The 57671-nt window shown below is 45.2% G+C and carries 49 protein-coding genes, 2 pseudogenes and 1 riboswitch (1 of these 52 running past the window's edge); of the genes and pseudogenes, 27 read left to right on the plus strand and 24 right to left on the minus strand.

Annotated elements, in window-relative coordinates; genetic code table 11:
* The 7 genes and pseudogenes from NDI42_RS09200 to NDI42_RS09230 form a co-directional block, all read left to right on the plus strand.
* A pseudogene (locus tag NDI42_RS09200) lies at window positions 1-114 on the plus strand (photosystem II protein D2); the annotation flags it as partial.
* 467 nt (window positions 115-581) lie between these two features.
* Window positions 582-710, plus strand: a complete 129-nt coding sequence (locus tag NDI42_RS09205) for a hypothetical protein (protein WP_348231395.1) — start codon at window positions 582-584, stop codon at window positions 708-710.
* A gap of 381 nt (window positions 711-1091) precedes the next feature.
* A complete protein-coding gene (locus NDI42_RS09210) occupies window positions 1092-3188 on the plus strand; it encodes an iron uptake porin (RefSeq protein WP_190454547.1) in 2097 nt (698 codons plus the stop codon).
* A 302-nt stretch (window positions 3189-3490) separates the two neighbouring features.
* The gene (locus NDI42_RS09215; RefSeq protein ID WP_190419580.1) at window positions 3491-3928 is read left to right on the plus strand and encodes an RrF2 family transcriptional regulator; all 438 of its coding nucleotides are present in this window, start codon (window positions 3491-3493) and stop codon (window positions 3926-3928) included.
* A gap of 112 nt (window positions 3929-4040) precedes the next feature.
* Window positions 4041-4491: pseudogene (locus NDI42_RS28895) on the plus strand (IS200/IS605 family transposase).
* Window positions 4492-4729: 238 nt separating this feature from the next.
* Window positions 4730-5692 carry a cysteine synthase A gene (gene cysK, locus NDI42_RS09225; RefSeq protein ID WP_190454550.1) on the plus strand — a complete coding sequence of 321 codons (963 nt, stop codon included), beginning with the start codon at window positions 4730-4732 and terminating at the stop codon, window positions 5690-5692.
* Between the two features lie 140 nt (window positions 5693-5832).
* Window positions 5833-6585 carry a J domain-containing protein gene (locus NDI42_RS09230; protein ID WP_190454553.1) on the plus strand — a complete coding sequence of 251 codons (753 nt, stop codon included), beginning with the start codon at window positions 5833-5835 and terminating at the stop codon, window positions 6583-6585.
* Between the two features lie 255 nt (window positions 6586-6840).
* Here the strand turns inward: NDI42_RS09230 and NDI42_RS09235 are convergent, their stop codons facing one another.
* The 5 genes from NDI42_RS09235 to groL all read right to left on the minus strand — a co-directional run bounded on the left by NDI42_RS09235 (window position 6841) and on the right by groL (window position 14273).
* The gene (locus NDI42_RS09235) at window positions 6841-7533 is read right to left on the minus strand and encodes a hypothetical protein (protein WP_190454556.1); all 693 of its coding nucleotides are present in this window, start codon (window positions 7531-7533) and stop codon (window positions 6841-6843) included.
* 108 nt (window positions 7534-7641) lie between these two features.
* The gene (gene corA, locus NDI42_RS09240; RefSeq protein ID WP_190454559.1) at window positions 7642-8805 is read right to left on the minus strand and encodes a magnesium/cobalt transporter CorA; all 1164 of its coding nucleotides are present in this window, start codon (window positions 8803-8805) and stop codon (window positions 7642-7644) included.
* Between the two features lie 103 nt (window positions 8806-8908).
* On the minus strand, window positions 8909-10195 hold the full coding sequence (locus tag NDI42_RS09245) for a lysophospholipid acyltransferase family protein (protein ID WP_190454562.1): 1287 nt from the start codon (window positions 10193-10195) through the stop codon (window positions 8909-8911).
* Window positions 10196-10393: 198 nt separating this feature from the next.
* On the minus strand, window positions 10394-11959 hold the full coding sequence (locus tag NDI42_RS09250) for a tetratricopeptide repeat protein (protein WP_190454565.1): 1566 nt from the start codon (window positions 11957-11959) through the stop codon (window positions 10394-10396).
* A 631-nt stretch (window positions 11960-12590) separates the two neighbouring features.
* Complete coding sequence (groL, locus tag NDI42_RS09255; protein ID WP_190444889.1) at window positions 12591-14273, minus strand: chaperonin GroEL; 1683 nt, start codon at window positions 14271-14273, stop codon at window positions 12591-12593.
* 241 nt (window positions 14274-14514) lie between these two features.
* Between groL and NDI42_RS09260 the strand changes: the two genes are divergently transcribed.
* Complete coding sequence (locus NDI42_RS09260) at window positions 14515-15579, plus strand: M4 family metallopeptidase (RefSeq protein ID WP_190454568.1); 1065 nt, start codon at window positions 14515-14517, stop codon at window positions 15577-15579.
* Between the two features lie 34 nt (window positions 15580-15613).
* On the opposite strand, the gene NDI42_RS09265 is transcribed toward NDI42_RS09260, so the two are convergent.
* A complete protein-coding gene (locus NDI42_RS09265) occupies window positions 15614-15913 on the minus strand; it encodes a protealysin inhibitor emfourin (protein WP_190454572.1) in 300 nt (99 codons plus the stop codon).
* Between the two features lie 104 nt (window positions 15914-16017).
* Entirely contained in the window at window positions 16018-16785 is a 768-nt protein-coding gene (gene fabG / locus NDI42_RS09270) for a 3-oxoacyl-[acyl-carrier-protein] reductase (protein WP_313931007.1), read from the minus strand.
* A 148-nt stretch (window positions 16786-16933) separates the two neighbouring features.
* On the opposite strand from fabG, the gene trxA reads away from it, so the two are divergent.
* Window positions 16934-17251: a thioredoxin gene (trxA, locus tag NDI42_RS09275; RefSeq protein WP_190454574.1), complete on the plus strand. Its 318-nt coding sequence runs from the start codon at window positions 16934-16936 to the stop codon at window positions 17249-17251.
* A 7-nt stretch (window positions 17252-17258) separates the two neighbouring features.
* Here the strand turns inward: trxA and NDI42_RS09280 are convergent, their stop codons facing one another.
* Complete coding sequence (locus tag NDI42_RS09280; RefSeq protein WP_190454577.1) at window positions 17259-17396, minus strand: hypothetical protein; 138 nt, start codon at window positions 17394-17396, stop codon at window positions 17259-17261.
* Window positions 17397-17577: 181 nt separating this feature from the next.
* On the minus strand, window positions 17578-18282 hold the full coding sequence (gene psb29 / locus NDI42_RS09285; protein ID WP_190454580.1) for a photosystem II biogenesis protein Psp29: 705 nt from the start codon (window positions 18280-18282) through the stop codon (window positions 17578-17580).
* Between the two features lie 177 nt (window positions 18283-18459).
* Here psb29 and NDI42_RS09290 point away from each other — a divergent pair, with 177 nt between their 5' ends.
* Window positions 18460-19071 (plus strand): chromophore lyase CpcT/CpeT, encoded by a 612-nt coding sequence (locus NDI42_RS09290; RefSeq protein WP_190454583.1) that lies wholly within the window; start codon window positions 18460-18462, stop codon window positions 19069-19071.
* Window positions 19072-19179: 108 nt separating this feature from the next.
* Here NDI42_RS09290 and NDI42_RS09295 read toward each other — a convergent pair whose 3' ends face one another.
* The 3 genes from NDI42_RS09295 to hemF all read right to left on the minus strand — a co-directional run bounded on the left by NDI42_RS09295 (window position 19180) and on the right by hemF (window position 21326).
* Window positions 19180-19548, minus strand: a complete 369-nt coding sequence (locus NDI42_RS09295; RefSeq protein ID WP_190411700.1) for an STAS domain-containing protein — start codon at window positions 19546-19548, stop codon at window positions 19180-19182.
* A gap of 242 nt (window positions 19549-19790) precedes the next feature.
* On the minus strand, window positions 19791-20210 hold the full coding sequence (locus NDI42_RS09300; RefSeq protein ID WP_190454586.1) for an STAS domain-containing protein: 420 nt from the start codon (window positions 20208-20210) through the stop codon (window positions 19791-19793).
* A gap of 72 nt (window positions 20211-20282) precedes the next feature.
* On the minus strand, window positions 20283-21326 hold the full coding sequence (hemF, locus tag NDI42_RS09305) for an oxygen-dependent coproporphyrinogen oxidase (protein WP_190454589.1): 1044 nt from the start codon (window positions 21324-21326) through the stop codon (window positions 20283-20285).
* A 444-nt stretch (window positions 21327-21770) separates the two neighbouring features.
* On the opposite strand from hemF, the gene NDI42_RS09310 reads away from it, so the two are divergent.
* The 6 genes from NDI42_RS09310 (at window position 21771) to NDI42_RS09335 (ending at window position 28324) form a co-directional block, all read left to right on the plus strand.
* Entirely contained in the window at window positions 21771-22262 is a 492-nt protein-coding gene (locus NDI42_RS09310; RefSeq protein WP_190424082.1) for an SRPBCC family protein, read from the plus strand.
* Window positions 22263-22431: 169 nt separating this feature from the next.
* Entirely contained in the window at window positions 22432-23496 is a 1065-nt protein-coding gene (locus NDI42_RS09315; protein WP_190454732.1) for an Mrp/NBP35 family ATP-binding protein, read from the plus strand.
* A 76-nt stretch (window positions 23497-23572) separates the two neighbouring features.
* Window positions 23573-24826 carry a rod shape-determining protein RodA gene (rodA, locus tag NDI42_RS09320; RefSeq protein WP_190454592.1) on the plus strand — a complete coding sequence of 418 codons (1254 nt, stop codon included), beginning with the start codon at window positions 23573-23575 and terminating at the stop codon, window positions 24824-24826.
* Between the two features lie 209 nt (window positions 24827-25035).
* Entirely contained in the window at window positions 25036-25233 is a 198-nt protein-coding gene (locus NDI42_RS09325) for an NAD(P)H dehydrogenase subunit NdhS (protein ID WP_190424076.1), read from the plus strand.
* A 73-nt stretch (window positions 25234-25306) separates the two neighbouring features.
* A complete protein-coding gene (locus NDI42_RS09330) occupies window positions 25307-25975 on the plus strand; it encodes an HAS-barrel domain-containing protein (RefSeq protein ID WP_190444898.1) in 669 nt (222 codons plus the stop codon).
* 213 nt (window positions 25976-26188) lie between these two features.
* Window positions 26189-28324 (plus strand): cation:proton antiporter domain-containing protein, encoded by a 2136-nt coding sequence (locus NDI42_RS09335; protein ID WP_190454595.1) that lies wholly within the window; start codon window positions 26189-26191, stop codon window positions 28322-28324.
* 261 nt (window positions 28325-28585) lie between these two features.
* Here NDI42_RS09335 and NDI42_RS09340 read toward each other — a convergent pair whose 3' ends face one another.
* From NDI42_RS09340 to NDI42_RS09350, 3 genes are all read right to left on the minus strand, one after another.
* Window positions 28586-29044 (minus strand): Atg14 domain-containing protein, encoded by a 459-nt coding sequence (locus NDI42_RS09340; RefSeq protein WP_190424068.1) that lies wholly within the window; start codon window positions 29042-29044, stop codon window positions 28586-28588.
* Between the two features lie 141 nt (window positions 29045-29185).
* The gene (locus NDI42_RS09345) at window positions 29186-32230 is read right to left on the minus strand and encodes a valine--tRNA ligase (protein WP_190454598.1); all 3045 of its coding nucleotides are present in this window, start codon (window positions 32228-32230) and stop codon (window positions 29186-29188) included.
* Between the two features lie 222 nt (window positions 32231-32452).
* Entirely contained in the window at window positions 32453-32677 is a 225-nt protein-coding gene (locus NDI42_RS09350) for a hypothetical protein (RefSeq protein ID WP_348231396.1), read from the minus strand.
* 275 nt (window positions 32678-32952) lie between these two features.
* Here NDI42_RS09350 and NDI42_RS09355 point away from each other — a divergent pair, with 275 nt between their 5' ends.
* The 3 genes from NDI42_RS09355 (at window position 32953) to NDI42_RS09365 (ending at window position 40829) form a co-directional block, all read left to right on the plus strand.
* Window positions 32953-33105, plus strand: coding sequence for a hypothetical protein (locus NDI42_RS09355; protein WP_190454603.1), 153 nt, complete (start codon window positions 32953-32955; stop codon window positions 33103-33105).
* 129 nt (window positions 33106-33234) lie between these two features.
* A complete protein-coding gene (locus NDI42_RS09360) occupies window positions 33235-39252 on the plus strand; it encodes a hybrid sensor histidine kinase/response regulator (protein ID WP_190454605.1) in 6018 nt (2005 codons plus the stop codon).
* Complete coding sequence (locus NDI42_RS09365) at window positions 39249-40829, plus strand: hybrid sensor histidine kinase/response regulator (RefSeq protein WP_190454609.1); 1581 nt, start codon at window positions 39249-39251, stop codon at window positions 40827-40829. Before NDI42_RS09360 ends, NDI42_RS09365 begins: the two co-directional genes overlap by 4 nt.
* A gap of 412 nt (window positions 40830-41241) precedes the next feature.
* Here NDI42_RS09365 and NDI42_RS09370 read toward each other — a convergent pair whose 3' ends face one another.
* Both NDI42_RS09370 and NDI42_RS09375 read right to left on the minus strand, forming a co-directional pair.
* Entirely contained in the window at window positions 41242-41445 is a 204-nt protein-coding gene (locus tag NDI42_RS09370) for a hypothetical protein (protein WP_190424120.1), read from the minus strand.
* A gap of 140 nt (window positions 41446-41585) precedes the next feature.
* Entirely contained in the window at window positions 41586-42698 is a 1113-nt protein-coding gene (locus NDI42_RS09375) for an acyltransferase family protein (RefSeq protein WP_190454612.1), read from the minus strand.
* Between the two features lie 211 nt (window positions 42699-42909).
* On the opposite strand from NDI42_RS09375, the gene NDI42_RS09380 reads away from it, so the two are divergent.
* The 4 genes from NDI42_RS09380 (at window position 42910) to NDI42_RS09395 (ending at window position 45401) form a co-directional block, all read left to right on the plus strand.
* A complete protein-coding gene (locus tag NDI42_RS09380) occupies window positions 42910-43338 on the plus strand; it encodes a nucleoside deaminase (protein ID WP_190454615.1) in 429 nt (142 codons plus the stop codon).
* 599 nt (window positions 43339-43937) lie between these two features.
* Window positions 43938-44663: a hypothetical protein gene (locus NDI42_RS09385; RefSeq protein ID WP_190454618.1), complete on the plus strand. Its 726-nt coding sequence runs from the start codon at window positions 43938-43940 to the stop codon at window positions 44661-44663.
* Between the two features lie 111 nt (window positions 44664-44774).
* A complete protein-coding gene (locus NDI42_RS09390) occupies window positions 44775-45197 on the plus strand; it encodes a Spy/CpxP family protein refolding chaperone (protein ID WP_190424055.1) in 423 nt (140 codons plus the stop codon).
* Window positions 45198-45269: 72 nt separating this feature from the next.
* Window positions 45270-45401 (plus strand): hypothetical protein, encoded by a 132-nt coding sequence (locus NDI42_RS09395; RefSeq protein ID WP_348231397.1) that lies wholly within the window; start codon window positions 45270-45272, stop codon window positions 45399-45401.
* Window positions 45402-45490: 89 nt separating this feature from the next.
* On the opposite strand, the gene NDI42_RS09400 is transcribed toward NDI42_RS09395, so the two are convergent.
* Complete coding sequence (locus NDI42_RS09400; RefSeq protein WP_190454623.1) at window positions 45491-46132, minus strand: uracil-DNA glycosylase; 642 nt, start codon at window positions 46130-46132, stop codon at window positions 45491-45493.
* A gap of 141 nt (window positions 46133-46273) precedes the next feature.
* Window positions 46274-46403, plus strand: a riboswitch (cobalamin riboswitch).
* Between the two features lie 38 nt (window positions 46404-46441).
* Between NDI42_RS09400 and NDI42_RS09405 the strand changes: the two genes are divergently transcribed.
* Both NDI42_RS09405 and sipA read left to right on the plus strand, forming a co-directional pair.
* A complete protein-coding gene (locus tag NDI42_RS09405) occupies window positions 46442-47422 on the plus strand; it encodes a sirohydrochlorin chelatase (RefSeq protein WP_190454626.1) in 981 nt (326 codons plus the stop codon).
* An 82-nt stretch (window positions 47423-47504) separates the two neighbouring features.
* A complete protein-coding gene (sipA, locus tag NDI42_RS09410) occupies window positions 47505-47816 on the plus strand; it encodes a regulatory protein SipA (RefSeq protein ID WP_190454630.1) in 312 nt (103 codons plus the stop codon).
* Window positions 47817-48012: 196 nt separating this feature from the next.
* On the opposite strand, the gene NDI42_RS09415 is transcribed toward sipA, so the two are convergent.
* The 6 genes from NDI42_RS09415 to NDI42_RS09440 form a co-directional block, all read right to left on the minus strand.
* Window positions 48013-48276, minus strand: coding sequence for a hypothetical protein (locus tag NDI42_RS09415; RefSeq protein WP_190454633.1), 264 nt, complete (start codon window positions 48274-48276; stop codon window positions 48013-48015).
* A 143-nt stretch (window positions 48277-48419) separates the two neighbouring features.
* The gene (locus tag NDI42_RS09420; protein ID WP_399316652.1) at window positions 48420-49304 is read right to left on the minus strand and encodes a lysophospholipid acyltransferase family protein; all 885 of its coding nucleotides are present in this window, start codon (window positions 49302-49304) and stop codon (window positions 48420-48422) included.
* A 144-nt stretch (window positions 49305-49448) separates the two neighbouring features.
* Window positions 49449-51206, minus strand: coding sequence for a pentapeptide repeat-containing protein (locus NDI42_RS09425; RefSeq protein WP_190454638.1), 1758 nt, complete (start codon window positions 51204-51206; stop codon window positions 49449-49451).
* Between the two features lie 386 nt (window positions 51207-51592).
* The gene (locus NDI42_RS09430; RefSeq protein ID WP_190454640.1) at window positions 51593-53122 is read right to left on the minus strand and encodes an Ig-like domain-containing domain; all 1530 of its coding nucleotides are present in this window, start codon (window positions 53120-53122) and stop codon (window positions 51593-51595) included.
* Between the two features lie 123 nt (window positions 53123-53245).
* Complete coding sequence (locus tag NDI42_RS09435; RefSeq protein WP_190424041.1) at window positions 53246-54028, minus strand: TIGR03943 family putative permease subunit; 783 nt, start codon at window positions 54026-54028, stop codon at window positions 53246-53248.
* 144 nt (window positions 54029-54172) lie between these two features.
* Complete coding sequence (locus NDI42_RS09440; RefSeq protein WP_190454643.1) at window positions 54173-55183, minus strand: permease; 1011 nt, start codon at window positions 55181-55183, stop codon at window positions 54173-54175.
* Window positions 55184-55475: 292 nt separating this feature from the next.
* Here NDI42_RS09440 and NDI42_RS09445 point away from each other — a divergent pair, with 292 nt between their 5' ends.
* Both NDI42_RS09445 and NDI42_RS09450 read left to right on the plus strand, forming a co-directional pair.
* Window positions 55476-56573 (plus strand): GGDEF domain-containing protein, encoded by a 1098-nt coding sequence (locus NDI42_RS09445; RefSeq protein WP_199311125.1) that lies wholly within the window; start codon window positions 55476-55478, stop codon window positions 56571-56573.
* A gap of 296 nt (window positions 56574-56869) precedes the next feature.
* A protein-coding gene (locus NDI42_RS09450) for an ATP-binding protein (protein WP_190454645.1) crosses the window boundary here: on the plus strand, window positions 56870-57671 show its 5' portion. 695 nt of this gene lie beyond the right edge of the window; the window shows 802 of its 1497 coding nt (coding positions 1-802); its start codon is at window positions 56870-56872; its stop codon lies beyond the right edge, outside the window.

Below are 57671 nucleotides of genomic sequence, written 5' to 3' on the forward strand. Positions count from 1 at the left end.
ACCAAGAACATTCTGTTGAATGAGGGGATTCGCGCTTGGATGGCTCCTCAAGATCAGCCTCACGAGAACTTTGAGTTCCCTGAAGAAGTTCTGCCTCGCGGTAACGCGCTGTAAGAAAGCTGAAAGATGGGGGATGAACTATTCTCCCTGTCTTCTAAATCCCCTGCCGATGAGCAGGGGATTTTTTTTCTCGCTTGCTACACACAATCCGCTTTTGTGTGTGCTATCTTAAATGAGGGTGATGAATTCGCAAGCGATAAACACCCTAATCCTTTTGAGACATCCAACCGCTAAGGTAGATAGGAGGTGATGCCCATGAGTGATAGTAGTAAATTTATGGGTCATCAGGTTAGCGTCAACCGGCTGTGCGCCGGGGCTGTTCTCTAAGAGCCAGTTTTAATCCCCTTGTGGGATTAGAGCAGCGAAAGAGCTAGGCTGGCTAGGAGAATCTTCCGGCAGTCTGGTGCTAAACTGAAGACCCGACTAGACCGCTCTCACATTAAGTGTAATGGTTAATCCCAAATCACTTCCCGTGAGAGCGGATAGTTTTTTAAGGGGCTAGGAATTAGGTAGGCAGCAATTTGACTTCTCTTCCACTCAGCGCTCTTAAAGGCGTAGTTGGTCACAAAGGCGGAAATGCCAGAAGGCATCATTCAGCTATTAGGCTTGACGAAAGAGAGGAAAAAGATAAGATGCACCGGGAAAATTAAAGATTTTACAGAAGCTAGAACCTGCATCTAGCAGCATATGCAAAGCAGTTTGTAAGTTATTGGAAGTAAGCGAAAGCGGCGAGACATCATCGCACCCGACTTTAGAGAGCGTCGCACCCGACCATACACAAACACAGGGGATAAATCTATAGACTACGCATGATGGTGATAGTTTTACGGAAAAAGATTTTGCTCTAGAACAAGCTATTAAAAAGTTAGAATAAATCTTGCAAAAAAAGAAGTAAAATTCTAACATTAGGCGTGGTATAGGCATTTCATCATAAAGGGGATGATGTTAGGCTAATACCTGTGCTACGATTACATGAAAAATGAAAGAAGGGTGTCAATCTTTCTGCATAAGGTGTGAGGAAAAGAGGAAAGATGGCTAAGTTAACGTGGAAGTCTCTGCTAGTAAGCCCAGCCGTTTTGGGAGCAGCCTTGGTAGTTTCATCGGCAGCGATCGCAGCCGAAACTCCAGTGGTTATGGAAGCGATTCAGTCGCAAACGACAGAGGAGAAAGTAAAGGTATCGCAGCCAGTGGCAGTGGCAGCTGCGCCGGAAGTAGCAGCAGAAAGCCAGTTGCCTGTGTTTTCACAGACATCTGCTGATGTGAAATTGCCAGAAGAGATGGCAGCTTCCCTCAGCCAAGCGACGACGGCTAACATTGAAGCGTCTGTCCCCGCGACACCCGTGAAGGTGGAAACGCCGAAATCAGCCGAAGCTTTGAGTTCTGTACCTGTAACACCATCTGGAGTAGAAATACCAAACCAGGTGGCAAGAAGCGAGAGTCAGCAAGCTCTAGAAGCATTGCCTAGCACTTCTGTCCCGGCAATGCCAGCGACAGACTCAAGACTGGCGCAAACACCGTCTGGAGCGTCAACGGTAGATAACAGCACCGTTTTAGACCAAATCAACCGCTACAGCCGGGAAGGGAATAACTCTCAGAGTCAAGTAACTAACGTTTCCCAGCTGCGGGACGTACAACCGACAGATTGGGCGTATGAAGCGCTGAGAAGCCTAGTAGAGCGCTACGGTTGTATCGCAGGTTATCCAGATGGCACCTATCGCGGCAACCGCGCTATGAGCCGCTATGAGTTTGCTGCTGGTTTGAATTCCTGTTTGCTGCAAATTGAAAAATTGATTGCTGCATCCACAGCAGATTTCGTCACCAAAGAAGATTTGTCCACACTACAGCGGCTAATCGATGAATTTGGGGCGGAACTAGCAACCTTGCGGACACGGGTAGACAACCTGGAAGCCCGCACCAAATTCCTAGAAGAAAATCAGTTCTCCACCACAACCAAACTGGTTGGGGAAGCGATCTTCGCAGTTACGGACAGCTTCGGTGAAGGTGTTGACGATAACACCGTCTTCGGCGACAGGGTGCGCTTAGACTTCCAAACCAGCTTTACGGGTTCAGATATCTTGCACACCCGTCTTGCTGCTGGAAACCTCAATGCCTTCAACGTAGCCGAGAATGGGCGAACATTTGAGGGCACCCAGACCTTTAACCTTGGCTATGGCGATGGCAACAACGACGTCGGCATAGACTGGCTGGCGTATGAATTCAACTATGGCGGTTCCAAAGTTTACATTGCCGCCACCGGAGGAATTCATGCCGACTACGTTCCCGTTTTGAATCCTTACTTCTATGACGGAGACGGGGGTAACGGTTCACTCTCAACCTTTGCACAACAAAGTCCCATCTATCGCATCGGTGGTGGTGCGGGTGCCGGGATCAGACTTGGTGTAGGAAGAGCGCCGCTGCTTGGCCCCACGTCACTAACTGTTGGTTATCTAGCAGATAATGCGAATAGTCCTAGTGATAAACAGGGTCTATTCAACGGTGACTACTCGGCTATAGCTCAGTTAAACTTCACCTTAAATGATCGCGTCGGCTTGGCTGCAACTTACGTCCACGGTTACCACAACCGGGGTGATGGAATATTCGACATTGGCGGAAGTCCTCGCTCGATTGGTAATAACCCAATCATAGGTAGTGGTGCGGCTAACGATCCACAAGAGGCATTTGGGACGGGCGCTCGCTTTCCATTAGTACAGGCGAGGGATACCGCGCTGATAACTAACTCCTATGGTCTTTCGAGTGCTTTGCGAGTGAGTGACAGATTCTCCGTGAGCGGCTTCGTTGGTAAGACTGATATTAGCGCCGTTGAGAATAGTACCAGAGGAGAGGTTTGGTACTACGGATTAGGCGTTGCTTTCCCGGATTTGGGTAAGCGTGGGAACGTACTAGGACTTTTTGCAGGCGTGCAACCATACCTTGCAGGTCTGGAAGTTCAAGGCAGCCCAGTAGGCATTAAGAGCGATCGCTCGTATCATTTTGAAGGATTCTACAAGTACCAGCTGACCGAGAACATCTCAGTTACTCCTGGTGTCATCTGGCTGACCAATCCTAACCAAAACGATGACAACAATGACGCTGTGATCGGTACCCTGAGAACTACATTCACCTTCTAGGCAATAATAGGCAACCAAAAAAGCCTAAGCGTCTCGAAGTCAAATTATTTAGCCCCGTCTTCAGCGGGGCTTTTTTTATTTCTCATTCTCTGGCTGAGCCTGAGAATGCCTTCTGCGTTAGCGAAGCGGCGCTTTACGCGCCGGTGGAGCCTCACTCTGTACTTGAGGCTCAGCCTAGTAACGAGTAGAAGAGCGATCATATCAATAGCAATTTATCGAGCAAGCGGCATTAAACCACCAAACCCCAGTGGAGAACCGGGGTATAATAGAGTTAACGATCCCTCACACACAATCTCAAGCTTGTGGAACTTTCCTGCAAAACTGAATATGCACTTCTAGCTCTATTAGAACTAGCTAGTCACTATCAGAACAGCGAACCGCTGCAAATTCGGCAGATTGCGGCTTGCCAAAATATACCTGACCGATATTTAGAACAACTACTGGCGACGTTAAGACGTGGTGGTTTAGTGCGTAGCCAACGCGGGGCAAAGGGTGGTTATTTGCTGGCGCGAGAACCTTGGAAAATTACGCTTTTAGAAATTGTGAATTGTCTAGAAGGATTGGAACCCAAACCAACTGAGAACCATGCCAATCCCAAAACGGTAGAGAGTGCGGTAGTTACGGAAATATGGCAAGAAGTGCATCAGAAAGCTAACTCAGTTTTGCAAGGATACACGCTTCAAGATTTGGCTCAGAAGCGAGATTCCAGGCGACAGTTAGACATAATGTATTACATCTAATACCGATAATACCAACTCACTTACCCACTTACCCGCCTGGAGCTCAAGTTCCAGGCTAATAGCGAAAGTCCCTTAAAATGGACTCGATTCCCAAAAAAGAGGAAGACTATTAATGGCTCTGTGGCGACTTTATGATCATCTTGTTGGGTGGACAAAAACTCGTCAACCTCTGATTACTTGTGAAAGAGAATCCTTATACAGTTATGTCCTTGGGAAAGGTGACATACTGGTTTCTATTATTCATGCCATTCGTGGAATAGAAAATTATATTGATCTGGTAGCTTTTATTCCACCCACAGTTTCAATTGCTGATTTTGTTGAAAACATTAAGGGGAGTAGCAGTCATCAGTTGAATGAATGATAGCCAACCGAATTCCCGATCATCATTGGGATAGCAATGCGGATATGGACTGTTTTCGCTGGGTAGTCAACAACTCGATAAAGCTATAGCCTACGTTAGAAACAAAAAAGTATATTATTTACCCAAAACTACTATCGTGTCTTTGAAACGAGACAGTGAACAAGAGGATGACTCGGTAAAAAAAGAAGCAAGTAAAAGGTGAACAAATGAATTTGATCATAATTAATCGAATTGTTGAAGTAGTCCGTTTTAACGGAGCACTATTAGTCTGGTTAATTTTCAGGCGGGATGGCGGCAAAGTGAAGTGGATTCATCAACCACCTGCAAATGAATTTGCACGCTAATAGCTAAAGTCCTTTAAAACGGACTAGATTATTTGGCATTGCTGTATCCTTACAAGATCACGGCTTACCACTGACAAAAAACAACTACTTAAACCTATGCGGATTGCACAAAACATTACAGAATTAGTCGGTCGGACTCCTTTAGTTCAGCTGAATCGTATCCCCCAATCAGAAGGCTGTTTGGCTCGGATTGTGGTGAAATTGGAGGGAATGAACCCCGCTGCCTCGGTGAAAGACCGCATTGGGGCGAGCATGATTAATGTGGCAGAACAGCAGGGTCTGATCCATCCAGGCAAAACAATCTTGGTAGAACCGACTTCCGGAAATACTGGCATTGCTCTGGCGATGGCATCAGCGGCGAAGGGCTACCAGCTGATTTTGACAATGCCAGACACTATGAGTACAGAACGACGGGCGATGTTGCGGGCTTATGGGGCGCAATTGGAACTGACTCCGGGCATTGAAGGGATGAGCGGCTGTATCAGGAGAGCGCAGGATATTGTAGACAATACACCCAATGCGTATATGTTGCAGCAGTTTAGCAACCCAGCCAACGTCCAGATTCACCGGGAAACCACAGCCGAGGAAATTTGGGAAGATACAGAGGGGCAGGTGGATATCCTGGTAGCTGGAATTGGCACTGGCGGGACGCTGACAGGTGTGGCGGAAGTGATAAAGGCACGCAAGCCGAGTTTTAAAGCGATCGCAGTCGAACCGATCAACAGCCCAGTTTTGTCTGGCGGTCGCCCTGGCCCTCATAAAATTCAGGGGATCGGTGCTGGGTTTATTCCCCAAGTCCTCAACGTGAAAATGATCGATGAGGTGATTACTGTGACAGATGACGATGCGATCGCCTACGGTCGTCGTCTCGCCCGTGAAGAAGGTCTGCTTTCCGGCATCTCCACAGGTGCAGCCCTAGCTGCTGCCATTCGCGTCGCCCAACGTCCCGAAAATGAAGGACGACTGATTGTTGTGGTTCAGCCTAGCTTTGGAGAACGCTACTTAAGTACACCCCTATTCCAAGATCCAGAACCGCGTGTGCCAGCTGTGGTGAGTTAACGCTAAAGTAGCGATTAGCGGTCAAATACTAATTGCTAGTGGCTAATAGCTAAGAACAAACAGTGGTGGGTAATCAGAAAGAATCTAGCCAATTACCAATTAGCTATTAGCCATTAGCCATTAGTAACTGTACTATTTCCATGACAGATTCTAATTACTACGACACCCTCGACGTTAGCCCCAGTGCCACAGGGGCAGAAATCAAGCAAGCCTATAGGCGTCTAGTAAAGCTGTTTCATCCAGATAGCCATTGCGAAACAGCTAATCATGAGCAGATTGTCCGGATTAATGCCGCTTATGAGGTACTGGGCGACCCGCACCAAAGGCGATCTTACGACCAGCAGTTGCAGCAACGCTCTAGGCAAGAGCAATATGTTGCTAAACAACACCAGCAGCAAAGTCGCTACCAGACGACCTACCAAAGGACTTCGTATCGACAACCCCCAGCAAATAACGCCCAGAAACGATCCTACGGGTATCGGCATTTCCAAGACGCTGACGAGCAACTACAGCAATGGCTAAGCCAAGTCTATGTGCCAGTCAACCGCCTGCTGTGTCGCATTCTCAATCCTCTAGCAGAGCAACTAGATCAACTTTCAGCCGATCCTTTTGATGATGAATTAATGGAAGCATTTCAGGCTTACCTGCAAGACTGTCGCAACTACCTCAAACAAGCTCAGCTGGTTTTTCGTTCTCTACCCAATCCTGCCAACGTTGCGGGGGCAGCTGTTCACCTCTACTACTGTCTTAATCAAGTGGCGGATGGCATTGAGGAGTTAGAGTTGTTTACGCTCAACTACGATGATGGCTACCTACACACTGGTCAAGAACTTTTTAGAATTGCTACTGGTTTGCACTGCGAAGCTCAATATGCTGTCAAGGACATTGGGTAGATAAAAATTGAAGAATTGGTCATCTCATGTCCGCTTGAATACTTATGTTATGCGTATGGTTGGGAATTGGTAATGGGTGGCTCAGCGTATTATCTATTCCCCACCGACGATAGCAGTTCTAAACAAATTGTAAAATTTCCTTCAATAAGAATCGCCTCGCCACAACATATTTAGGATTTATGTAGAGTTAAAAACCCAAATAAAACCACTATTTTTAAGGGAATTCTATTGGAACATAATATTATTTTTTTCTTTTTAATCGTCATCTTTGGGTTTCCAACTTAGAGACTCTGTCCAAGGAACTTTGCTAACTATGAATTCGCAAGATAAAATGTGATTAACAAGTCTACCTACCTCAATGGTAGTATTAGCTACCCTCAGCACCAGCTTCAGAGAAAATTGCAGCGTCCGGTTTCTGGTCATAAAGTCGCTGTACAGCTTTTTTTGAGTATCTTTGCCTTTTCGGAGCTTTGATAGGTCAAACAAAGGCGCACTAATTTTCAAGGTGGGGTTTGTTGCGTCACCTTTGAGGACATCTTCTACAGTCAGCTTTTCTGTGAGGATATTTCCAGCAGCAATAACCCGAAAAACTTGACGCTCAGATAGGTCGAGTTGCATAGTGGGTGTTATGCGAATTACTCGCCGCGATTGCCCTTGAAAATCCGTTAGCGTACTGCGATCCCAATCTATTTCTATAAAATCTTGCTGAGATTTATTTTTGATGCTGATTGACAGCTCTTTCAAATCTTCTAGTAAATATCGCTTTTTAAGTTTAAATTGAATTTCAAGGATATCTTTTAGGTTTTGTTCTTCCAATTGTGTATTCAGTAATTCTTGATTCAACTGAATTGTAACTTGAGTTATATTTAAAGACTTTACCATCCGGTACAAGACATAAGTAACGCAGATGATATAAACTGTTACAAGTAGTAAATTGCGATCGTCCAAGATTAGTAATTGGTGTAATAGTAAGAGTTAAGACTGAGGAGGTTAGGAGCTGAAATTTATTAATTCCGGACTCAAAACTCTCCTTTAAACATTTCGTAAAAGATGCGATTATTCATCCTTAATGGTGGAGAAGTTCTGGAACCAGCCGCGCCGCCAGAAAAAGTAGATTAAACCAGAAGCGATCGCTATCATCAACGCCAAACAAAGCGGATAGCCGAAATACCAGTCTAGTTCTGGCATATTCCAGGGAGATTTTTCTGTATTGAAGTTCATTCCATATATTCCGGCAACAAAAGTTAGGGGAATGAAAATACTAGAAATTACAGTTAAAAGCTTCATAACTTCATTCATTCTGTTACCAACCGAAGACATATAAACATCCATTAAACCAGAGGATAGTTCTCGGTAAGTTTCCACCATATCCATCACCTGAACCGCATGATCGTAACAGTCTCGCAAGTAAATTCGCACTTCCTCGCTAACCAGACTATTGCCATCTCGAATTAGAGTATTAATGGCATCACGCTGAGGCCAAATAGCGCGCCGCAGTGCCAATAATTCGCGTCTAATTTGATAAATTTTGTCTAAAGTCTTGCGTGTGGGATTGGCGATAACTTCTTCCTCTAAGTCTTCAATTCTCTCACCATAATCTTCCAGAACAGGGAAAAATCCATCGATAATGGCATCCAACAGTGCGTAAGTTAAATAATCGGCACCGCGCTTGCGAATAGTACCCTTATTGTGACGAATGCGATCGCGCACTGGCGTAAAGCAATCACGCTGCGGTTCTTCCTGCACAGTGAGCAAATAATGTTTTCCCAATACTAAACTAACTTGTTCGCTATAGAAGCTATTCCCACTTTCCTTGGGCATCACCATCCGGGCAATAATTACCACATGGTCTTCATAGTCCTCCACTTTGGGACGCTGCGGCACATTTACCACGTCTTCTAAAACAAGCGGATGTAAATCAAAAACCTTCCCCAACTGTTGTAAAATTTCTTCACTGCCTAATCCTAGAACATCCACCCAAGAAACCGACGCGGTATCCAAATATTCAGCACACTCTTCTGGGGACTGTAATGCTAGGCAAGTCCGGTTAGTCTCGTTGTAGTCAATTAAGATAATTTTGGGCAGTGGCGCATTTTTATCAATAACGATTGTCCCCGGTAAAGCACCGGGTTTGTCGTAAAAGTATTCAAACAAATCCTCCTCATCATCTTGATTCGGCTGTGTCGCGAAGTTACGTAGTTGGGGGCGTTTTTGTGTCATGCAGATTTATCTCAAATTGAGGATTTTATTTGCACTATTTCATCTAAGTTTACTCAAATTCTGATAAAATTAATCAAGTAAAAAGCATATTATTCAGACTAATTTACTTTTTTGATGCCATATTTGAACTCAAAGCTTGCCCTCCTGGATCGTCTTTGTTGGGAAGCTGGGTGGCGATGAATGGGGAAAACGGCATTAAACGGTCAAGATTACTCTGTACAGCCTGCTGGACTTTTTCCACTAAGAAATTTACAGTCCCAGACCGATCCTGTTGATAATCCTGAAAGTATTCTTTAAGATTTACTGGGTCGCCGATCCAGATTGCTGCTATTTTATGACCTTTGGGCGGCGGTTGGTCAATGTCGAACACCTCCCTTTCCAGCCGCGTGAGGGTGTCCAGAAAGCGTTCTGGAGTCGGGGCAGCAGCTACATAACCATCATAGATGGCATCGAAGTTTAAAAGGCGCTTCGCGGCTTTTTGGATGGACGAGGCATTCCAGAAATCATCGGCTTCTAAAGTTTCAGCCTTAGACTGTAGGACGTACTCAATTTTATAGACACGCTCCCGGTTCAGTTCGTTGGGAGAGGATGAGATCGCGAGTTTTTCTTCGCAGGAGTGGAGGACGAAAGCTTTAAGGTTGGAAATACGCTGATTCCAAGGCTCTTGAGCATTTTCGGGAGTGTAAATACCATATTCCTGTTCGCAGTTTACCAAGACTTGCTCTGCCACAACGCGCAGCCGCTCGTATAAGCTAGATGCTTTTTTTACCTGTAGGGCTTGCTCCAGTCGGTTCAGGATAGCGTCAATCGCCGGATTCATGTCCTGGGTGTAACGATATTTGATACTTATGGGTACAACGTAGAAGTCGGGCGGAGTTGAGCCACGCTTAACCAACTTAGCGATCGCTTGTAGAGCAATTTGCACTGCTCCTACCCGGAAAGGCATCACCGTGTCATTCTGCAACGACCAGCCCCCCTCTGGAAAGATTACCAGATGGCATTTCGGTTGGCTAAGCAGTTCCAGGGTTTGGGCAATACTGGCGCGATCCGCAACCCCACGCCGGATAGAATAGACCCCAGCTTGCTGAAGAAAGCAACCTTGCAGCCCTTTGAACCCCTCAAAAGCAGCTAAGTAGTTGAAGGCTTCACCTAGCGTTGCTGATAGCAGAAACATCGACGCCGGATCGTCGAAGTTAGAGTGATTGGGTAATAGAAGCAGCCTTTGATCTCGCAAGTTTTCCAGCTTCTCCAAGCAATCTTGGCTAATCTCCACATCCAACTGAAAGCGCCAGCGTACTAATGGAGGCGCAATAGTCTGCAAGAGGCGGACAAAAATCCGGTTGAGTCGAGGCGGGTAGAACTCAGCTATTTTCTGTTTAGGAGTAGACATAATCTGCCAAGGGTTCCTAACCGATGCAATATTATTCAGTTTAGGTGGCGTCAACCGCTTGGCTTTCTGTTTAGGCCAGTTTCTCGATCAGTACACACTGGGCAAACTTAGATATAGTTCGATTTCATCAAGAGCGATCGCAAAACACCCTGTGTATCCTCGTGACCAAACTTCCGCCTGGTCACGAAAGATTTGTGACTACTGTCTGGGCGATATTGGCTGGATGATTTGAAGCGCCTCAGCGAGAAGGGCAGCAGCTTTATCCTTTTGCTGCCTTGCTGCATATTGACTAGCAATATCACTCAGTGCATTAACTTTGTAAGGCTTGCCCTGAATGTTTTGAGCAACCTTAAGGGCTTTGTCAAATTGTCCCCCTTTTGCATAACTGCTGACAATTACAGGCAACATCCAGTCTATGTCCTTTTCCTCATTAGAGATATTAGTGCTAGACATAATATCCTTAATAGTTTGGGCAATCTGAATAGCCCGGTCAGGTTGCCCTGCCTCGGCGTAATTAACCGCAATCTCAGATAGAATCATGGTTTTGTCAAACTTACGCTCAATAGTTTGGGCGACTTTTAAAGCCTGGTCAAGTTGTCCAGCTTCGGCATAACTGCGAACGATTTCACTCAAAGCCCCAGCTTTGTGGTTAGCATCACTTATTGTTTGGGCGACTTGCAGTGCCGACTCAAATTGTCCCTTCCGGGCATAGTGTCCAGCGATTCTAGACAGCGCTCCAGCTTTCTCTTGGACATCTTTGATAGTTTGTGCAATTCGCAGAGCTTGCTCATATTGCCCTGAATTTGCGTAAAAATGAGCCAGGCTAGATAACGATATGGATTTAAAAGCAGGTTCTCCGGTTTGCAGCATTGACTGAAGTTGTCCAAAAATTTCAGTCGCTTTCGCCTTCTCGTTAACTGCTGCATACTGCACCGCAATCTCACCCAAAGCATGGAATTTGAAATCCGGGTTAGACATAGTTTTCGCAACGGGCAAGGCTTGATCGAGAGCTTTGATTGCTTGATCAGTTTGTCCCACTTGTGCGTAACCACGAGCAATCCCAACCAGTACGTTACTTTTACCCTCGTTGGTATTATTGATAGTTGGTGCAACTTTCATTGCCTGATTCAGTAACTCAATGGCTTGGGCGTTTTGTCCTGCTTTCGCATATTCGACAGCGCTGCGAGCTAAAGCAAAGGCTTGAGCGTGAGCATCCTTGAGAGATTGAGCAACTTTCACGATTTCGGTTAAAAGTGCAGAACTCTTATCAACTTGTCCGGTATCGGCAAAGTGGTGGGCAATTAACGAAAGCCCATATATCTTAAATACCTCATTCTCATTGTCTAATCCTCTGACGGTTTGAAGCGCGAGGTCATATTGTCCTTCCTGTACATACCGATTTTGGATGTCTGCTAAGTTTTCCACAACATCGTTGTGACTAAGACAGTTTTTTGCTGCATTGGCAACCCGAATTGCTTGGTCTAGTAACTCTTTGGCTTTAGCCTGCTGTCCTGCTTTTGCATACTGACCAGCAATTGCTGCTATCGGCTCCGATTTGTCGCAGTCATTAGAAATGGCTTGAACCAGAGGAAGAGCTTGGGCTAAGAGTTCCTCCGCTTTATCGCTTTGTCCTATTGCTGCGTATTCGCCAGCTATCCTAGTTAATATCCCAAGTTTAGAAACATCACTTTCTGGCGCGGTCGCCGCATTCACAGGCAAGATTAAGGTTAGCAGTGCTGCTGTCACCAGGATTTTGAGCTTCACTTTTGGTTTACCTCCGGTTTGAAATAGTCCGTCTTTTAGGAAAGCTAAAGTTTAGGAGCGCCCAACAATGGGATTTGGTGCCATCTTACGCAAATGGGCCTCCCAAAACACATGAACGCGGCATTAGGCATTAGTTCCAGTAAAACTTTCAAAAGCCTCGCCTGCTGAATTCTGAAGGGGTAAATGCTTCCAGAAGCTTCCCCTGGTTCGGAATAATATCTTTGGCTGCGATTTAATAGACTTATTGCATTCATGTTTTTGAAATAAATTTCCGGCTTAAAACTTAAAATCGTTTTAACGGGTTGAAACATTTACCCAGGAATCATGACGATGACTTTAGCTATAAACCTGGAACTTTAGTTCACAGCTAAATGAATGCAAGGAGTTTAATGTAATTTTCCAATACTGTAACAATTTATTAGACTTCCGCAATACGCGATCGCGCCAAAAAAGCAGTAGGGGCAAGGTTTCCCCGCCCCTGCAAAATTTCTTATAAAGAGCGATCGCGCCAAAAAAAAGCAGCCTGTCCCCAAAGACAAACCGCGTTTATATTAAGCCCGCGCAGGCGGGCTAAGTTTTGTCTAGCCGCGACTAAGCGCTAACGCGCAGGCTCCGCCAACAGTCGTTCGGGCTACATCATGCCCATGCCGCCCATGCCGCCCATGCCGCCCATGCCACCCATGCCGCCCATGCCGCCCATGCCGCCCATGCCACCCATGTCGGGAGCAGCAGCACCTTTCTTCTCCGGCTTCTCGACTACCAGGGCTTCAGTGGTCAACACCATGCCAGCAATTGAACCAGCATTCTGCAATGCTGAACGCACAACTTTCGCGGGGTCAATAATCCCCGCCGCAATCAAGTCTTCAAAGGTGTCAGTAGCGGCGTTGTAACCGATGTTGAAATCAGTCTCGCGCACCTTCTCGACGATCACAGAACCTTCGACACCAGCATTATCAGCCATCTGACGCAGGGGTGCCTCTAGAGATTTGCCTACAATGTCAGCACCAACTTTTTCTTCATCGTCCAGACTATTTTTAATCTCGGCGATTTTCTTGCTCAGATGAATCAGCGTTGTACCACCGCCTGGAACTATGCCTTCTTCTACAGCAGCTTTGGTAGCGTTGAGAGCATCTTCAATTCGCAGCTTGCGGTCTTTGAGTTCGGTTTCGGTAGCCGCACCCACTTTGATGACGGCGACACCACCAGCAAGCTTAGCAATCCGCTCTTGCAGCTTTTCTCTATCGTAGTCTGAATCAGTTTCCTCTAGCTGCTTGCGAATTTGGACAATCCGCTTTTCCACGTCTGCGGTTTTTTCCCCAGAAACGATGATGGTGCTTTCTTTATCAAGGGTGATTTTCCGAGCAGTTCCCAACATTTCCAGGGAGACTGTATCTAGGCTTAAACCTACTTCTTCGGAAATCATTTGACCGCCAGTCAGAACGGCGATATCTTGCAGCATAGCTTTGCGGCGCTCGCCAAATCCGGGCGACTTGATGGCGCACACATTTAGTACACCCCGCATTTTGTTTACCACCAAAGTCGCTAGTGCTTCCCCTTCGATGTCTTCGGCAATAATCAGTAAGGGTTCACCGTTCCGCGCAACTTTTTCCAAGACGGGAATTAAATCTTGGATCGAGTTGATTTTCTTATCGGCGATCAGGATGCGGGCGTTTTCATATTCCACCACCATCCGTTCGGTATCGGTGATGAAGTAGGGAGAAACGTAGCCGCGATCGATCTGCATCCCTTCGACGACATCGAGTTCCGTGCTGATCGATTTAGATTCTTCAACGGTTATTACGCCGTCTTTGGTGACTTTCTCCATCGCTTTAGCGATCATGGCACCGACTTCTTCATCGTTACCAGCCGAGACTGTAGCAACTTGCGCGATCGCGCTGCCTTCTACTGGCTTCGCTAGCGCTGCAATTTCCTCTACAAGATGGGCGATCGTTTTCTCAATTCCCCGCCGCAAGCTAACTGGGTTCGCCCCAGCTGCTACGTTCTTCAAGCCTTCTTTGATCATCGCTTGTGCCAACACAGTTGCTGTAGTCGTGCCATCACCAGCGATGTCTTTAGTCTTTGATGCTACTTCCTGAATCAGTCGAGCGCCCGTATTTTCCAACGGGTCTTCTAATTCAATTTCCTTGGCGACGGTAATGCCATCATTAACAATCTGGGGAGCGCCAAACTTCTTCTCCAGAAGAACATTCCGCCCTTTTGGTCCCAGCGTAATTTTAACGGCATCGGCCAGGGCATTCACGCCCCGCTCTAGCGCCCGCCGTGATTCTTCATTAAATGCAATGATCTTTGCCATTTTTGGTATTAAAAGCGCTTCCGCATTCCAATTTAGCACTCAGTGGCAAAGAGTGCTAATGCGGATCACCCCTCATCCCCAGTGCAACTAACCTACATACGATGGATCTAAACGGCGACCCAGAATACTTTTTGTTACTTGTTGTGACAAATTTGGCGATTTTAACTTACCCGAAGCGGATCTGATCGCATAACGGTAAAGCCAATTTCTGTCGTCACCTAGTTGACAAGGAGGGAACTTTATGAATTCAAAAAAGAAAAAATCAGCTCAAGTTCAGCATATCTGCCCAATTTGTTGTATTGTCCCGCCGCATATGCTCCAGGAGGTTTCCCAAAATGGCAACCCTGAGCAGCGTGCTTGGGCATTTCAAACCTTATTGGTGTCGGAACGGATTCGCGGACAGCGGGACGTATTGAGCAAAATCCCAGTAGGAGCAACGCCAGCAGGCGAGAAGTGCCGCACCATCTTTGATGCCAAAAATGGTAATGAACTACCGGGAACCATAGTGCGCGGCGAGGGTGATCCCCCAACCGACGATCCAGCGGTGACAGAAGCATACGATGGCGCTGGTGCGACCTACGATTTGTTTTGTGAGTTATTTGAACGAAATTCCATCGACGATCGCGGTCTGCGTTTGGACTCCACGGTGCATTTCGGCACGAATTATGATAATGCCTTTTGGGACGGCAACCAAATGGTCTACGGTGATGGGGATGGGGAGCTATTTGAGCGCTTTACCAAAGCGATTGATGTGATCGCCCATGAGCTAACTCACGGCGTGACTCAGTATGAAGCTGGTCTAATTTATTACGGCGAGTCCGGGGCATTGAATGAGTCTTTTTCGGATGTCTTTGGTTCGCTGGTGAAACAGAAGATTCTCAATCAAACAGCAGAGGAAGCTGACTGGATAATTGGGGAAGGACTGTTTACAGCCAATGTCAAAGGTGCGGGTATTCGCTCGATGAAGTCACCAGGAACAGCATACGACGATCCAGTGCTAGGCAAAGATCCCCAACCTGGTCATGTGAAAGATTTATACAAGGGTACGGACGATAACGGGGGTGTACACATCAACTCAGGTATTCCCAATCGCGCGTTTTACTTAGCAGCAATGGAAATTGGCGGCTACGCTTGGGAGAAAGCAGGTAAAATTTGGTACATTGCTTTATGCGATCGCCTGCGTTCTAGAGCAAATTTCAAACGCGCTGCGAAGACCCTCATCAAAGTCGCTGGCGAACTCTACGGCGAAGGTTCTAAAGAGCAGAATGCAGTCAAAACAGGCTGGAAGGAAGTAGGAGTAATCTAAAACCAAAAGTAAAAGTAAAAGTTATTTTTTACTTTTACTTTTGTCGTGCAGCTGCCATTAGCCATTCTAAAAGCGGTCTTAAGGTTCCCGGTGCTGCTTGTTCGCTAAAGCTGACAGTATGGTGGTTACTATCTTCTTCCACTGTTAGCTGATACACAAAGCGATCGTACTGGGAATTAGTAGAAGTTATCTTCGCAGGTAAGTTAAAAAAATTAGATGCGTCAACCAGTAGGCGCAGCTGATTTGCCTCGTTAGTAGGCAGACTATCAGTGTCAATGACTTTTGACAGGCGCATCCCGGCAAAACCGCCAGTCCGTTCAAAAGAAATTCGCATACTTTCTTCTACCTAGTAACAATAATTCCATTTTGCTTTGAGCTTATAGAATTATGCGGGCAGAATGTAGAGACGTATACAACGTCTCTACCGGAGATACGGTTCTATGCCATCACCATCCCGCCATCTACATTAAGCGTTTGACCAGTAATATACCCAGCAGCAGCGTCGGCGGCTAGGAAACGTACCAAACCAGCGACTTCCTCTGCCTCACCGTAGCGCCCTAGAGGAATGAATTTCAAGATTTCCTCTGACTTGAGATTGCTGGTCATATCGGTGGAGATAAAGCCGGGTGCAACGGCATTTACCGTAATGCCGCGACTGGCTAACTCTTTAGCAACCGTTTTGGTAAAGCCAATTACACCAGCTTTAGCGGCGCTGTAGTTTGCCTGACCAGGGTTGCCCATCTGACCTGCAACTGAGGCAATATTAATAATGCGCCCAGAGCGTTGCTTGAGCATCACTTTACTAACGACTCGCGTACACAAAAAGACACCAGTTAGGTTGAGGTCTATCACTGCTTGCCAATCCTCCGGCTTCATCCGTAGTAGCAGAGTGTCGCGGGTAATGCCAGCATTGTTCACCAGCACATCGACGCGGTTCCACTTCTCCATTACCGTGTTGAGGAGGGTGTCTACTTGGTCAGCTTTGGAGACATCGGCAGCTACTGCGATCGCACTCCCTACCCCCTTGGCTGTAATTTCCTCCACCACTTTTTCGGCTGCGCTACTAGAACTGGCATAATTAACAACTACGTCGGCTCCCTCAGATGCTAATGCGAGGGCGATCGCTCGACCAATTCCTCGTGAAGCGCCTGTGACGATGGCAACCTTTCCCTGCAATCGTTGCTGGTAGTTTAGTAATGCTTCCATCAATAATTCCTCTTGCTGCGTCGGCTTACACGATCGCGATTGTGCAACCGCGCTAATTATCTTATGTTGATTCGTACTTCGGAATGACCGAATTAATCTTTTTAAAGATTACGATAATCGAGAAAGAGTAGAAAACTGATTTTGTAATATGGCGACCAAAAAGCAGTTCAGCAGTTTCCAAGAATTACTGTCTAGTTCCCAAAAGCTGATATTAGTAGATTTTTATGCTACCTGGTGCGGTCCATGTCAGATGATGGCTTCGATTTTGGATCAGGTGAACGCCCGCATGAGCGATCGCGTGCAAGTTGTAAAAGTTGATACGGATAACTATCCAGATTTGGCTACTAACTATCAGGTTCACGCCCTGCCGACGCTGGTACTCTTTAAAAATGGTCAGCAAGTGGATCGCATTGAGGGTGTGCTGCCTGCCGAACAGCTGATTCAACGCTTAGCCCCTTTCGTTTAAGACTACATCACAAACGGCCGAATCTGAAGCCGCATACCCTATAGCGCGATCGCCATTTTCTGAGTTTGGCAATTTGCGATCGCAAAAATTCGGAGATTTGGGATTTTTGGAGGAAACCATAACGGTTCTCATTTGAATTAAACACAAAACTTAACCTCCTACCCTTTGGTGGGTAGAAGGTTAAATTTGTCTGATGTTAGAAATATGGCTCTAAAAAGTAAAAATTGAGTTCCCCTACAATCAGGGAGGTTAGAGCCTATCAATCCTTTTTACCAGGCAAGAGCCTGGTAAGGAGACTTTTCGAGACTTCCGCCTCGAATTGAGCCTTAAGGACTATTTGGAGGAGCCGCCACAACGCCTTTTTCTGCGGAACGTTCCCGTTTTTTTCGTTCCGCTACGAGGGCATCTTCCATGACCAGACGTATCTGGGCCATTTTTTCCAGATTGCTGCGGTAGAACTCCAAATCTTTGAGCAATTTGTCTTCTGGGAGGCTCAAGCCGAGACAAATGTGCCTAAGTGCCTCAATTCGCTGTTTTTCGTCTTTAACCAGATCTGGGTCTGCTAATTCCAGCAGCGTATATAGACCAATCCCAAACAAACGGCTGTACTTAAATTGAGTATGGTTAGCGATCGCCTTTACAGCTGCATCGTGTAACTCTGAAGCACCCCTAGTATCCGCCGTTGGGTTTAACCAAGCAACTATTTCTTTACCTGGAAGCCGCTTAGCTAATTCCTCCAGCCGCTGGGCATCTTGCTTGTACTGTTCCGTCTTGTCCCCTACTGCCTGACACAAGGCATCAAAAATGGGTTCTTTATCCCTTTCTGGTCGATAGCCTTGCATGAAGCGGTTAAAGGACGTTACCACCCCCAGTCCATATATGGGGTCATAGCGAAAGTCCACATTGACTGAAAGCAAGTGCATTTCCACCATCAACTCTTCCACAACCCGCCGATAGATGGAGTTTATGGGGCGGGTGTGGAGACTATAAAAAGTTCTTTTAGTGTCTGATACAGTGCGGACGTTATTCACCGGGAATTTTTAAGGGAAACTTAACCCTATTGTCTCCTTTAAGGACACGTTTGCCAAGCTCATGTTTTACAGATCCACTGGGCAAGCTAAAATGCGGGATCGCTGGGATGACTAATGGCTAATTGTTTATTGTCATTAGCTATTAGTCATTAGTCATTAGTCATTAGCCATTTTATTATGACCTTCTCCCCCGAACTAACTCTCCTCGCTAGCTACCTGGCTGGGGAATTTGATAACCGAGAACAAGCGATAAAAGATCCTGCGTGGTATGTACACCTACGCCTTTGGCTGCGACCAGTACACTTATTTACAGATGACAGCCTCACCCTATTTGCAGAGCAAGCCAACATCCTTAAACTGGATCAACCCTATCGTCCCCGGATTCTGCGCCTGCGCCAAAGCGACACCTCAGAAGGGTGTTTGGTGCAATATTATATGCTCAAAGATCCAGATCGCATCCGGGGTGCTGGACAGAATCCATCGTTGCTGAAGACACTTACACCGGAGCAAATGGATTTTTTACCAGGCTGTACCCTAACTGTCACTCAGCAACACTTAGCCCAAAATAGTTATAAATTTTCCGCTGTACCTGCACCTGATACCCGGTGCTGCTTTACCTATCTAGGGCAAACTTACCAAGTTGCTCTGGGATTTGAGGCAACTCAGGAGGAATTTAGAAGCTTTGACAAGGGGATAGACCCCCAAACAGGCAAAGCCATCTGGGGGGCGCTCCTTGGCCCCTACATTTTCAGCAAGCGGCAAGATTTTTCTACTGAGCTACCGAGCTGAAGTCCCTTGTCAGTAGGCGTTTAAAAATCTGAAAGTTTGAAAATCCTCAAAACGTTCCCACGTTTCAAGTTTTCAACTTTCCAACTCTTAAAGTAGCTAATAACTGCCTCAGCTGACCATGCTGCGAGGTACTCCTTCAAGAGCCTCTTCTTCAGTTTCAAAAATTTCAAAAACCGAATCCATCATGGTGACTTCAAACACCAGCTTGGCTTCTGGATGAACGTTACAAATGCGGAAACTACCTTTGACTTTATCAGCATCCCGCATCCCTGCCACCAGCGACGTTAGTCCAGAGCTGTCGATAAAATTAACCTGACCGAGATTAACAACGACGTGGCGACTGAGTTTAGAAATACATTCCTGCAACTTCAGGCGAAACTGCCATGCGGTTGTAATATCTAGGCGTCCAGTGGGTGCCAAGACGATGACTGTAGTTCCGTCTTGAGTCGTATGTGTTCTCTGATCGATGTGAATCACCAAGACCTCCTTGCTCCGGAAGCTCCATCTTTAATACCTACAGAGGAGCTGCATTATAGTGCGATCGCTCGCATGAATTGAACTTTCAGTAGTCTAACTCTAACTCATATATAACAGGTAGCAAAAGCCTATTTTGTATGATTTTGAGAATAGTGGCTGGGGACTGGGGGCTGGGGACTGGGGACAAGGGACTAGGGACTAGGTAAGAAACCTTCTAATTCCCAATCCCCAATCCCCAATCTTTATTCCTTACCTTCAGCGTCGGGTAGCAATGGGCCGCTTCCTTTGGTGGAAAGGATTTTCGGCGTGGCATTTGGGTTTTCCAAGCAATCTAAGCAGTCGTCATAGATTTCCAACACCGAATCCATCATAGTAATTTCAAACACCACCTTGGCTTCTGGTAGCGGATGACAAAGGCGGAAACTTCCTTTCACTTTATCTGCGTATCGCATTCCAGCTACCAGCGAGGTGAGTCCAGAGCTATCAATGAACTCTACCCCTTGGAGATTCACGACCACATGACGACTGAGGTTTAAGATACACTCCTGCAAATAAACGCGAAACTGCAAAGCCGTTCTGATGTCCAGCCGTCCAGTGGGTGCCAAAACGATGATTGTAGTACCGTCCTGGGTCGTATGTGTTTTCTGGTTGATGTGAAACACTGACCCTCACCTCAGATATAGCCAAAATAGCCCACTTGTGCTATTTAAGTGGATATTTTCCCATAGTCTAACTCAGGTCTGGGACGCTTTATCTGGTGTCCAGTTTGCCCAATCTTGCGGCTTCAAGAAAGTTTCATAAAGCTCAGCTTCTGGGGTGTTCGGTTCTGGTTGATAGCCATATTCCCAACGTACCAGTGGCGGTAAAGACATCAAAATTGACTCAGTACGTCCGTTAGTCTGAAGTCCAAAAATTGTGCCTCGGTCATAGACGAGGTTAAATTCTACGTAGCGACCGCGACGATATAGTTGGAAGTTACGCTGGCGATCGCTATACTCCATTGACTGCCGCCGCTCGACAATGGGAACATAAGCTGGTAGAAATGCCTGACCGCATTGCTGCACAAAGGCAAATATCTTTTCCCAGTTGCGCGGCTCTGGCGTACCAACTTTGTTGCTATAATCTGCGGCTGGCCCTTGGGCATCCGGGCCGCGATACAAAACGCCTTGACCATCTTGATAGTCAAAAAATATACCACCTACTCCCCGCGTTTCTTGCCGATGCTTCAGATAAAAATATTCGTCGCACCACCGTTTAAAGGTCGGGTAATACTCTGGGTGGTGGGCATCACAGGCTTGCTTCATGGTGCGGTGGAAATGGGCGACATCTTCCGCAAATGGATAATAAGGTGTTAAATCGATACCGCCACCAAACCACCATACAGGGCCTGCCTCAAAGTAGCGATAATTCAGGTGAACGGTTGGAATGTAGGGATTGCGAGGATGTAACACCATCGAAGTGCCAGTAGCATAAAAGCCGTGTCCAGCAGCTTCTGGACGTTGCACTAAAATCGATGGCGGTAACTGGTGTCCCCAGACTTCAGAAAAATTAACTCCGCCCTGTTCAAATACTTCACCCTCGCGGATTACGCGAGAACGACCGCCGCCGCCTTCTTCTCGTTCCCAGGCATCTTGTTGGAAAGTTGCGCCTCCATCCAGCTGTTCCAAACCCTGACAAATTTGGTCTTGCAGCTGTTGCATAAACTGGCTGACTCTAGCTTTTGAGTCATCTGGGGGGAGAAGGTTGCTAGATGTTGTTTCTGTAGTCGAAACTGTCATAATCTCAATTCAATGTTGTTCAAAAAAGCGATGGACAAGGTAAAAACTATTGACTATATCGGGAGGGGAGTTCGCCTGAGTTCACAAGCAGGCAAGCGGGGCGATGTCCCAAGAGACGAACCCTGAAAGGAGTTCGCTCTCTACAATGGTGCAATGGTGCTACTCATGCTTTTGACAAGCATACGCAATTTTGGCGATCGCTGTGTCAGCCCTAAAATTAGTCAGCTCTAGCAGCCTGATATAGCTTCAAAGCAACCCACTCCATGTTATTTCTGGCAAACAGCCTATCTTAAATCAGATGGGCATAAACTTAACCAGCATATTTATACAAATTTAGATAAAGGAGCTACAGGTTGCTCTGGAAATATCCTACAGAGGGATGCTAGACGCAAATAATTTATTCTAGGATAATAAGTTACCTTGGAGACTCGCTGCGGGGGTGTTGTGATTCTCAATTTTTCCTTCAAGTTCATCGTTGGTCGAAAAGGTTTTTCCTTCCGCTTTTCTCTGGCTCGGACGTATCGCGTTGTAAGTTCCGCCTCCGTGGATGTCTTATGGGAAAAATTAATTAACTTAGGCGATGTATCTTGGCATCCTCTTCTTACCAGCACTAATGTTCCTAGGGGGCTGATTGCTAAACCGGGTTTGATCTATAACGCAGTTACCCGCTTGATGCCAATTCCAATTAGGGTTTTTGTTGAGCGCGTTCGTCCCTGCGAGTTACTCAGCGCGAGAGTTTTAGCGATTCCAGGGGTAGAGAAACGAGTGACTTACCAGGTGGAATCTACTGTCTGCGGTACGTATGTTTCTTATTCAGTCACCTTGCGCGGTTGGTTATCGCCCTTAATTTGGTGGATGATTCGGTCTTCTTCAGCCCGCGTAGCCGCTGAATTAGCCTCCGCAGCTGAACAGGTGAGTTTACAAGCGCAAGGGTGAAACCAGGGGAGGGGGGAATTATCAATTCCGAATCTTAAATTCAAAATTGGAACAGAGCAACTGTATAGCGCGATCGCGCACTCGCAACCGTTAAGATGCTTTATTGTGGGAGAATCCGCTTCAGCGATCGCTTGCCAGTTGCAAGTGGGATAAGGAATATAAGTGTCCTATGCTCGATGCTAGTTCAGTTTTAGAAGTATTGCGACCAGTGCAAGATCCCGAACTCCGCAAGAGTTTGGTTGAATTGAACATGATTCGCAATGTGTCCATTGATAACGGTAAAGTCAGTTTTACTCTGGTACTGACGACACCCGCCTGTCCCCTACGCCAGTTCATTGTCGAGGAATGCGAACAGGCGCTGAAAAAGAATCTACCAGAAGTAACAGATGTGGTGGTGGATGTCACCGCCGAAACCCCCCAACAAAAATCTCTTCCGGATCGCACAGGGATTGCTGGTGTAAAAAATATTGTGGCAATTTCTAGCGGTAAGGGTGGTGTGGGCAAAAGTACCGTTGCGGTAAACGTAGCGGTGGCTTTAGCACATATGGGTGCAAAAGTTGGTTTAATTGATGCGGATATTTACGGGCCCAATGACCCAACAATGTTGGGACTATCGGATGCTCAGATGACGGTAAGGCAAAGCCCCTCTGGCGAGGTGCTGGAACCTGCTTTCAACTACGGTGTCAAATTAGTTTCAATGGGGTTTTTGATTGACAAAGATCAGCCTGTGATCTGGCGAGGGCCGATGCTTAATGGCATCATTCGCCAGTTTCTCTACCAAGCGGAGTGGGGCGAACTCGATTATCTGATTGTCGATATGCCCCCTGGTACTGGTGATGCTCAGTTGACTTTAGCGCAGGCGGTGCCAATGGCTGGGGTGGTGATTGTCACTACACCGCAGACAGTGGCTTTGTTAGACTCGCGCAAGGGCTTGAAGATGTTCCAGCAGTTGGGAGTAAAAGTGTTGGGGATGGTGGAAAATATGAGCTATTTTATTCCACCAGATATGCCAGACAAAAAGTATGACATCTTTGGTTCTGGAGGCGGGGAAAAGACAGCACAGGAACTGGGTGTCCCCTTACTGGGTTGTGTACCTTTAGAAATGCCTGTGCGGGAAGGAGGCGATGCGGGAGTGCCGATAGTGGTTGATAAACCAGAGTCAGCATCTGCGAAAGCGCTGTTTGCGATCGCATCTCAAATAGCGGCTAAAGTCTCCATTGCAGCCCTAGCATAAGGCAAAAGACAAAAGGCAAAAGTAAAAAATATTCTTTCTTTTGCCTTTTAATTTTTAAATTTTTACTTCTTTAGCAATGTTGCACAAGTCACTGACTGGTTTTCGTTGGAGATCGATGCTGGCACCTTGGCAAGAGGTAGACTGGCTGCTATTGTTTCTTACCGTTGGTCTTACCATTCTTGGGGGTGTGATGATCCGCAGCGCGGAACTCCACCTGGGGCTAACAGATTGGTGGTGGCACTGGCTGATGGGCGCGATTGGTTTGGTAGTGGCGATGTTTATTGCGCGATCGCGTTACGAAAACCTGCTCCAGTGGCACTGGGTTATCTACGCCATCACTAATCTCTCCCTGATCGCGGTGATGATCATCGGTACTAGCGCTAAAGGCGCTCAACGATGGATTACTGTCGGCAGCTTCAACATCCAACCTTCGGAATTTGCGAAATTAGGAGTAATTATTACCCTAGCTGCTCTGCTGCACGCTCGTCCCGCCAATACCATTCCAGCGGTTTTGAGAGCTTTGGCAATAACTGGGGTTCCTTGGGCTTTAGTATTTTTGCAGCCAGACTTGGGAACCTCCCTGGTGTTTGGCGCGATCGTGCTGGGGATGCTCTATTGGGGTAATGCCAATCCCGGTTGGTTGGTGTTGCTCGCTTCTCCGGTGATGTCCGCCATCCTCTTTAACGTGTTTATGCCTGGGTGGTTCGTTTGGACGGCACTGATGGGGATAATTGCTTGGCGCACCTTACCCTGGCCCATGTCCGGTGCGATTGGAGCGATCGCAGTCAACCTGATCGGCGGCGAATTAGGAAAGATATTTTGGGGCTTATTAAAAGACTATCAAAAAGACCGACTCATCCTCTTCCTTGACCCAGACAAAGACCCCCTCGGCGGCGGCTATCACCTGATCCAATCTCGCATCGCCATCGGTGCAGGTGAATTTTGGGGACGAGGATTGCACAAAGGAACCCAAACCCAACTCAACTTCATCCCGGAACAGCATACCGACTTCATCTTCTCAGCTATAGGAGAGGAACTGGGTTTGGTAGGGGGCTTCTGTTTGCTATTGGTATTTTGGTTAGTCTGTCTGCGCTTGGTGATTATTGCCCAAAATGCTAAAGATAACTTTGGCTCTCTCCTCGCTATTGGTGTCTTATCGATGATTGTGTTTCAGGTGGTGGTTAACTTGGGCATGACTATGGGATTAGCACCAGTGACAGGTATTCCCCTTCCTTGGGTTAGTTACGGTCGTTCGGCGATGCTGAAAAACTTCCTGGCTATTGGGATTGTAGAATCTGTGGCAAATTATCGTCACCGACTGAAGTTTTAGTTATTAGTCATTTGAATTATGGCTAATAGATAATATAAAGTTTCTCAGTTTGGTGGAGTAGATCAACGTTTGGTAGGGACATGGCAATGCCATGTCCCTACAGATGTATGGCACTCAACCCTTGAATTGCTGAACAAGTAGCCATGAGTCCATGATTAAATGAACACTTGTATTAAGCTAATAAATGAAAACTTAATTGAGAAGGAATTATGATTTTACCTGGAACGGCTGTACGAGTGAAGAATATCGACGATACCTACTACGGTTTTCAAGGGCTAGTTCAACGAGTTACCGATAATAAAGCAGCGGTACTGTTTGAAGGCGGCAATTGGGATAAGCTAATTACCTTCCAGCTATCAGAATTAGAAATTCTAGAGCCAACAGCGGGACGCAAAAAGGCAAAATAGTAAATGGCTAATTGCTAATGGCTAATAGCTAATAGCAATTTTCCAATTAGCCATTAGTAATGAATAATTGATTATGCGTCTTCCCTTACCCCAATTTGCTGCGGGCGATCGCTCGCCCAACCATATTGCTGAAGTGATTGAGACGGCAACGACTGAATTCCTGGCACAGTGTCTCGATCCCGAAGACTTGAGCTTCCCAGTCATGCCCCCTTTTGGCAGCTGGGTCAAGTCTACTGATGAAGAATCGGGCAATTTAGTCTATGCTATCGTTTATCATGCCACCACCAGCCCAATAGATTCTATCCACCGGGCGCGGGCATTAGGACTGTCACTAGAGGAACTGCGAGAGCAACAACCTCAAATATTTGCCATGCTCAAAACCGAGTTTCGCGCTGCGATAGTTGGGTTTGAGGCACAAGGACAGGGAAATAATGGTTACAAACGTGTCGGCGGAATAACTTATCAATACCTGCCACCTCGTCCGCCGCAAATACATCAAGCGGTTTATCGCTGCGAACCGGAAGAAATTATTCACTTTAGCGAACAGCTGGATTTTTTGCGAACCTTATTGCAGGTGAATGGTGCGCCTGTAGAGGCGCTAGCAGGAGCGGCAATTAGAGAAATTTATCAATTACGCAAAGGCGATCGTGATTGGTTAATAAAAGCAGGACGCACTCTGAGCCTTCTTCTCAAAGACGATTACGACAGATTGAGGTATATTTTGAGCCAAATTAATCTTTAGGAAGTTTAGATTTTGGGTTTCTAATTCGTAATAAAAGGAAAGAGGAAAAAGTCAAGGATTTTTTTTGCCTTTGCCTTTTGCCTATTTCTATAGAGATAGGGCGCAAAAAACCCTTTTTCTGTAAGATAACTCAAGCAATACAACTCTACTTTAAGCAGCGTTGGGGCTTGCTTTTGAGCATGTCGGTTAAAAATCATCCCTAAGCTACCTCCTATGGAATCAATTTCAGAAGTTTTAGAGCAACCGATAGTTCCATTTGCAATTTTGCTAGTGGTCATCTTGACCGTACCTATGCTGTTCGAGCGGTGGTTGCGGCTGCCAGGATTGGTTGGTTTGTTGGCAGCAGGTGTTGTACTTGGCCCGAACGGGTTAAAACTGCTGGAAACCGAATCAGAGACGATGAACCTGCTCTCAGACATAGGGTTAGTTTACTTGATGTTTGTGGCAGGGCTAGAAGTTGATATTGAGCAATTTCGCAAAACCAAAAATCGCTCGATTGGTTTTGGTACCTATACCTTCCTAATACCCCTGATTATGGGGACAACCGTGGGGCGTATCTTCAACTTTGACTGGAATGCTTCAATTTTGATTGGCTCTTTGTTTGCCTCTCATACCCTCTTGGCTTATCCAATTGTTAGTCGTCTGGGTGTTGTGGGAAACGAAGCCGTCACTGTCACCATTGGCGCGACAATTTTCACCGATGTTGGCGCGTTACTGGTATTAGCTGTTTGTGTGGGCATTCATGCGGGTGACTTTACGCCTACTAAGCTGTTCACCCTGTTGGCATCCTTAATTGTTTACTCTGCGGTGGTGTTGTTTGGCTTTGATTGGGCTGGAAAACAGTTTTTTCGACGTTCTGGGAATGATGAGGGCAATCAATTTTTATTTGTATTGTTAGCGCTATTTCTGGCATCGTTGGGCGCACAGTTGATTGGGGTAGAAAAAATTGTCGGAGCCTTTTTAGCTGGTCTGGCAGTGAATGATGTTTTGGGGGAAGGGCCAGTAAAGGAAAAGGTGCTTTTTGTCGGTAGCGTCTTATTTATCCCGATTTTCTTCGTGGATATGGGGCTACTGATAGATATTCCGGCTTTTATTAAAACGCTCTCTTCTATCTGGTTAACTGTAGCGATTGTGGCGGGTTTGATTGGAAGTAAGTTTTTGGCAGCTTTGTTTGCCAAACTAACGTACCGCTACAACTGGCGCGAGATGCTAACGATGTGGTCACTGTCGCTACCGCAGGTTGCTGCTACTTTGGCAGCGACGCTGGTGGGGTATCGGGCGCTCAATCCGGCGGGTGAGAGGTTGCTGACAGAAGGTGTTTTAAACAGCGTGCTAGTTTTGATGCTGGTGACGGCAACGTTAGGCCCCCTGATTACCAGTCGGGTAGCGCCTGGGTTGAGTGTACCGGAAACGGAAGCGATCGCAACTAACACAACTGGACTAGATGGCATACCTGCATCGCCAGACCAACCTTTTACAGTGGTTGTACCTGTCTACAATCCGGAAACCGAGAGGAATTTAATGGAAATGGCAGCGCTACTGGCGCGGCATGAAGCGGGAAGGATTGTACCGTTAGCGATTACCACAGCGCACGCCCACATGGACGCACCGCAGTTGGAAGGGGCATTCCAGCAAGGTGAGATGCTACTTGAGAGAGCCACAGGATTAGCCGTTGAACTAGGTGTGACAGCGGTACCATTGCTCCGCCTTGATGACAACGTTGCTCAGGGAATTAGCCGCGCCAGTCGGGAACAAAAAGCGAGTTTAATTGTGATGGGCTGGGGTAGACGCACCGGCTTAAGGGCGCGTTTGTTCGGCAATGTGATTGATAGCGTCCTGTGGTCGTCTCACTGTCCAGTTGCGGTGACGCGGTTGCAGGGTCCGCCGTCACAAATTCGGCGGATTTTGGTTCCAGTGGAAAACTTGACGGGGCAAGCGATACAACCGTTGCGGTTTGCCCAAATTCTGGCTGAGGCAAATCAGGCTCAGGTGACGTTGTTAAACGTCTGCAATAGTAGAACAACGCCAGCGAAGATAGCGTGGAACCAGTCGCAACTGTCTCTGCTAGTCTCAAAGTGGGCACCTGGAAGTAACAACATCAACGTTGAAATTATCAAGAATGACAATGTGGCGCAAGGAATTCTAAATGCTTCTAGGTCGGTTGATTTGATTGTATTGCGATCGCTTCGTCGCCGCACCGCTGGCGGTCTGGAAATCAGCGATGTTACTACACAGTTAGTTCAGCAACTAAATTGCTCTGTAGTACTGCTAGGGGAGCCACAACGAACCCAAACTGGTGTTGTTCTACCCAGGACTTCCAGCGTTTCCATGCCCCGGATTTCAATTTAACTAAGGTCAGGATGGCTAATTGGTAATTGTTAAAAGCCATCCTGATCTTAGCTTTCAGGAGCATCCCGTCGAGTGCAAATATACACCTAGAAGAAAGCCGCGCCTCAATACTCCACAAACGAAGCCTAACGAAAGCGGGGTTCCTATTAGCCTACGTTGGCTTTCGCTTTAGAGGCGCGGCTTTCTTCTAGGCTTGGTACGCGAAAGCCACGCCTTGAGTCGTCAGGCATTTTTACCAGCATGGGGATGCCTGTTCGCTTTTTAACTATTTCCTCTCCTTTTTAAGTCTTCTTCCCAGGCTTCTAGTTGCTTTTTTTTCTGCTCTAGGTCTTGTTCCAATGTTTGAATTTGTTCCCGACGCGCTTCCATTTCTAAATTTTTGCGGGCTAATTCCTGACTTTGTAAAGTGAGGTCTTGCCGCCAGTGTTCAGCACGTTCGGCTTCCTGCTGTAAAAAGGTGGGAGTAATGCTACTTGTTAGGTACTGCTGCACTAATTCCAAAACCCAATCTTTCGCTTTTTCAATACTATGAATCTGCTGATTTTCACTTACCTCTACTAAAACTAACCAACCTTCCTTCGGGGATTCGATATCGACGGCGGGAATTACATATTCTTTATCAATCACTGCCCAGGTATTCTCAGAGGTTTGTTTGGCAAGGATTCGCAGTTCTACCCCGCCTGACAATTCATTTTTTTGCACTTCGGCAAAATATCGCATTGCTATCTTGTCTTTAAACGAACACGTCTGGGCACCCTAAGTTTACGGGCGTATTATATCGTAAATAACACTTTTATTCCTATATCGCAGGGAATAAAGTGTTATTGAAGCCGGGATACACCACTGTGTCCCTAGAGACTTTTAGAGCCGCTCCAGTCGCTCACGCAGAATTTCTGCCTGTTTCTCAGCTTCGGCTAGTGAGTCCCGCGCCTTTTGCACCACGTCAGGTGCGGCTTTCTCGACAAAATTGGCATTGCCTAAACGCCCGGAAAGGGATTTGGCTTCGGCTTCAACTTTGCTCAAGTTTTTATCTAGTTTGGCACGTAGTGCGTCCACATCGACGACTCCGGCAAGGGGAATTAAAACTTGGATTGTGCCAACGACACCAGCGATCGCTTTTGGCATAGCACTTTCTTCACTGTTCTCCTGTTCTGGTGGTCTTAAATCGGTTTCTGGGGGATGCGTGTAGCCAAGTTGTTTTGATGCTGTATCATTTTTGTCAATTTTGCCTTTGGCAATAATTTGTGTAACCTTTGACACTACAAAAAGACAAAGAAGCACCACAAATAAAAATGGCAGCAAAAACAAAAATGGTAACAAAATCGGGGCATTGGCACTAGATTTTTCCTTGACAGATGCCGCGAGATTTGGTTCCGTAGAAGACGAGAGGGCAGACTTTACCTCTGCGGATGAATCCGGCTTTAATATTTCGGTAGATGACGGGGTATCTTTTGCGCCCTTGATGGTTAATTTCTCTACCTTTGCCAAGTCTTGAATATAAGACTCCCCTAAGTTTAGGATATGCCGTTCCTTGTCGCTTTGGGTCTGCAAAATTACTGGAACCTTCACCCCAGGCTTGATGTCAGCTTCTGCCCGAAGATTGCGAATGGTGCGGATAGTGCCGAATAGCAATTCAAATTGCTGTTCTTTATCTGGGTCGATGAGTGCGGGATCTGCTTCGGGATAAGATTGTAACGCCAAAGCTTTGCCTTCACCAGCTTGAGTGAGAGTATGCCAAATTTCTTCAGTGATGTGAGGCATGAAGGGATGGAGTAATTTTAGAATCCCTTCCAGCACATAGGCAAGCGTCTGCTGGGCAACTAGCCGCGATGCTGCTGGTGCTTCCGGACGCAGGCGAGGTTTTACCAGTTCAATGTACCAGTCGCAGAAGTCACCCCAAATAAATTCGTAAAGTCCTTTGGCAGCTTCCCCTAGTCCGTAGTTGTCGATGTATTGACTACTTTGCTGCACTACTTGATGGTAGCGGGAGAGAATCCAGCGATCGCATAATTCCAATGCCTCTGTTGCGGGGTTCCCCAGCTGTTGCGGCGTTCGACCATCCAGATTCATCATCACAAACCGGGCAGCATTCCACAGCTTGTTAGTGAAATTGCGCGATGCTTCCACCGATGCCGATTCATCCGTCTTGCGATTGTATTCTAGGCGGATATCTTGACCTGCACCAACCACTTCCTTAATCAGAGAATAGCGCAAAGCATCAGTGCCGTATTTGTCAATCAGCAACAGCGGATCGATACCATTGTTGGCAGACTTAGACATCTTCTTGCCATTCTCATCCAGTACCAAACCGTGGATGTAAACGTCCTTGAAGGGCATTTGACCTGTGAAATGTCCAGCCATCATCGTCATTCTGGCAACCCAGAAGAAGATGATGTCAAAGCCAGTAACGAGGGTAGCGGTCGGGTAGTAAGTTGTCAAATCCTGGGTTTGTTCCGGCCAACCTAGAGTAGAAAAAGGCCACAATCCAGAAGAGAACCAGGTATCTAGCACATCTGGATCTTGTTCTAGTTTGACATTTTCGCCAAATTTTGCAACCGCTTTTTCTTTTGCTTCTGTCTCGTTTTGCGCCACCACAAACGGCGTGTTGTCGGTAATTTCACCACCAGTTTCGCTGACTGCATACCAGGCAGGAATTTGGTGTCCCCACCAAAGTTGGCGAGAGATGCACCAATCTTGTAGTTTGACTAGCCAATCCCGATAAACCTTAGTCCAACGCTGGGGAATAAACTCTGGGGAACTTTTATCGTCTAAGAATTGTAACGCCCGGTCAGCGAGGGGGCGAATTTTGACAAACCACTGAGTAGAGAGGAGGGGTTCGACCGGGACTTTACCGCGATCGCTATAAGGAACCGTATGCTTATAATCCTCTATCTTGACCAAAAACCCGTCTGATTCCAGTCGCTGCACCACATTTTTCCGGGCAACAAAGCGGTCTTGTCCCTGGAACTCCCCAGCATTTTCGTTTAAAGTGCCGTCCTTATTCATGATGTTGATAAACGGCAAATTGTGGCGCTTACCCATCGCAAAGTCGTTGGGGTCGTGGGCTGGTGTCACCTTCACGCAACCAGTCCCAAAGGCAGGATCGACCAATTCATCGGCAATAATCGGAATTTCCCGCTGCATAATTGGCAGCATCAGCGTCTTCCCAATCAAATCTTTGTAGCGGTCATCATTGGGATTCACTGCCACCGCCGTATCTCCCAGCATCGTCTCCGGTCGAGTTGTCGCCACCTCCATAAAGCCAGAACCATCCGTGAGGGGATAGCGGAAGTGCCACAGATTACCGTTAACTTCCTTGTTTTCCACCTCCAAGTCAGAAACCGCAGACTGAGTTCCAGGACACCAGTTCACCAGGTAATTGCCGCGATAGATCAACCCTTCCTCATACATTCGGGTAAAGGCTTCCAGTACCGCTTTAGATAAGCCTTCATCCAGCGTGAAGCGTTCCCGCGACCAATCTACCGAAACGCCCAAACTCCGCAGTTGGTTAACAATCTTACCCCCAGATTCAGTTTTCCACTGCCAAGCTTTTTCGAGGAATGCTTCGCGCCCTAACTCAAAGCGAGTTTTACCTTCTTTTTTAAGTTGCTTTTCCAGAATCGTTTGCACTGCAATACTCGCGTGGTCGGTTCCCGGTACCCACAAGGTATTGCGCCCTTTCATTCGGTGGTAGCGGACGAGGGTATCAATCAGGATACTCTCGAAGGCGTGTCCCATGTGCAAGCTACCCGTGACGTTGGGCGGGGGAATGACGATGCAGTAGGGTTCGCCAGGATGATTGGGGTCTGCTTGGAAGATGTGGTTTTCTTCCCAGAATTTTTGCCACTTGGTGTCGGTGGTTTTGGCGTCGTATTGGCTGGCGAGGGTGGGGATTGTTGCGGTCATGCTGGGAAGACTAAATGAAGAGGGGTTTAACTAAATTTTGCCATACGGTAGGGGGGGTAAGAAGAATGAACTGCTTTGGCGGAGCCTGCGCGGTTTATTTCTCCAAAAAATCCTTGCTTTTAGGTTTTACCATTTTGCACCATGACTTTTAAGTAGTATTGCCAGACTTGTTATTAGCTCAGAAATTATCAAAATTTCTAAATTCATAATCTCAACGCTTAATTAGTTATGGTCAATCATTGAGGATATATCGAGGCTTTTGGTGCAGTTGGAAATCGAAGAGTTATACAAGAATGACTCTGCTGGTAAAAGTATTTCTGTTCCCTTGTGTTGGCGATAGGAGTTTATCTTTACCCCATCAAATTTTAGCAATTCTGCTTTTGTTTGGTTGCGTATTTCTTGGCGATGAGCCAAGTTACCCGGAACAATTATATGTTTACCAAACATATTTTAAGTGTGAATCGGTCTTTAAGGTCAACTTCACCAAGGTTTTAGCTCTGCTTGTAAGCTATATTTACTTACCTTTCAACTACTTTTTTGGCATATAAGGTGCTGAAGATCCAATAATGACAATTTTAGTTTATTTGATGCGATCACGTCTTGGAGACAGAGGTTTGACACTTCCGGCTAGCTGAAAGCTAAAGAATCTACTCAAGCCATTCCGATGATTTTTCTGAGCGCGCTTTGCGAAACGGCGGATAAAGTCAGAAAGTGGAGTTCTATTGCTCTGGATTACGGCCCTCCAGTATGAATGCGATCACTTGTATATGCTAGTAGGCGCGATCGCTTATATCGTCAAGGGCTGTCTTGATACTTTTAGCAAAACTTTACTATTTGGCAGTGGTTGGTTGGCAAATACTAACTTCTATTTCTAAATGTTTAGCTTTATTTAGCTTTGGAAAAATTGGTGATTGGCTGGGAAATATAAATAAAGCTAGGTAAAATCCGGTACGCATCCATCTACTCTTACGTCAGTTCGCACTATCTATTACTTCTACAAAATAATGCTTACTCTTCCCACCTACGAACTTACTCAAGTTTTGCATGAAGGTATATCTACAATTATTTATCGCGCTTCCAGACAGTTAGATAAAGCTTCCGTAATTGTTAAAGCCCTTAAAGCAGAGTATCCCACTCTGGAAGAGCTGAGTCGGTTAAGACATGAATATAAAATTTTAGAAAATGCAGTAGATATAGAAGGAATTGTTAAGCCCCTAGCTTTAGAAAATTATAACAACGGTTTAGCGCTAATTTTGCCAGATTTTGGGGCAGAATCGCTGAAAAAATATTTAAGCGATCGCTCTCTGGAAGTAACTAAATTCCTAAATATAGCCATACAGCTAGCATCCACCTTAGCACAACTGCATCAAGCCCAAATTATTCATAAAGATATTAAGCCTGACAATATTGTAATTAACCCGCAAACCGGGCTAGTTAAATTCATCGACTTCAGCATTGCATCCAGCCTAGAGAGAGAAAATCAAACGCTTGGCAACCCCAACTTACTAGAAGGCACACTCGCCTATATGTCGCCAGAGCAAACTGGCAGAATGAATCGGTCAATTGACTATCGCACCGACTTTTATTCCTTGGGCGTTACGTTTTATGAAATGCTAACGGGTAAATTGCCTTTTGAAGCGCTTGAACCGCTGGAATTAGTACATTGCCATATTGCTAAAGTTCCAGTTCCACCTCATCAGGTCAATTCACAAATTCCTGAAGCTATTTCAAATCTGGTAATAAAATTATTAGCTAAAACTGCTGAAGAACGCTATCAAAGTGCGGAGGGATTAAAATTTGACTTAGAAACTTGCTTGCTAAAACTGCAAACTACTGGAACGATTTCTAATTTTATACCCGGTAGTGCAGATAAAGCAGCTCAATTACTGATACCACAAAAACTTTATGGTCGTGAAGCAGAAGTTACTACCCTTCTGAAAACATTCGATCGCGTTGCTGCTGGCACGACGGAAATAATGCTGGTATCGGGTTACTCCGGCATTGGTAAAACTGTTTTGGTGAATGAAGTTCACAAACCTATTGTACGGCAACGTGGCTATTTTATTGCCGGAAAGTTTGACCAGTTTAAACGGAATATTCCTTATGCTTCTTTAATTCAAGCTTTCCAATCGTTAATTCTGCAACTGCTAACCGAAGGCGAAATAGAAATCCAAGCTTGGAAAGAAAAATTGCTATCCGCTTTAGGCGATAACGGACAAGTTATTATCGATGTTATCCCTGAAGTCGAATTAATTATCGGCAAGCAGCCACTCGTACCGGAACTAGGAGCAACAGAGTCTCAAAACCGTTTTAGTCGGGTTTTTAAACAATTTATTAGCGTGTTTACAACAGAAAAACACCCTCTTGTTGTGTTTCTGGATGACTTGCAGTGGGCGGATTCGGCATCGCTGAAATTAATCGAACTATTGATAACCGATAGCGATAGCAAGTATTTATTGCTCATTGGCGCGTATCGAGATAACGAAGTTTTTCCCACCCATCCGACTGTCCAGACAATTGAAAAAATTCAAAAAACAGCTGCGTCGGTAAATAATATCGTACTCAGCCCGTTACAACTCGTTCATGTTGAAGAATTAATCGCCGATACTTTAAATGAATTTATTTGTTCGGGATCGCTATCTGTAGAAACACAAAATTTAGCGTCTCTACTTTTAAACAAAACCCAAGGCAATCCCTTCTTTTTAACTCAACTCCTCAAAACTCTTTATCAAGAAAATTTACTAGGTTATGACTTACACTCAAGTGAGTGGCAGTGGAATATTGAGCAAATTCTGGCAATTGGCATCACTGATTATAATGTTGTTGAGTTGATTGCTAGAAATATTCGTAAACTGCCGGATGAGACACAGAAAGTATTAAAACTAGCAGCTTGTATTGGCAACAGTTTTAATTTAGAAGTTTTGAGCGTTGTCAATGAAGAAACCACCTTAGTTACTGCTGTACAGTTGTGGTCTGCACTTCAGGCAGGTTTGATTTTACCCCTAAGCAATGATTACAAAATCCCTCTAGTATTTAATCAGGAGGAATTCGGCGGGATTACCTTAACAGATGTCAAGGTTGATTACAAGTTTTTACATGACCGCGTGCAGCAAGCGGCTTATTCTCTAATCCCAGATGAAGAGAAAAAACAGACTCACCTGAAAATTGGTCAATTACTACTGCAAAATACAACGCCTCAAGAACGAAAAGAAAATATTTTCGCACTGGTTAACCAACTCAATTATGGTACTGGCTTACTAACTTCTGAGCCGGAAAAATACGAACTATCTCAACTCAATCTTATCGCTGGTCAAAGAGCCAAAGCAGCAACAGCCCACGATTCCGCCGTTAAATATTTGCAGGTGGGTTTATCTCTTCTGGTAAGAGATAGCTGGGAAAGCCAATATGAATTGACATTAGCACTGCATGAGGAAGCAGCAGAAGCAGCTTTTTTGGGCGGTAATTTTGAAGGAATGCAGAGATTCGTTGAGATAGTACAGAACTCTGCCAAAACGCTGTTAGACAAAATTAAAGTGTATGAAGTCCAGATTCAAGCTTATGTTTCGCAGAACAAGCTACTAGAAGCAGTTAATACAGCGTTAGAAGTTTTAAAGCTGTTAGGGGTGGAGTTTCCCCAAGAGCCGAAACCGTCAGATATTGGGCAAGCACTAGGGGAAACTGCGGCAATTTTGAATAGGAAGCCAATTGAGCAATTAATTGACCTGCCTCAAATGACTGAGCCTTATAAACTAGCAGCGATGAGACTTATGTCAAGTATCTTTGCTCCTGCATACGTTGCTGCACCAGAACTGGTTCCCTTGACGGTGTGCAAACAAATAGCTTTATCCATCAAATATGGTAATGCTTCCGTGTCTCCCTTTGTTTATGCCAATTATGGTCTTCTTCTTTGTGGCATTGTCGGAGATATTGATTCAGGTTATCAGTTCGGCCAATTGGCTTTAACTCTAGTGTCAAAGTTAAATGCTAAAGAAATCAAAGCTAAGACAATTGCCATAGTAAATATATTTATCCAACCTTGGAAAGAGCATCTTAGAGAAACGTTAGAACCTTTCGTGTCAGCTTACGATAGCGGAATGGAGACGGGAGATTTAGAATGGGCTGCCTTCGGTCTACTAGAGTACTCCTATTTCGCTTACTTTAGCGGCAAAGAACTGGCTGTCCTTGAAAGAGAGATGGCAAGAAACAGAGATGCTATTCATAAAATCAAGCAAGAAACAGCACTTTATTATATAGAAATATATTGGCAGGCCGTCTTAAATCTGCTTGGAAAGAGTGAAAATCTATGTCGTCTAAAGGGTGAAGCCTGCGATGAGCAGATAAGGTTGCCATTGCATCAACAAGCAAAGGACACAGTGGGAGTTGCCTACATATATTGGAACAAACTTTTACTTAGTTACTGGTTTGAAAATTACTCGGAAGCAATTGAAAATACTGCCATAGCAGAGAAGTATTTGGAGGCGGTAGTAGGATTACCCCTCGTTCCTCTCTTCCATTTTTACGATTCTTTAGTATGGCTAGCCGTGTATACCAATAGCTCGCAGTCTAAACAACAGGAAATTCTCAAACGGGTACAAGCGAATCAAGAAAAAATGCAGAAATGGGCGCATCATGCCCCAATGAATCATCTGCACAAATTTTATTTAGTAGAGGCAGAACGGCATCGGGTTTTAGGAGAAAAAGTAGAAGCGATAGAGAATTACGATCGCGCCATTGCCCTCGCTAAAGAAAACGAGTATATCAACGAGGAAGCACTCGCTTATGAACTCGCCGCCAAATTTTATCTGTCATGGGGTAAAGAAAAAATTGCCCGCACCTACATGACCGATGCTTATTATGCCTATATGCGTTGGGGGGCTATTGCTAAAGTCAAGGATTTAGAGTCAAGATACCCGCAATTAATAGCGCGATCACTTGTCACAGAAACCCCCTTTAACTTCGACTTAACTGGAACAATTACCAGTCTAACCACCACAGGTAGCCAGGCAGAAATTCTGGACATGGCTTCAGTAATAAAAGCGTCTCAAGCCATTTCCGGTGAAATTGTCTTAGAAAACCTGCTAGAAAAATTAATGAAAATATTGATAGAAAATGCAGGTGCTGAAACTGGCTTGCTCATTTTATCAAAGCAGGGTCAATTCTTTATAGAAGCAGCCGGAAATAAAGAGCAAGTACAAGTGCTGCGATCGCTTCCTGTATCAACCAGCCAGCAGCTACCTGTCTCAGTAATAAACTACGTCACCAGAACTCAAAAAGATGTCGTTTTAAACGATGCCGTTCAGGAGAAAATATTTAACACCGATCCTTATATCATCCAAAATAATCCAAAATCTCTCCTGTGTGTCCCCATCATCTATCAAGGCAAGTTAACTGCGATTCTTTATCTAGAAAATAATCTAATTGCCGGTGCATTTACGCCGAAACGTATAGAAGTTCTACGGATATTATCCTCGCAGGCGGCAATTTCAATTGAGCATGCTCGTTTGTACACCGATTTAGAAGTAGCCAACGCGAGTTTAGAAGCGAAAGTAGAAGAACGAACCCAAGAGTTACAGGAAAAAAATGTGCGCTTGCAAACAGCAGAAACAGTCGCACAATCTGCCAACCGTGCCAAAAGTGATTTCCTCGCGAGTATGAGCCACGAACTCCGCACACCACTTAATGGCATATTGGGTTATGCTCAAATCCTCAAACGCGATAAAACTATAACTGACTCGCAAAAAGATGGTTTAAATATCATTCACCAGTGCGGCGAACACTTGCTGAACTTGATTAATGAAGTTCTAGATTTATCCAAAATCGAAGCTAGAAAGATGGAACTCCATCCGACAGAATTTCATTTTACAGAATTTCTAGAAGGCCTAGCTGAAATCTGCCGCATTAAGGCGCGACAAAAAGGCATTTCATTAATTTATGAACCGATTACATTACTTCCTACCGGAGTCCGAGCGGATGAACAAAGGCTGCGGCAAGTATTAATTAACTTACTAGGAAATGCCGTAAAATTCACTCAAACTGGCGGAGTTGCTTTTAAGGTAGGTTATCACGAAGGCAAGATTCGGTTTCAAGTGGAAGATACGGGATTGGGGATGGCACCAGAACAATTAGAAGAAATATTTTTGCCCTTCCATCAGGTCGGAGACCACAACCTCAAAACTGAGGGAACTGGATTGGGATTGGCAATTAGCCGTCAATTAGTTGAGTTGATGGGTGGCGAAATTAAAGTAAAAACTACCTTGGGTAAAGGTAGCATTTTCTTCTTTGATTTAGACTTGCCGGAAGCCTCTGACTGGGCCGATAATAGGAAAGAGTACAAACTAAATATACAAGGTTTCAAAGGCTATAAGCGTAAACTTATCATAGCAGATGATAAAAAAGAAAATCGCTCACTATTGGTCAAAATGTTATCGCCTTTAGGGTTTGAGATAGTGGAAGCAACAGATGGTCAAGACTGTCTAAATAAGGCTGAGGAATTGAATCCTGATTGCATCTTAATGGACTTGATGATGCCTCAGTTGAATGGTTTTGAAGCTACCCGAAGGATTAAGCGATCGCCAGAACTAAAAGATGTGGTAGTGATTGGCACTTCCGCCAGCGTTTTTGAGTTCGATCAGGACAAAAGCAAGGAGGCGGGTTGCAACGATTTTCTACCCAAACCTATTCGAGTAGAAGACCTGTTAGATAAGTTAAACGTTCACTTAAACTTGGAGTGGGTTTATGAGGAAAGCAATAGTGAAAATGCAACTATGCACGCAGAAGAAAATTCTCAGGATACTAGACTCAAAACTCAGCATCCGCTTGTAGCCCCTCCTACAGAAGAGATTGCTGCTTTGTTGGATTTAGTAATGATGGGCGATCTCAATAGTATTGTCGAAAGAGCGGTTAACCTGGAAAAAAAAGATGTGATGTTTGCGCCTTTTGCCAGGGAAATACAGGAATTAGCTAAAGGTTTTCAGGTTAAGAAAATACGCGATCTCCTTAAAAATGTAGGAATAAATAAATGAAAAGCACAAATACTAATAACGGCGTAATTTTAATCGTTGATGACAACCCAACTAATTTAAAAGTCCTGTTCAAGTTTCTGGCTGACTCTGGCTTCAAAGTTTTGGTAGCTGAGGATGGCGAAGATGCGATCGCGCAGGTGGATTATGCACTGCCAGACCTCATCTTATTGGATGTACTCATGCCTGGAATGGATGGCTTTGAAACTTGCCGCCACTTGAAAGCTAAGGAATCAACGAAAGAAATTCCCATAATTTTTATGACGGCGCTTTCTGAAACGGTGGATAAAATTACAGGCTTGAGTCTTGGAGCCGTAGACTATATTACTAAACCACTTCAGCATGAAGAGGTTTTAGCCCGTCTCAAGGTTCATTTAAGCTTGCGAAATCTAACTAAAAAGTTACAAGATCAAAACGTGCGTCTTGAAGAGGAGATTGAAGAGCGTGCAAAGGTAGAGGCAGCTCTCTTAACGCTCACTTCTGAATTAGAAATACGAGTTGCAGAAAGAACGGCTGAACTTTTCCAATCAAATCAGCTGTTGACGGGGTCGAATGAGCAGCTGAAACAAGAAATCCAAGAACGCATCACTACGGAAACTGCATTGCAGAAATCAGAAGCACGTTATCGAGAACAAGCCAATCAGCTAGAACTTGCCTTTCGCAAACTTAAAGAAACTCAAAGCCAATTAGTTCACAGTGAAAAAATGTCCAGCTTGGGACAATTGGTTGCAGGGGTGGCACATGAAATTAATAATCCTGTCAACTTTATCTACGGCAATCTTACCCACGCGCATCATTATAGCCAAGACATTCTCGGACTCTTGAAGCTCTATATTAAGTATCTTCCATCACCGCCGCCGGAGATTCAGGAGTACGTTGAGGCTATAGATTTGGAGTTTTTGATTGAAGATTTGCCCAAATTGCTAGCTTCGATGAAGGTGGGAGCCGATCGCATCCGGGAGATTATTCAGTCGTTGCGACATTTTTCCCGTGTGGATGAAGCCCAAATGAAGCCAGTGGATATTCATGCTGGGCTGGATAGCACGCTGTTGATTTTGCACAATCGGTTTAAACCTAGTGCTAACCATCCAGGTATTCAGCTTGTCAAAGAATATAGCAAGCTGCCACCAGTAGAGTGTTATGCAGGGCAGCTCAACCAGGTGTTTATGAATTTGATTGCCAATGCAATTGATGCGTTGGAGGACTATGACAAAAACCGATCGCCCGAAGAAGTTTACTGTTCCCTGAGCTTAATTCGTATTCGCACGGAAGTAACCGATAGTAACTTCGTGACTATTCGGATTGGGGATAATGGCCCTGGTATAGCACCTGAAGTACGCGATCGCCTATTCGACCCGTTCTTTACAACGAAACCCCCAGGTAGAGGTACTGGTTTGGGCTTGTCTATTAGCTACCAAATTGTCGCCTCCAAACACGGTGGTCAGATAATGTGTATTTCAGCGCCGGGACAGGGAGCCGAGTTTATAATTAAAATTCCGATTCGACGACAGCCTCTGGAATCGGCTTGCCAATTAGGTAAGTTGGAAAAAAAAAGCATAATTTCGGCTAGTCTCCGGTAAGTGTCTGTCTACCGAAATCTGCGGGGCTAAAGCCCCGCAGAAAATTACGCAATTTCAAGTAACTTTGCGCTCAGATCCCAGTGCTTTTTAGCTTTGTTCTCATCGCTAACTTGGTCAGATTTTTGCACAAAAGACTGACAACCTGGTTTCTGGGGATTTCCCCAACTCCAATATACACCAGGCTTTAGCTTTGCTTATAAGCAGCATTTCCTTACCTTTTTTACCTATTCAACTACTTTTTTGGCATATTAGGTAATCAAGAGCCAGAATTATTTTTCGTTCTCCAGCTTTTGCATTATCGGCTAAGACTAATAAATAATTTTTTTCTAGTTTAAATGTATAATTTGTTACAGACGAATAGCCAAGAGGATGTGGCGATCTAAGGTATAAGGTAGGCGATCGCTGCCGCGACTCACTCGCCTATTCGCAGTAATCCATGCCGGACACCATAAAACAGCCGATTTAGTAATGTTTGTTCTTGTTCGTCCAGCCAATCCTTAGCTAGTAGGACATACTTCAGCTGATACTGGTTAATACGAGTAATCCGCCGCGAGACAAATATCTGAGCAACGATATCTTCAATAGTGACTTCGATAGGAAAAAACTCAATCGGCATAATCATAGAAGAAATTTGATATTACCAATTTCAACTTTTTCCGTAGAATCCTAAGCGATCGCAATCTATAAAATCAGGTGACAAAGCTCTAACAACTCTGTGATCCCTGTCATTGCGCGAGTGAAAACCTAAGCGATGCCTCAAATTTTGACAAACCACCGTTGGCGATACATCGCGTAGCAAATCGCCCACCAGAACAACAATGTTAGTACGGCAAACACCAGGGAAGCATTCATCGGACTTGCCCAAGGCAAAAATAAATGTTCGTAGATCCAGGTGTAAGTGCTGGGTGCGTTTTCGGCAGTTCCGATTTTAGTTTTGACGAGAATTTTAATCAGCAGAACGGAAGCGACGAAGACGAAGATAGCATTCAACCCCATCACTTCAAACGGTTTCCCCCAGCGGCGATTTCGGACTTCAATTAATTCATAACAGGCTGCTAGTAATAGCAACGCCCAACCAGAACTGAAGAGGACGTAGGAACTCGTCCACAACCTCTTGTTGATGGGAAATACCAAACCCCACGCCCAACCTACACCCAAGCAACCGATACCAAACAGTACCAAACCGATACTGGTGCGCCTCTGGACAGGTTGGAGACGTAACCAGTCACCTGTAAAGTAGCCAATGAGGACGGTGACAATTGCTGGGAGAGTGCTGAATAAACCTTCGGGATCTCCCATCGTTTTAAAAGCGTCGCCTGGATGCAGATGCTTTGTACCAATTATCAAGCGATCGATATAAGAGGCGAAGTTTCCTTCCGGCGATGATAAGTTTCCAGCCCCATAACCGGGAACGGGAATAAAAGACATCGCTACCCAGTACCCAATGAGTAATAGTAGCGCGATCGCCCACTGTCCTTTTCGCGGTACGTTGATAACTATCAAAGCGGCAAATAGGTAGGCTAAGCTAATGCGCTGCAACACTCCCATGATCCGGATGGTGTCCCAGTTGTAAGTCCAGAAACCATTCAGCAACAAACCGAGGACAAACAGAATTGCCACCCGGCGGAAAATTCGCCTGTACACGGCGGCGGTGGGACGGTTCCCTTCGTTGTACTTGGAAAGGGAAAAGATCATTGCCACACCAACTATAAATAAGAAGAAGGGAAAAACTAAGTCTGTCGGCGTGCAACCGTGCCATTTGGCGTGTTCCAAAAACGGATAAACTTGGTCGGCGACTCCCGCTTTATTGACGAGGATCATGCCTGCGATCGCTATCCCGCGAAATACATCGAGTGAAGTTAAGCGCATAGTTAATTTACAGAAGTGTTCCAGTTGCTAAACGAAAGGTTGAGTAATTTTCATCCCTCTGTAGGAATAAGACAATCACTGTGATGATTAAGTTAGCATCGCGGGGTAGAAAATCAAAACGATTAATATTAAAGTAAACAGAGTGCAATGGTAGTTCTTGCTCTTCAACCACAGAGTAAGCAGAAATTTTTTGCCTTTTTAGAGGATTAATATGAATCCAGAAGATTTTATGAAAATAGCGCTGGAAGAAGCAAAGATTGGAGATGCTCCTTACGGTGCAGTTATCGTTAAAGATAATCAAATAGTCATTCAAGCCCACAATACTGTAAAGACGGATAGCGATCCAACTGCCCACGCAGAAGTTAACGCGATTCGCGGTTTAACAACCAAAATTAAGAATCCTTCTTTAGAAGGTTATACGTTATATACAACTTGCGAACCATGCCCAATGTGTACGGCAACTTGTATTTGGGCAGGAATATCGGAAATAGTAATTGGGGCTTCGATTCAAGATTTGATTGATGCTGGTGTTTCTCAAATAAATCTCAGCAGTGAAGAAATTATTGCGAAGGGCTTTAAGAAAATAAAAGTTACGAAAGGTCTTTTGAAGGAGGAATCTCTGCAATTATTTAAGCGTTAATTCGGCTCATCAAGCTGCGGTAAAAATAAATTGGCGAAAATTGCGGATCGAGTGCGACCGCGCAATTTTAAGCTGCTTAAAATATTGGTTACGTGGTTTTTCACTTTCCCTTCAGAAATATAAAAAGTTTGGGCAATTTTTCAATAATGGCACCAGCGCCAATTAAACGCAAAACTTCCCTTTCTCTGGGTGTTCTTTCATCCCAAAGAAAGGGGAGCCATTAGTCGGTTGTTAGTTGTTAGAAGCTGTTTGTAAATAAATTTTAAGATGCCTGAACTACTCTCTGTGGCTAGATCCTCCCTAATCCTCGTTAAAAAGCAGGGAACCGCGTCAAAAGCCTGAAGTCCGGGATCTACACCTTTGCTTACAAACAGATTGTTAGAGATGCGATGGACTTTACTTGTGCTTGTCTAGCACAAAATTCAGTAGAAAAATCGGCAACCTTTACGGCTTTTATATTACTAAGTCAATTCGTAGTTACCCGGAATAAAGATGTATTAATTAATAAATTCATATGTAATTAATATAGCTTTACTATAACTTTAATGAAAGCTTTGATTTTTGCTTTTATTATCAGTTGAGATACAAAGGAAAAAACAATGAAAAAACTCTTGACATTAGCAGCTTTAACGCTCTTTATTCCGTTATTTCATGCGAAAGCCGAAGCAGCCACTATGATTAAGGTTTCGCAAGAATCAAGGGCAGGAGCCGGTGACTTTAACAGCAACATTTTAGGATATATCAAAGCCTTCAGTACCGCCAAGACAGCAGTTGAGTATTATAAGTACAGTTCGCACTACTACGGTGGATTGTCTAATGATGCCTCACCAGAGTTAACTGCTAAGCAATCTCACCTTTTCTTTGTAGATGCTGCCGATGGGCTATCACTATTCACTGTTCATGATAAGCCGGGTAATGTAATTGGTGGCGCAGCAAAAATGCGTTTCGATTTGTTGGGGGATACCGCCTCATTAAAGATGGTGGACGATCCGGGGGAAGCGATTGCATCTGCTGACGGCACTGTCTTCATCGCAGATCACGCCTGGTCGCCCTGCTGCACTGATGGTTTAGCTATAGGTTCCCTGGATGGCAACTGGGAAATGAAGGTGCAATTCAATGGCTGGTACAGAGGGTTGAACGGATGGAAAGCTTATTCATCGTCGTCCAAATCGTCAACTATTTCGCTGGCGATGCAAAATTATCGGAGAGTTCAATTAAACGTAGTACCCGCTTCTATCCCTGAGCCTTCTAGCATTGCCTCTATAGTTTTTGCTGGTTTTCTGGCACTAGCTGTACTTGGTCGCCAACCCAAGGACATTTTGTAAAAGATTATCCGTGACGAAAGTCATGGTTGGGTTTAGGACTTTCCTCGGATGCAATCGAGAATATTTTTTGTTTACTATAGAGAGAACGAACCGGAAAAAGGATAGACCACGGTGAAACTTAAACTGATTTCGATGTTAGCTGGAGCGGTTGTATTTTTCGTTCCCTTCACTTCAAGTGCAGCTTTTGCCCAAACCAATTCGCCAAGCGCCCCGGCATCTAGCGGATTGATGGGTATCGAATTAACTCCGCAACAAAAAACTAAAATCGAACAGATTCGCAGTAATACTCGATCCCAAATTGAAAATATTCTGACGGCAGAGCAAAAAAATAAATTTAAAGCTGCTGTGGGACAAGGTCAGGATATGCGTAGGGCTTTCGCGGCGATGAATTTATCTGACCAGCAGAAAACTCAACTGCAAGGTATTTTTCAGTCGGCAGCATCGCAGTTTTCCGCAACGCTTACTCAAGAACAGCGGCAGACAATCATGGAGAATATGCGATCGCGTCAGCAGCCGCAACAAAACCCGAAATAAGTTTCATCAGCATCAAATAAAACATTATGAACTTGTCTGTTGTTAAAGTCGATTTTTTCCCTCAGATTTAATATGCTGGGGCGGAATGTTCCGCAAATTGTGGAAATTGAGAAATTGCGATCGCTTCCAGAAACCTCTTTTGGTTGCACCTTAGCTGATTTTCTCGACTCCCATCACCTGTGCAACCATTACTGGGGAAGCTGACTTTCGGCAATGTGCAAGCCTTGTCTGGCGTTGAATTAGGTGCAAATGCGGGGCAGCCATTGTGTCTGCCTCAGCAGCCATCAAGGATTTTATATTAGGGTGTTCATCACATTTTTAATGCCATTATTAAATTTATTTTTTCCCCCATTAGCGGGGTGTCGAACTTTCTGAAAAGCCAATCCTATTTTTGCGAGAGTTTTTTCAGCTTCGTTTCCGACAGCAACAAGACTATTTATATCAAATAATATAATTAATTCTTTTAAGAAATACTCCCCAATGTTTATTTCTTCTGTAGTGGGCGTTCGATTAGATTGCTGATTTCCAACTTTAAAAGGATGAAAAGGGAAGGCATTCCAAAGTAAAGGGATTTGCTGATACTTTACCAAGGTTTCCCAAACAATGGTTGCACTCTGCTCTTTATAAACTCGATCAAATTCATTAGTTTTCCGGTAGCCCCTGGATTCGCCAAATAATCTAATTTCATCAAATCCATTTAATAGAATAAATTCGCTGGTAAAAGGAACACCTGTTAAACGACATCCTCTATGCCCTGGAGCTTCTCCAACTAACAAAAATTGCGGGTTTCTTTCTGCTAGATGTTTCAAGTATAAAAATAAATTATCTCTTCTGACTTCATTTACCAAAAAGTCATACGAATACTGATTAAATACATTATTGCCAGATTTAAAGTTAGATAGCTCTTTGATAAATTTGTGAAATTTATCTTTCATTTTATTGGGCGTTATCAAAGAATTAGCATCAGATTTGAAGAGAAAAAAGAGAGAATAAATCGGAAGCAACCTATAGTAACTTTGGTAGTCAACCCCTCCCCCCGCATTCTAAGTGTAGTCGAATCAGCTAAGATAGCAAGGCAAACGTGAACCGTAACAGGATAGGGAAACTCCGGTGTAATTCCGGGGCTGTGCCGCAGCTGTGAGCGATTTTTGTCCTTGGCTATGACGAATCGTTAGCCAGAATGCCTACCTGTTGCGAGGCGCATTCTATATTCCTGCGTTGCACGGGAAAAAAGTTGTAAATCCATGCCTACTATCAATTCAACCACTCTGATTACTCAGTCCTTGGAATTATCGCCACTACCGCTACACCGCCCCTTATTGATGATTGGTCATGGGACAAAAGATAATGACGGACGGCAGAGTTTGCTGGATTTTGCGGCAGCATATCAAGCTTTAGACACCTCTAGACCTGTTCTTCCTTGTTTTCTAGAACTCACTGGCCCGACAATTCAGGAGGGGGTAGATCGGTGTGTGGAGGAGGGTTACACGGAAATTTCGGTGTTGCCGATTTTGCTATTTGCCGCGCGACACAATAAGTTTGATGTGACCAATGAGTTAGACCGGGCAAGGGCTAGACATCCCCAGTTAAAGTTTTACTATGGGCGACATTTTGGGATTACGCCTGGGATTTTGGATTTGTGGCGATCGCGTCTTGCTGAACTAGACCAACCTCAATGGAACCGTTCAGACACCGTACTGCTGTTTGTCGGTCGCGGTTCCAGCGATCCCGATGCTAATGGCGACGTTTATAAACTTGCCCGGATTGTGTGGGAAGGTAGCGGTTATCAGACTGTGGAAACTTGCTTTATCGGCATTACCCACCCACGTCTAGAAGAAGGTTTCCGTCGCGCCAGACTCTACCAGCCTAAACGAATTATTGTCCTGCCTTATTTTCTGTTTACAGGAGTCCTGGTTAAAAAGATATTTGAAATTACTGCCCAGCAGCAAGAACAATATCCCGACATTTCCATGACTTGTCTGCCAGAAATGGGCATTCACCCGCAGTTGTTGTCTGTATTGCGAGAACGGGAAATCGAAACCCAGCTGGGACAAGTGCAGATGAATTGTGAAATGTGCAAATTCCGACTAGCAGCAGTTGGGAACGGTAACGGACACACTCACGATCATCACCACCATGACCACAGTCACGACCATTCCCACGCCGCCGCCGATCCCTATGCGAATTTAGAGCGTTACCATGAGAAGATTTGGCAAGCGCCTTGAACAAATGGGTAATAGGTAGTAGGTAATAGGTAATAGGGCTAGATTTTCCTACCAATTACCCATTACCGTTTACCTAAAACTTATGTCTAAAGAATTTTCAATTGGTGAGCGAGTCCGGGTGGTAGCATTGCCACCATACGTCAAAACAGCGGAACCGATGCCAATGCTGCGTCCTCCTGATGTGATTCAGCTTGGGGAAGAAGGCATCGTTATGGATCGTCGTCCGGGAGGATATTGGGGTGTCCGGTTTTCGACGGGAGCTTTTTTGATGGATAGCCAGTATATTGAGGCTGTGTCCGTGACAACTGAATCAATCCAGTCAGGGGAAGAGGTGACGGATAGGACAGCGCACACCACATCACCTGAACAAAAGTATTTTGTTGACCCCAGCTGAGTAGAAGGATGCGATCGCACTCCTTGTATGCTGCTATAGGTAGCTACTCGCACTCTATTTTTTGTAGCGTTCTGTGCGATGACGGTTCGTTTTTTGGTAGAGTGCGATCGCTCATTCCCCGAAAGTCAATAATCCCCAGCAGTAATCAAATCTATTTCAAAATATAGCTGACCCCTGCTGCCAAATGTACCGTGAATCATATTCTGCCTGTGGCTCCCGTCTCACTCAAACAAAACATAAAATGGATCGCATTTGGATGTTTTTGACGTGCTTTTTGACTAGCGGCTTCTTTATCAGCATCAATGAAATAATCGCCACTGTCTGGTTCAACCGCAATATACCAGCCATAGTGTTCCTCGATTAAATTGGGGCGCACTCGCTCAAAAATTATCCGACAACGCTTATGAAAAGCTTCATTTTCAGCTTTGCGTCTGTGTTTTTTTGGAGTTGCTTCAGTCATAGTATTAAACATCTGTTCCAATTACTTTTATTTTAACCAAAAAAGTTGAAAAACTATGGTTATGAATTGAAGAGTTTTAGGAAGAAAGGAAAGCGATAGCACTCTTTTCTTCCTTTAGTTCGTGTCTTTGTGGCTAATTTATTTTAACTACTTGCCCTAACACTGAGAATTAAACTATCGAGTTCCAACTGCATATGAAAACAGACTTTTTCATAGCAATCATTTACATAATCCCGACAAAGAGCTGCGTCACGACCATAACGCTCAAATACAATTGGCGCACATACGCGAGTATGAATTTGTATTGGTAGGGGAAAATTTGGTAAAGGGCCAATTCCCAAAACCCAAGGCAACCCCAAATAAATCGGAAAAACACCCGTATCCAAATCTAATTTCCAGGGAAAACCCCATTCATGTAGTTGGCGTACCTGGTCATAAAAATCTGCCAAAACAATCAGAGTATCGTGAGCGCCATAAGAAATAATTGGTACAATTGGCACCTCTTCCCGTAGCGCCAATTTAATAAATCCCTTACGCCCTGCAAAATGAATGCGATCGCGCATATAGTAGGGACGAAACAAATCTTCAGCACCTCCGGGATAGACCAGAACAGAAGCATCTCGCTGAAGGGCAGCGATCGCCATCTTCGGATGAGCAATAACTGCCCCTACCCCTGAGCCAGGGATGGCGAAAATAGGAGACTTCCAAGCCGCCGGGTGCATTAGCCCGTAAATCAGGCGCTCGTAACCAAACCTCCGAAACCAGTCATACATGAACATAGACGTATCGGGTGAAGCCAAGCCGCCATTATGGGAACCGACAATCAGCATTTTTCCCGACTGGAGCATGTGATGCCAGCCATCAGTTTGAACCCGAAAATAGTAGCGGTAAAACCATTCCCAAATCGGCATCCAAGATTTAATTGCATCGGGACTTCGCTCTTCTAAAGACCAACCATCAAATCGATCGTGAGATGCTTTACCCGTATTCAGCAAACTGTTTGTAAAAGTTTCAAAATAATCAAACAATGGTTCTCAACCGCCTTAAACATAGGGAGTGGGGATTGGGGACTGGGGGCTGGAGGCTAGGTAGTGAGGGCTGGGGACTAGGGACTGGGTAAGATTCTCCCCAATCCCCAATCCCCAATCCCCAATTCCCAATTCCCAATTCCTTCATTTTCGCGGAAGGTCGGGCCAAAGGAGAGCGATCGCTAGCCGTACTGATTCCCCCACCATCGAAAAACGAGCTGCCTTTGCCGCCATTTCCTCCCAGCGTAGCAACTGCTGCTGGAACATCGGGTCAAGACGCGCCCGCTTCACAATTGCCTGACTAATAACTGACTTTTGGATTTCCTCTGTCGAGATCCCCTGAGTTTTAAGGAAATTCAAAAGCCGCTGTACGCTGTCCACAAACTGGTCTGGCGTTTGGGAGAGGATAATCATTTGGATTTGCTTGACCACTTCTTGATACATCCGCAGCCGCTGATCTGGTGAGGGTGGCGGTGGCGTTGGTTGTGGTGGCTGTACTGTTTCTATCACATTTTCTGAGCGAGGCTTGATTTGCAGCAGATCCAATATGGCTTGGCGAGAAGAAGCGACCCGCCCAAGCATTTCCGGGTACAACTCGCCAACCCGTTGAGCAAGAGTTTTGGCATTCACAAAATGGCTGGATACCAGCCGCAGCAGATACCGAGCCTCTAATTGTTCGTAAGACTTAATACTCAGTTCTAAGTCAGGACAATCGAGTTGTACCTGAGCCAGCGTAAAGACCAGCGCTTCCCAGTTAGGAGATTCTTGCAAAAAAACTTCTATTGTGGTGGAGCCATTAGTATCATTTTTGCCATGTTCGGGATCTTGCTTGCCTAGTTCCCCCGGCTGGAAATCGCGACCCACAGGAAAGCGATCGCTTGGTTTTTTAGTAGTGTAATTGAACCGGGTAAAAACATAACGACAATCAACCTTGGAAAAATCTACATCCTCAATGTGCCAATTACTGATGCAACAGCCAGTCATGTGTGCCTGATCGAGATTGGTGCGAATTAGATGACTCTCCAAAAGACAGGCATCGACCAAATTAGCCTCACTTAAAGTGGCATCACTCAAATAAGCACCGCTCAAATCTGCCCGTTGCAGATCCGCAGAGCGTAAATTTGCCTCGCTCAAATCGGCACGTAACAGATACACATCTTGCAAGATAGCTCGTAATAAATAAGCTTTTCTTAAAGTTGCCTTGAGTAAATAAGCCCCAGTCAGATTCACCCGACTCAAATCAGCACCGTTAAGAATTGCTTCGCTCAAATCTGCCCCCGCCAGAATTGACCGATGCAAGTTTGCGTCACTCAAATTTGCCCCTCGCAGGTAAGCGGCGGTAAGGTCAGCTTCCGTTAAATTGGTGCCAACCAACTTCGCCTCTCGTAAATTTGCTTCTTCCAGATGAGCTTCCCGGAGATTTGCGCCACTGAGGTTAGCGCTAATTAAACTAGCGCGACGCAGATTTGCCTCCATCAACTCCGCCCCAATTAAATTAGTGCTGTTGAGTTTGGCGGATTCTAGATTAATCTGATCCAGCTTAGCTCCCTCAAGGTTAGCACCGCTCAAGTCTGCCTCTTGGAGAACTGCCCAGTTGAGGTCTGCTTCTTGCAGGGTTGCTAAACGCAAGTCTACTTTGCCCAATTTTGCACGGCTCAAAGTTGCAGAATTGAGATTGGCAGCCTTGAGGATAGCGCTACGCATATCAGCTTGGCGCAGACTTGCCCCGATGAGTTTGGCGTTAGTTAAAGTTGCCCAGCTGAGGTTAGCACCAGTCAAGTCAGCCCCAGTCAAGTCTATATCCCGCAGATTGACCCCACTGAGGCTAGCTCCACTGAGGTCAACATGGGAAAAATCGCGCTCTCCTTGTTTATATCGGTCGAGAAAATTATGTAATTGCATGGGGCGGTTGCCAGAAAGCGATTAGCCGCTAGGAATAAGCTAACAACTCCACTTAAAGCGCCTGTGGTTAATTATTCCTCAGTCTACCCAGATACAGCTAAACACAGAATGAAGGCTGTTACCCGCTCATGGCAATTTTTTCGTTCCTGGGCTGCGGCCAGGGAATGTTAAAAGTGGGGCGAAGAGCCTCACCGATAGTGCAAGCGTTCTTTGTCATTGCAGCCTGGAAGGATATGGCGAGAAAAAATTTCTCCTTATCCCTAGTCCCTAGCCCCTAGTCCCTAGCCCCCAGTCCGATTGCAGCCTGGAAGGATATGGCGAGAAAAAATTTCTCCTTGTCCCCAGCCCCCAGTCCCCAGTCCCTACTCCCTAGCCCCCAGTCCCTTTTACGGCAACCATCGGGGCTGTAAGCCTGGTAAAGGTAGCTGTTCGGGTTGCATCTGGGTGCGGGGTTCTCCTGGTTTTGAGGAGGTTAGGGGAAGCAGCCAGAGGTTACTGGTAGCGATCGCTTGCCCTTCATCTGTTCTCAAACCATCCGCTGTGGGGGGTATTCCGGGGGAGGTGACAACTTGATCGAATAGCAGCGCTAACCCATCTGGTGACAAACTCATGTGAATGTCGCGCTGGGTGGGCAATAGCAACAGCGGCTTCACGGCATTTGCATCCAGAGGACTTGTGGAATTTTTGATGTCAATTGCGGCAATGTAAGGCTGTTCTTGGTAATCTGTTCCAGTGAGTAGCTGTGTTAGCAGACAGTAGAGTATCTCCTTTTGGGGAGCAAATTCGCAACCCAGAATTGAGCCGTTTGTCCGCAGGAGTTCTTTCTGTACGCCAGAGTTAGTGACCAGAAAAAGCGATCGCGTGTAATCTGTGTTGAATTTAACGAAAGTGCCTGCCGATCCATCTCTGGCGAACCCTAGCACTAAACCAAATTTCGGCAGAAAATCCAACGGCTTTGCGGCTGGGGTGAGTGGCAGAATGGCGATACCTTCCCCTTGAGCGATCGCTACTGTCTCACTATCCGGCGCTATCAAAAATTCTCCTCCCGGTTGGTTTTTCAAAGGTTGTGGCGGAGCATCTTTTCGCACTACCCACAGTCCAAATTCTGCGGGATTTTTGCTGTTCACTCGCTGCACAACAATTGTTTCCCCATCCGCAGACAAGTCAAATTTGAGATTTTGGTAATCTTTGTTATCTAAAACCACGTTCAGTCTGCCGGCTGGCGGTGATTGTTCGTTGGATTTTCCGGAATCAGAACTTATTCCCGTGGTTACGTTGTAAATTTGTTGTTCCGACAAGCCTGGTTTATTATTCCTCGAATCGGTGGCAGAAAACAATATTTTTTCGCCATCTGGGTATGGCTTAAAGTCCATTACTACCAGGTCTTTAGGTGTCAGAACTATTTTTTTATTTTGAGTAAAGTTGTAGAGGATTAATTGCCCTTGTTCTTCCTTATCAATTCCCAGATAAACCATAGCGCGATCGCGGGTGCGAAACTCTCCCGTAAACGGTTGCATTTCCCTTCCTACACGACTCGTTCCTATACGCTCGGTTGCCCCCTCTAAGCTTACTTTATAAGCTGTGTCATAAGGCGCTGGGGAAGTTAAGGTATAAGACATTTTCCGCCCTGCCCAGCTGAATTTACCCGGCAAAGATGGCTCAATACGCAGATTTGCTTCCACACTGCCACGATCCATTGGGCGGCTAAAGGTGAGGATAAAGGAAGGATCATCAGCACCTACTTGTTTTCTCTGCCAGCTGAAATCTCGCACACGAGGCCCGGTGACTAAAAGGCAATTGGTGCCACTGCCGCAGGCATTGCCACCCCACAACATTAGCCCTATTACCAGACTCAGCACTAGCATTAGCGCTAAGGCAAGGCGATCAATTGGTTGAAGAAATTGTTTGGAAGTCATTGGTCAGTTGTCAGTTGTCATCTTAAGAGTTGTCCAGTTATCAAGTTGAAACGTTATCAGGTTCTAGCCGCTTAGTAACCTGATAACGTTCAAACGCCAATAGACAACAAACAATCCAAATAGTTAATAATCATAGGGATTCTTTGGCGGGTCTATTTTTTTAAGTGAATTGGCTTTGATGGTGAGTTGGCGTTTACCTTGGAAGGTTTCGGTAATCATCTCACCTTCAACTTCTAACCAAGTGTCGGGGATATAGGCATTGCGATTTTCAATTAATTTTACGGGCAACCCTACTGGATAAGCATCTGCTGCACAGCAGGTAATTATAAATCGGGATATTAACAGGTATTCTGGCGGTAGTTCTGGTGGATGAACCACGAATCCTTGAACTTTAGCTTTCTGACCTGTGTAGGCGTCGGGTTCGGGGTTGAAGTTCAGCGTCCGCACCCAGTCAATTAGCGATCGTTGTTCAGGTCGTACTGAGGAAGTAAATGCTTTGGGATGCGATCTGGTAAAGCTAATTGATTCAGTAACACCCCGTTCTAGTGCTGTTGTAGAGGTAAACACGCGGGGGGCAATTACTAAACCCAATATGGCTGTCACTAGCAGCAAAATGCTACTCCATCCAGGGGGAAACAAGGTGATATGCTGAAGAACCGCTACAGTCCGATTTCGCTCCCTACCATTAAACAGTTCTTGGAGCAGTTGTACAGCTTTCAATACCGCCAAGATTAACAAAGATATACCAGTGACAATCACCAGCCAGAAATAATCTTCGTGAATCAGTAAGTATAATTCCCCTGTGATCCGGTATTTTAGCAGCAATATTCCCCACGCCAAGAGTGCCAAGACATCCAAGCTAGGGATGATAAATTTTTGGGAAATAAGCTTTGGTTGATTGGTCATTGGTCAAGGGGGGACTAGGGATTGGGGATTGGGGACTGGGGATTGAGGATTGGGAGTAGAGGATTGGGGAATTGGGAAAAAGTCTTACCTAGTTCCTAGTTCCTAGTCCCTAGTCCCTAGTCCCCAGCCCCCAGTTCCCTGACATCAGAAAAAGTAGGTATAAAACAAGGTAAAGATGAAAGTCAGCTGGGCTGCGAGTCCAAAGAGATAGAATACTGCTCTGGGTTTGAGAATTGATAACATCAATCCGATGCCTTTGAGGTCAATCATCGGGCCAAATACCAGAAAAGCTAGTAAAGATCCGCTGGTAAAAGCTGAGGCAAAGGAGAGGGCAAAAAAGGAATCTACGGTTGAACAAATCGACACCAGTGCAGCCAATACCATCATGGCGACGATGGAGGTAATTGGCCCTTGACCAAGACTTAGGATAAGTTCGCGGGGTGCGAGTACCTGAATAGCCGCTGCGATCGCACTTCCCAAAATTAACACGCCTCCCAGTTCCCGCAGCTCCTGCACTGTATTATCTAGCAACATCCGCAGCTTGTAGGGTAGCGGTTTTGTGCTTATATTACCCGCCATTGTGTTGCCAAGAGCAACGGCATCCATTTGCACCGGCCCAGACTGTCCCAGCCAAAACGTTCCCGATTGTAGCAAGGTGGGAGTGTTATCTTCCTGTCTTGATTTTGATTGGGGACGGGGTATGGCGCAAGCGATCGCTGGTTGCAGGATTGGTTTCAAATTACTCTGAATGCTGAATACGGAAGCAATGATGGTTGCGATCGCTAACGAAAATACTACCCGCAACACGACAATTTCCGGCTGATCTCGGAATGCCACCCACGTAGACCAGATCACAATCGGATTGATTGTTGGCGCTGCCAGCAAAAACCCAATCGCTACTGGTGATGGCACCCCTTGCATCAGCAACCGCCGCGCTACTGGCACATTACCGCACTCGCACACTGGAAACAAGAAGCCTACACAGCTGCCCACAAAAGCCCCTAAAATTGGGTTCTTCGGCATGGCACCAATCAGCTTCCGCTCATCGATAAACAACAGCAGTATACCGGAGAGCAAAACCCCCACTAGCAAGAAAGGCATTGCCTCTACTAGCAAACTTAAAAACAAGGTGAAAGCGTTGTGCAGTTGATTCATGCGGTTGGTCGTGAGTAGCCTTTTCTAGCTTTTTGCGGCTGCCAAGCCATTTTAGCGGTAATTACTGTTGATTTGATGAATGTGGTATTCGACGAGGTATTGTTGCAATTGTTTCAATTGTTGCTTTCAACATCCCAAACGTATAAGTATTTTCCTCAAACAAAGAGAAATGCTGGTTCTCTAGATTACAAATTTATAGGTAATTTTGAGTAATTTCAGCATTTTTGCTGATGATGTATTTCTGATTACACTGTAAATTTACTCAAGACAGTAAGATATTTATAAAACATTTATGAATCAGGCTCAAGCTTTAAGACTGGATATCAGTTATGTAGCGCAACCTGACATGAATGCCCTTGGAGCACCGCCCTTGTCACTCCAGGTAAGCGATCGCTATTTATCTTTACAATCCACGCTTCAGGAACTATCACTGCACGATGGTCAGGTTGAAACCGATAAAATCGGCAGGGAGGTGGCTGGGGCTTTCAAAGCTAATCCTCTCCTTCCAGGGATCATCTTAAACCAGCAAGGTCGTTTGGCTGGGATGATTTCCCGGCGGCGATTTTTAGAATTCATGAGTCGTCCCTACGGGTTAGAATTGTTTTCTCAGCGACCGATTGAGTGTTTATACCGAGCTGCTCAAACGGAGATGTTAACTTTTCCAGGGGAAACACCGATCGTGACGGCGGCCCGTCGGTCTTTAGATCGACGCCCTGAGTTACTTGATGAACCGATTGTGGTAGAGGTAGCACCGCAAGTTTACCGTTTATTGGATGTACATCAATTACTGCTAGCTCAGGCGCAAATTCATGAATTGGCAACCCAGCTGGTGACTCAACTCTACAACCAGCTGGCAATTACAAACCAACAGTTACTACACCTGGCAAGTTCTGATAGCTTAACTGGGGTTGCCAACCGTCGCCGTTTTGATGAGTATTTCCTTTGTTGCTGGCAACAGATGCAGGAAAATAGTTCTGGGCTATGCCTGATTCTGTGCGATGTTGACTTTTTCAAAAAGTATAACGATAGCTACGGTCATCAAGCAGGTGATGACTGTTTACGGCAGGTAGCTGCTGCCATAGAGCAAACGGTGAAGCATCCGGAAGATTTGGTAGCACGTTATGGTGGGGAAGAATTTGCTGTAATTATGCCCCACACGCCGCTTGCTAGTGCGGTTCATGTTGCAGAATCTATTCAAGAGGCAGTCAAAGCTTTGAAAATTCCCCATGCTTGTTCAGAGGTTAGCGAGTACGTGACCGTCAGTTTAGGTGTTGCGATCGGTTTTCCTAGTCCAGCTTTCTCACCATCAATGCTGGTTACGGCAGCTGACGAGATGCTGTACAAAGCAAAGCAGGCTGGACGCGATCGCGTTAGCGTATGCAGCTTTTAGTATTTCCAGGCGTTATTTAAGCCATCGGCAATTTATTAAATGAAAAAAATATTTTATTTAATAAATATATATTTAAACTTTAAATTCCTTCAGAAAAAATTTTATATTTTAGTCCACCAAAATTAAATTATCTAATTGATTTATAAGTTAAGATTTGATTAAAATAAACTTTAGACTAGATTAAAAGTAAATAAATATTGTAGGAAGAATCTTTATTATATAAATTAGCAAAATTGAGTGCTACAGTAAAAATACGATATTATTAAAAAAGTTGAAATAACTAACTCAGGGATATTATGGTTAGTTTGCAAAAGTCCAAGGCCGAATTATCAATATTACCGGAATTGGCTACCAAAAAGCTGAGTTTGGAGTCAACTCTTCAAGAGCTGTCACTATACGATTTTCAAATAGAAGCCTCATGCCAGGGCAAAGAAGTTGCTCAGAGGTTTGAAGTTAACAAGCTATTGCCGGGAGTCATTTTGACCACAGAAAATAAATTTGTGGGGATGATTTCGCGGGGACGATTTTTAGAACAAATGAGCCGCCCTTATGGGCTGGAACTATTTTTAAAACGCTCTCTAAAATCTCTATATGAGTTTGCTGCAACAAATTTTTTAAAATTACCAGGCGATACGTTAATTGTGACGGCAGCAAAATTGTCTTTGCAGCGTCCACCTGAGTTACTAAATGAACCGATTGTAGTAGAGTTGGCGAATGGAGTGTATCGGTTAATAGACGTGCATCAATTACTGGTAGCTCAGTCTCAGATTCACGAACTGACAACTCAGCTTTTGGATGAGCAAACCCAAGCCCAAATGTTGCAAGCAGAAAAAATGGCGACTTTGGGGCGGATGGTTGCTGAAATTGCCCATGAAATTAAAAATCCGGTTAACTGCATTAATGGTAATTCCGCATTCATGTCAACTTACTGTCAAGATTTGATGCAGTTAGTGGCAGCTTATGAAGCAGAACCAAATATATCAGCTAAAATTGTTGATCTCAAAGAAGAAATTGAACTAGATTTTCTTTTGGAAGATTTGCCAAAGTTAATAGAAAGTATGAAAGTGAGCGCGGAGCGATTGACGAAAATCGTTAGCG

Origin of the sequence: Funiculus sociatus GB2-C1 (assembly GCF_039962115.1) — a bacterium.
Classification (GTDB): Bacteria; Cyanobacteriota; Cyanobacteriia; order Cyanobacteriales; family FACHB-T130; genus Funiculus; species Funiculus sociatus.

Bases quoted from the DNA above. Each gene is read 5' to 3' on its own strand.
- fabG (WP_313931007.1), bottom strand. From the start codon at position 16,785: ATGGAAGCATTACTAAACTACCAGCAACGATTGCAGGGAAAGGTTGCC.
- rodA (WP_190454592.1), top strand. From the start codon at position 23,573: ATGTTGCACAAGTCACTGACTGGTTTTCGTTGGAGATCGATGCTGGCA.
- NDI42_RS09265 (WP_190454572.1), bottom strand. From the start codon at position 15,913: ATGCGAATTTCTTTTGAACGGACTGGCGGTTTTGCCGGGATGCGCCTG.
- NDI42_RS09340 (WP_190424068.1), bottom strand. From the start codon at position 29,044: ATGCGATATTTTGCCGAAGTGCAAAAAAATGAATTGTCAGGCGGGGTA.
- NDI42_RS09400 (WP_190454623.1), bottom strand. From the start codon at position 46,132: ATGAAAGATAAATTTCACAAATTTATCAAAGAGCTATCTAACTTTAAA.
- NDI42_RS09335 (WP_190454595.1), top strand. From the start codon at position 26,189: ATGGAATCAATTTCAGAAGTTTTAGAGCAACCGATAGTTCCATTTGCA.
- hemF (WP_190454589.1), bottom strand. From the start codon at position 21,326: ATGACAGTTTCGACTACAGAAACAACATCTAGCAACCTTCTCCCCCCA.
- NDI42_RS09385 (WP_190454618.1), top strand. From the start codon at position 43,938: ATGAAAAAACTCTTGACATTAGCAGCTTTAACGCTCTTTATTCCGTTA.
- groL (WP_190444889.1), bottom strand. From the start codon at position 14,273: ATGGCAAAGATCATTGCATTTAATGAAGAATCACGGCGGGCGCTAGAG.
- NDI42_RS09425 (WP_190454638.1), bottom strand. From the start codon at position 51,206: ATGCAATTACATAATTTTCTCGACCGATATAAACAAGGAGAGCGCGAT.
- NDI42_RS09325 (WP_190424076.1), top strand. From the start codon at position 25,036: ATGATTTTACCTGGAACGGCTGTACGAGTGAAGAATATCGACGATACC.
- NDI42_RS09395 (WP_348231397.1), top strand. From the start codon at position 45,270: ATGCTGGGGCGGAATGTTCCGCAAATTGTGGAAATTGAGAAATTGCGA.
- sipA (WP_190454630.1), top strand. From the start codon at position 47,505: ATGTCTAAAGAATTTTCAATTGGTGAGCGAGTCCGGGTGGTAGCATTG.
- NDI42_RS09445 (WP_199311125.1), top strand. From the start codon at position 55,476: ATGAATCAGGCTCAAGCTTTAAGACTGGATATCAGTTATGTAGCGCAA.
- NDI42_RS09370 (WP_190424120.1), bottom strand. From the start codon at position 41,445: ATGCCGATTGAGTTTTTTCCTATCGAAGTCACTATTGAAGATATCGTT.
- corA (WP_190454559.1), bottom strand. From the start codon at position 8,805: ATGACACAAAAACGCCCCCAACTACGTAACTTCGCGACACAGCCGAAT.
- cysK (WP_190454550.1), top strand. From the start codon at position 4,730: ATGCGGATTGCACAAAACATTACAGAATTAGTCGGTCGGACTCCTTTA.
- NDI42_RS09350 (WP_348231396.1), bottom strand. From the start codon at position 32,677: ATGTTTGGTAAACATATAATTGTTCCGGGTAACTTGGCTCATCGCCAA.
- NDI42_RS09245 (WP_190454562.1), bottom strand. From the start codon at position 10,195: ATGTCTACTCCTAAACAGAAAATAGCTGAGTTCTACCCGCCTCGACTC.
- NDI42_RS09375 (WP_190454612.1), bottom strand. From the start codon at position 42,698: ATGCGCTTAACTTCACTCGATGTATTTCGCGGGATAGCGATCGCAGGC.
- NDI42_RS09415 (WP_190454633.1), bottom strand. From the start codon at position 48,276: ATGACTGAAGCAACTCCAAAAAAACACAGACGCAAAGCTGAAAATGAA.
- NDI42_RS09440 (WP_190454643.1), bottom strand. From the start codon at position 55,183: ATGAATCAACTGCACAACGCTTTCACCTTGTTTTTAAGTTTGCTAGTA.
- NDI42_RS09365 (WP_190454609.1), top strand. From the start codon at position 39,249: ATGAAAAGCACAAATACTAATAACGGCGTAATTTTAATCGTTGATGAC.
- NDI42_RS09290 (WP_190454583.1), top strand. From the start codon at position 18,460: ATGACCTTCTCCCCCGAACTAACTCTCCTCGCTAGCTACCTGGCTGGG.
- trxA (WP_190454574.1), top strand. From the start codon at position 16,934: ATGGCGACCAAAAAGCAGTTCAGCAGTTTCCAAGAATTACTGTCTAGT.
- NDI42_RS09315 (WP_190454732.1), top strand. From the start codon at position 22,432: ATGCTCGATGCTAGTTCAGTTTTAGAAGTATTGCGACCAGTGCAAGAT.
- NDI42_RS09260 (WP_190454568.1), top strand. From the start codon at position 14,515: ATGAATTCAAAAAAGAAAAAATCAGCTCAAGTTCAGCATATCTGCCCA.
- NDI42_RS09360 (WP_190454605.1), top strand. From the start codon at position 33,235: ATGCTTACTCTTCCCACCTACGAACTTACTCAAGTTTTGCATGAAGGT.
- NDI42_RS09435 (WP_190424041.1), bottom strand. From the start codon at position 54,028: ATGACCAATCAACCAAAGCTTATTTCCCAAAAATTTATCATCCCTAGC.
- NDI42_RS09230 (WP_190454553.1), top strand. From the start codon at position 5,833: ATGACAGATTCTAATTACTACGACACCCTCGACGTTAGCCCCAGTGCC.
- NDI42_RS09430 (WP_190454640.1), bottom strand. From the start codon at position 53,122: ATGACTTCCAAACAATTTCTTCAACCAATTGATCGCCTTGCCTTAGCG.
- NDI42_RS09380 (WP_190454615.1), top strand. From the start codon at position 42,910: ATGAATCCAGAAGATTTTATGAAAATAGCGCTGGAAGAAGCAAAGATT.
- NDI42_RS09210 (WP_190454547.1), top strand. From the start codon at position 1,092: ATGGCTAAGTTAACGTGGAAGTCTCTGCTAGTAAGCCCAGCCGTTTTG.
- NDI42_RS09345 (WP_190454598.1), bottom strand. From the start codon at position 32,230: ATGACCGCAACAATCCCCACCCTCGCCAGCCAATACGACGCCAAAACC.
- NDI42_RS09330 (WP_190444898.1), top strand. From the start codon at position 25,307: ATGCGTCTTCCCTTACCCCAATTTGCTGCGGGCGATCGCTCGCCCAAC.
- NDI42_RS09405 (WP_190454626.1), top strand. From the start codon at position 46,442: ATGCCTACTATCAATTCAACCACTCTGATTACTCAGTCCTTGGAATTA.